At 68.6% G+C, this 56915-nt stretch carries 48 protein-coding genes (2 of these 48 cut by a window edge); 22 read left to right on the top strand and 26 right to left on the bottom strand.

Annotated features, from left to right (window positions below):
• Together PMI12_RS13135 and PMI12_RS13130 are read left to right on the top strand one after the other, a co-directional pair.
• Positions 1–735: the 3' portion of a tripartite tricarboxylate transporter substrate binding protein gene (locus tag PMI12_RS13135; protein ID WP_007833033.1), read on the top strand. Its footprint begins 228 nt before the window's first position; the window shows 735 of its 963 coding nt (coding positions 229–963); its start codon lies off the left edge, out of view; the stop codon is at positions 733–735.
• A 152-nt stretch (positions 736–887) separates the two neighbouring features.
• Positions 888–1451 carry a thioredoxin family protein gene (locus PMI12_RS13130; RefSeq protein ID WP_007833031.1) on the top strand — a complete coding sequence of 188 codons (564 nt, stop codon included), beginning with the start codon at positions 888–890 and terminating at the stop codon, positions 1449–1451.
• 344 nt (positions 1452–1795) lie between these two features.
• On the opposite strand, the gene PMI12_RS13125 is transcribed toward PMI12_RS13130, so the two are convergent.
• Positions 1796–2539, bottom strand: a complete 744-nt coding sequence (locus tag PMI12_RS13125; protein WP_007833029.1) for a response regulator — start codon at positions 2537–2539, stop codon at positions 1796–1798.
• A gap of 262 nt (positions 2540–2801) precedes the next feature.
• On the opposite strand from PMI12_RS13125, the gene PMI12_RS13120 reads away from it, so the two are divergent.
• Both PMI12_RS13120 and PMI12_RS13115 read left to right on the top strand, forming a co-directional pair.
• Complete coding sequence (locus tag PMI12_RS13120; RefSeq protein WP_081502653.1) at positions 2802–4184, top strand: ATP-binding protein; 1383 nt, start codon at positions 2802–2804, stop codon at positions 4182–4184.
• Positions 4185–4333: 149 nt separating this feature from the next.
• Positions 4334–6067 carry a cytochrome c biogenesis protein DipZ gene (locus tag PMI12_RS13115; protein WP_007833027.1) on the top strand — a complete coding sequence of 578 codons (1734 nt, stop codon included), beginning with the start codon at positions 4334–4336 and terminating at the stop codon, positions 6065–6067.
• 226 nt (positions 6068–6293) lie between these two features.
• On the opposite strand, the gene PMI12_RS13110 is transcribed toward PMI12_RS13115, so the two are convergent.
• Entirely contained in the window at positions 6294–6539 is a 246-nt protein-coding gene (locus PMI12_RS13110; protein WP_007833025.1) for a hypothetical protein, read from the bottom strand.
• Between the two features lie 263 nt (positions 6540–6802).
• On the opposite strand from PMI12_RS13110, the gene PMI12_RS28735 reads away from it, so the two are divergent.
• From PMI12_RS28735 to PMI12_RS13055, 11 genes are all read left to right on the top strand, one after another.
• Entirely contained in the window at positions 6803–7183 is a 381-nt protein-coding gene (locus PMI12_RS28735; protein WP_042673323.1) for a hypothetical protein, read from the top strand.
• A gap of 210 nt (positions 7184–7393) precedes the next feature.
• Positions 7394–8731: a M20 metallopeptidase family protein gene (locus tag PMI12_RS13100; protein ID WP_007833024.1), complete on the top strand. Its 1338-nt coding sequence runs from the start codon at positions 7394–7396 to the stop codon at positions 8729–8731.
• Positions 8732–8887: 156 nt separating this feature from the next.
• Entirely contained in the window at positions 8888–10543 is a 1656-nt protein-coding gene (locus tag PMI12_RS13095) for a long-chain-fatty-acid--CoA ligase (protein ID WP_007833021.1), read from the top strand.
• A 93-nt stretch (positions 10544–10636) separates the two neighbouring features.
• Complete coding sequence (locus PMI12_RS13090; protein WP_007833018.1) at positions 10637–11866, top strand: ABC transporter substrate-binding protein; 1230 nt, start codon at positions 10637–10639, stop codon at positions 11864–11866.
• 14 nt (positions 11867–11880) lie between these two features.
• Positions 11881–12768 (top strand): SMP-30/gluconolactonase/LRE family protein, encoded by an 888-nt coding sequence (locus tag PMI12_RS13085; protein WP_007833013.1) that lies wholly within the window; start codon positions 11881–11883, stop codon positions 12766–12768.
• A gap of 13 nt (positions 12769–12781) precedes the next feature.
• The gene (locus tag PMI12_RS13080) at positions 12782–13534 is read left to right on the top strand and encodes an SDR family NAD(P)-dependent oxidoreductase (RefSeq protein ID WP_007833011.1); all 753 of its coding nucleotides are present in this window, start codon (positions 12782–12784) and stop codon (positions 13532–13534) included.
• Positions 13535–13554: 20 nt separating this feature from the next.
• Entirely contained in the window at positions 13555–14304 is a 750-nt protein-coding gene (locus PMI12_RS13075) for an ABC transporter ATP-binding protein (RefSeq protein WP_007833009.1), read from the top strand.
• Positions 14297–15025 carry an ABC transporter ATP-binding protein gene (locus PMI12_RS13070; RefSeq protein ID WP_007833007.1) on the top strand — a complete coding sequence of 243 codons (729 nt, stop codon included), beginning with the start codon at positions 14297–14299 and terminating at the stop codon, positions 15023–15025. Before PMI12_RS13075 ends, PMI12_RS13070 begins: the two co-directional genes overlap by 8 nt.
• Positions 15026–15056: 31 nt before the next feature.
• Positions 15057–15938 (top strand): branched-chain amino acid ABC transporter permease, encoded by an 882-nt coding sequence (locus tag PMI12_RS13065; RefSeq protein ID WP_007833006.1) that lies wholly within the window; start codon positions 15057–15059, stop codon positions 15936–15938.
• Between the two features lie 11 nt (positions 15939–15949).
• Positions 15950–16906, top strand: coding sequence for a branched-chain amino acid ABC transporter permease (locus tag PMI12_RS13060; protein WP_007833003.1), 957 nt, complete (start codon positions 15950–15952; stop codon positions 16904–16906).
• An 11-nt stretch (positions 16907–16917) separates the two neighbouring features.
• Positions 16918–17709 (top strand): SDR family NAD(P)-dependent oxidoreductase, encoded by a 792-nt coding sequence (locus PMI12_RS13055; protein ID WP_007833001.1) that lies wholly within the window; start codon positions 16918–16920, stop codon positions 17707–17709.
• Between the two features lie 38 nt (positions 17710–17747).
• Here PMI12_RS13055 and PMI12_RS13050 read toward each other — a convergent pair whose 3' ends face one another.
• The 10 genes from PMI12_RS13050 to PMI12_RS13005 form a co-directional block, all read right to left on the bottom strand.
• A complete protein-coding gene (locus PMI12_RS13050) occupies positions 17748–19421 on the bottom strand; it encodes a flavin-containing monooxygenase (protein ID WP_007832994.1) in 1674 nt (557 codons plus the stop codon).
• Between the two features lie 130 nt (positions 19422–19551).
• On the bottom strand, positions 19552–20307 hold the full coding sequence (locus PMI12_RS13045; RefSeq protein WP_007832991.1) for an IclR family transcriptional regulator: 756 nt from the start codon (positions 20305–20307) through the stop codon (positions 19552–19554).
• A 72-nt stretch (positions 20308–20379) separates the two neighbouring features.
• Complete coding sequence (locus PMI12_RS13040) at positions 20380–21588, bottom strand: porin (RefSeq protein WP_007832989.1); 1209 nt, start codon at positions 21586–21588, stop codon at positions 20380–20382.
• Positions 21589–21733: 145 nt separating this feature from the next.
• Entirely contained in the window at positions 21734–22297 is a 564-nt protein-coding gene (locus PMI12_RS13035) for a nuclear transport factor 2 family protein (RefSeq protein WP_007832987.1), read from the bottom strand.
• A complete protein-coding gene (locus PMI12_RS13030; RefSeq protein ID WP_007832985.1) occupies positions 22287–24398 on the bottom strand; it encodes an acetate--CoA ligase family protein in 2112 nt (703 codons plus the stop codon). Before PMI12_RS13030 ends, PMI12_RS13035 begins: the two co-directional genes overlap by 11 nt.
• 10 nt (positions 24399–24408) lie before the next feature.
• Positions 24409–25509, bottom strand: a complete 1101-nt coding sequence (locus PMI12_RS13025) for an acyl-CoA dehydrogenase family protein (protein ID WP_007832983.1) — start codon at positions 25507–25509, stop codon at positions 24409–24411.
• Between the two features lie 4 nt (positions 25510–25513).
• A complete protein-coding gene (locus PMI12_RS13020; protein WP_007832981.1) occupies positions 25514–26710 on the bottom strand; it encodes an acyl-CoA dehydrogenase family protein in 1197 nt (398 codons plus the stop codon).
• Positions 26711–26752: 42 nt separating this feature from the next.
• A complete protein-coding gene (locus tag PMI12_RS13015; RefSeq protein ID WP_042673319.1) occupies positions 26753–27724 on the bottom strand; it encodes a Bug family tripartite tricarboxylate transporter substrate binding protein in 972 nt (323 codons plus the stop codon).
• Between the two features lie 103 nt (positions 27725–27827).
• Positions 27828–28469, bottom strand: a complete 642-nt coding sequence (locus tag PMI12_RS13010; RefSeq protein WP_007832976.1) for a TetR/AcrR family transcriptional regulator — start codon at positions 28467–28469, stop codon at positions 27828–27830.
• A 136-nt stretch (positions 28470–28605) separates the two neighbouring features.
• On the bottom strand, positions 28606–29379 hold the full coding sequence (locus PMI12_RS13005) for an enoyl-CoA hydratase/isomerase family protein (protein WP_007832974.1): 774 nt from the start codon (positions 29377–29379) through the stop codon (positions 28606–28608).
• 286 nt (positions 29380–29665) lie between these two features.
• On the opposite strand from PMI12_RS13005, the gene PMI12_RS13000 reads away from it, so the two are divergent.
• Complete coding sequence (locus PMI12_RS13000) at positions 29666–29890, top strand: hypothetical protein (RefSeq protein WP_007832972.1); 225 nt, start codon at positions 29666–29668, stop codon at positions 29888–29890.
• Between the two features lie 55 nt (positions 29891–29945).
• Positions 29946–30287 (top strand): uracil-DNA glycosylase family protein, encoded by a 342-nt coding sequence (locus tag PMI12_RS12995; protein ID WP_007832965.1) that lies wholly within the window; start codon positions 29946–29948, stop codon positions 30285–30287.
• Between the two features lie 326 nt (positions 30288–30613).
• Here PMI12_RS12995 and PMI12_RS12990 read toward each other — a convergent pair whose 3' ends face one another.
• The 3 genes from PMI12_RS12990 to PMI12_RS27835 all read right to left on the bottom strand — a co-directional run bounded on the left by PMI12_RS12990 (position 30614) and on the right by PMI12_RS27835 (position 32711).
• Complete coding sequence (locus tag PMI12_RS12990) at positions 30614–30952, bottom strand: four-helix bundle copper-binding protein (protein WP_042673315.1); 339 nt, start codon at positions 30950–30952, stop codon at positions 30614–30616.
• Between the two features lie 191 nt (positions 30953–31143).
• Positions 31144–32160: a CgeB family protein gene (locus PMI12_RS12985; RefSeq protein WP_237726089.1), complete on the bottom strand. Its 1017-nt coding sequence runs from the start codon at positions 32158–32160 to the stop codon at positions 31144–31146.
• Between the two features lie 182 nt (positions 32161–32342).
• A complete protein-coding gene (locus PMI12_RS27835; RefSeq protein ID WP_007832957.1) occupies positions 32343–32711 on the bottom strand; it encodes a hypothetical protein in 369 nt (122 codons plus the stop codon).
• Between the two features lie 267 nt (positions 32712–32978).
• Between PMI12_RS27835 and PMI12_RS12975 the strand changes: the two genes are divergently transcribed.
• The 3 genes from PMI12_RS12975 to PMI12_RS12965 all read left to right on the top strand — a co-directional run bounded on the left by PMI12_RS12975 (position 32979) and on the right by PMI12_RS12965 (position 36794).
• Complete coding sequence (locus tag PMI12_RS12975) at positions 32979–33446, top strand: low affinity iron permease family protein (RefSeq protein ID WP_007832956.1); 468 nt, start codon at positions 32979–32981, stop codon at positions 33444–33446.
• A gap of 111 nt (positions 33447–33557) precedes the next feature.
• Positions 33558–34640 carry a glycosyltransferase family 4 protein gene (locus tag PMI12_RS12970; protein WP_007832954.1) on the top strand — a complete coding sequence of 361 codons (1083 nt, stop codon included), beginning with the start codon at positions 33558–33560 and terminating at the stop codon, positions 34638–34640.
• A gap of 3 nt (positions 34641–34643) precedes the next feature.
• The gene (locus PMI12_RS12965; RefSeq protein WP_007832952.1) at positions 34644–36794 is read left to right on the top strand and encodes an amylo-alpha-1,6-glucosidase; all 2151 of its coding nucleotides are present in this window, start codon (positions 34644–34646) and stop codon (positions 36792–36794) included.
• 12 nt (positions 36795–36806) lie between these two features.
• Here the strand turns inward: PMI12_RS12965 and PMI12_RS12960 are convergent, their stop codons facing one another.
• From PMI12_RS12960 to PMI12_RS12935, 6 genes are all read right to left on the bottom strand, one after another.
• Complete coding sequence (locus tag PMI12_RS12960; RefSeq protein ID WP_007832950.1) at positions 36807–40955, bottom strand: CheR family methyltransferase; 4149 nt, start codon at positions 40953–40955, stop codon at positions 36807–36809.
• Positions 40956–41076: 121 nt separating this feature from the next.
• A complete protein-coding gene (locus PMI12_RS12955; RefSeq protein ID WP_007832948.1) occupies positions 41077–41484 on the bottom strand; it encodes an Hsp20/alpha crystallin family protein in 408 nt (135 codons plus the stop codon).
• Between the two features lie 48 nt (positions 41485–41532).
• Positions 41533–41970, bottom strand: coding sequence for an Hsp20/alpha crystallin family protein (locus PMI12_RS12950; protein WP_007832946.1), 438 nt, complete (start codon positions 41968–41970; stop codon positions 41533–41535).
• Positions 41971–42041: 71 nt separating this feature from the next.
• Positions 42042–42377, bottom strand: coding sequence for a hypothetical protein (locus tag PMI12_RS28520; protein ID WP_007832944.1), 336 nt, complete (start codon positions 42375–42377; stop codon positions 42042–42044).
• Positions 42378–42521: 144 nt separating this feature from the next.
• Positions 42522–43190 carry a phosphoribosyltransferase gene (locus tag PMI12_RS12940; RefSeq protein ID WP_007832941.1) on the bottom strand — a complete coding sequence of 223 codons (669 nt, stop codon included), beginning with the start codon at positions 43188–43190 and terminating at the stop codon, positions 42522–42524.
• A 14-nt stretch (positions 43191–43204) separates the two neighbouring features.
• Positions 43205–43507 (bottom strand): hypothetical protein, encoded by a 303-nt coding sequence (locus PMI12_RS12935; protein ID WP_007832939.1) that lies wholly within the window; start codon positions 43505–43507, stop codon positions 43205–43207.
• A gap of 226 nt (positions 43508–43733) precedes the next feature.
• Between PMI12_RS12935 and PMI12_RS29215 the strand changes: the two genes are divergently transcribed.
• Complete coding sequence (locus PMI12_RS29215) at positions 43734–43886, top strand: hypothetical protein (RefSeq protein ID WP_007832938.1); 153 nt, start codon at positions 43734–43736, stop codon at positions 43884–43886.
• A 338-nt stretch (positions 43887–44224) separates the two neighbouring features.
• Here PMI12_RS29215 and PMI12_RS12930 read toward each other — a convergent pair whose 3' ends face one another.
• Both PMI12_RS12930 and PMI12_RS12925 read right to left on the bottom strand, forming a co-directional pair.
• Positions 44225–46138, bottom strand: a complete 1914-nt coding sequence (locus tag PMI12_RS12930) for a PAS domain-containing hybrid sensor histidine kinase/response regulator (protein WP_049965684.1) — start codon at positions 46136–46138, stop codon at positions 44225–44227.
• A gap of 83 nt (positions 46139–46221) precedes the next feature.
• Positions 46222–47001 (bottom strand): metallophosphoesterase family protein, encoded by a 780-nt coding sequence (locus tag PMI12_RS12925; RefSeq protein WP_007832934.1) that lies wholly within the window; start codon positions 46999–47001, stop codon positions 46222–46224.
• A 153-nt stretch (positions 47002–47154) separates the two neighbouring features.
• Here PMI12_RS12925 and PMI12_RS12920 point away from each other — a divergent pair, with 153 nt between their 5' ends.
• Positions 47155–48003: a nucleotidyltransferase gene (locus PMI12_RS12920; protein WP_007832932.1), complete on the top strand. Its 849-nt coding sequence runs from the start codon at positions 47155–47157 to the stop codon at positions 48001–48003.
• Positions 48004–48024: 21 nt separating this feature from the next.
• Here PMI12_RS12920 and PMI12_RS12915 read toward each other — a convergent pair whose 3' ends face one another.
• The 3 genes in view from PMI12_RS12915 to glgX are tightly spaced (at most 16 nt apart) and all read right to left on the bottom strand, a layout consistent with a single transcriptional unit that may run on beyond the window.
• Positions 48025–53163 (bottom strand): malto-oligosyltrehalose synthase, encoded by a 5139-nt coding sequence (locus tag PMI12_RS12915; protein ID WP_007832921.1) that lies wholly within the window; start codon positions 53161–53163, stop codon positions 48025–48027.
• Complete coding sequence (gene treZ / locus PMI12_RS12910) at positions 53153–55015, bottom strand: malto-oligosyltrehalose trehalohydrolase (RefSeq protein ID WP_007832919.1); 1863 nt, start codon at positions 55013–55015, stop codon at positions 53153–53155. Before treZ ends, PMI12_RS12915 begins: the two co-directional genes overlap by 11 nt.
• 16 nt (positions 55016–55031) lie before the next feature.
• On the bottom strand, positions 55032–56915 hold the 3' portion of the coding sequence (glgX, locus tag PMI12_RS12905) for a glycogen debranching protein GlgX (protein ID WP_007832914.1). The gene runs 279 nt beyond the window's last position; the window shows 1884 of its 2163 coding nt (coding positions 280–2163); its start codon lies off the right edge, out of view; its stop codon occupies positions 55032–55034.

The following is a 56915-nucleotide window of genomic DNA, read 5'->3' as shown; positions in this document are numbered from 1 at the left end:
AGCGTGGCCAAAGCGGCGGCCGACGGCTACACCGTGCTGTACGACGCGTCGGCGTTCTCGGTGAACCCCTCGCTGCGCAAGCTGCCCTTCGACGCGGCGAAGGATTTCATTCCCGTGTCGCTGGTGGCCACGGCGCCGCAGATCCTCGTGGTGCCGGCGACCGCGCCCTACAAGACGGTGCCGGAGTTCATCGACTACGCACGCAAGAACCCCGGCAAGCTGAGCTTCGCGTCGGCCGGCGGCGGCACCGGTTCGCACCTCGCCGGCGAGGCATTGAACGAGCAGGCGAAGATCGGCCTGATGCACGTGCCCTACAAGGGCGGCGCGCCCGCGCTGACCGACGTGATGGGCGAGCAGGTGTCGGCCTACTTCGGCAACGTGGCCTCGACGCTGGGCTACGTCAAGAGCGGCAAGCTGCGCGCGCTGGGCGTGAGCTCCATCAAGCGCGTGCCGGGGCTGCCCGACGTGCCGACGCTGGCCGAGTCGGGCCTGCCGGGCTACAACGTGGTCGAGTGGAACGGCATGTTCCTGCCCAAGGGGACGCCGGTCGACATCGTGCAGAAGCTCGGCAAGGCGGTGCAGGCGGCGGTCGCCGATCCGGCCGTGCGGCAAAAGCTGCTGCAGCTGGGCCTGGAGCCCGCGGGCATCGCGCCCGAGGCGTTCGCGAAGTTCGTGCAGGACGAGACGGCGAGAGTGAGTGCGCTGGTGCGCTCGCGCAACATCAGGGTCGATTGACCATGCGCGTCCGCGCGGGATGTGAAACGTAGTGTGTGGGGTTCGTCCCGCGGATACAGAGGCATACGCATTTCGCTCCGCGGCGGGGTGGCCCGGCGAAGAATCGGCTCCGTTCACAGACGAACGCCCGTCACTCTTCCGAAGGAATCGCCATGCGCTTTCGCTCTCCCGCCCTCTTCTTTGCCGTCGCCATCGCGGCCTCTGCGGCAGCCCTCACGCTGACCTTTGCCGCGCCCTCGCCGCTGGGCGGCGAGGGCGCGGCCGGCGAGGCCCTGCCCGCACCGGAATTCCAGAACATCGACAGCTGGCTCAATTCGCCGCCGCTGAAGCTGAGCGAGCTGCGCGGCAAGGTGGTGCTGGTCGACTTCTGGACCTACACCTGCATCAACTGCCTCAACCACCTGCCCTACGTGAAGGAGTGGAACGAGAAGTACAAAGACAAGGGCCTGGTCGTCGTGGGCGTTCACACGCCGGAGTTCGCGTACGAGAAATCGACGAAGAACGTGAAGGACGCCATCGCGCGTCTGCAGATCAAGCATGCCGTGGCGCAGGACAACAGCTACGGCACCTGGAAGGCCTTCAGGAACCAGTACTGGCCGGCCGTGTACCTGATCGACAAGCAGGGAAAGATCGTCTATTCGCACTTTGGCGAAGGCAGCTACGGCACTACCGAGAAGAAGATTCAGGCGCTGCTGGCTGAGCCTTCTGGGACTTGAGACGGCGCATTTGTCCGGTTTGGGGTGCGATCACGACGACGGGGTGCCTTGCTCCGCGAATGTCCCCCGGCCTTCGGCCTCCTCCTTTATTTCGCTGCGCAAGGCACCCCATCATCGTGATCGAAGGACGCGGCGGTCGATCGGCCGGCACACGCGCTGCGCCCGGTGCCATTCGCACGCCCCCAAAACACAAGCAACCACAACACAAGACATACAAGAGAAATGAACAAGCTCTGGTTCGCCCTCCTCTTCCTCGCAGGCGGCATCTCGCAGGAAATCCGCAACCCGGTGCACTGCCAATGCATCCCCGCCCGGCAGCCGCAGCAGCCTCGGCCGCACAGGCGTCAGTCGAGCGCCTCGACCGCCGACGAGAAGACGTAGCCCTCGCTGCGCACCGTCTTGATGTAGCGCGGCTCGCGTGCGTCGTCCCCCAGGCGCTGGCGCAGGCGGCTCACCAGCAGGTCGATGGAGCGCTCGAAGAGTTCCGCCTCGCGACCTTGGGTGAGGCTAAGCAGCTGGTCGCGGCTCAGCACCTTCTGGGGATGATCGAGAAACACCATCAGCAGCCGGTACTCCGCGCCGCTCAGCGCCACCATCACGCCGCTGTCGTCGATCAGGTTGCGCGCGGTGGTGTCGACCTGCCAGTCGCCAAAGGCCAGCTTCGAGGCCGACTCGGTGGAGCGCATGTTCGGCGGCAGCATGCGCGTGCGGCGCAGCACCGAGCGGATGCGCGCCAGCAGCTCGCGCGCGGAGAATGGCTTGGCAAGGTAGTCGTCGGCGCCCATCTCCAGGCCGAGGATGCGGTCGGCCTCCTCGCTGCGGGCGGTGAGCATCAGGATGGGCGTGGCCTTGTACTTGCCCGTGCGCAGGTCGCGGCACAGCGTGAGCCCGTCTTCGCCCGGCAGCATCAGGTCAAGAATGATCAGGTCGAAAGGTCCCGACTCCTCCAGCGCCGCGCGCATGTGCCGCCCCGTGGGTACCGTCACCACCCGCAGGCCGTTCTTGACCAGGTAGGTGGAGAGCAGTTCGCGGATTTCCCGGTCGTCGTCGACGATGAGGATGTGGTCGGAGGTCTTGGCAATGTTCATGGAAGTGCGGTGATGCGCCCGCAGGGCGACGGGCAGGTGCAATGTAGCCCGTGCAGGCGAAGGATCGGGCGGTTTTGTATGCCCGTGTATCCGGCGGGCCGGGCGACCACACTATGTTGCTTGCACGGGCGCGTCGGCAGGGCCGGCGCCGTGGAGGCAGACCGGGCGCGACGGGTAATGTTGTATGTCAAGCCACGCGGCCCAACACACTGGAATACAAACCGCCGCGCCTTGGAGCGGGACCGGGTCTATAAACCCGTCCATGCCTACTTCCGCCGCCAGCCTTCCCGCCGACATCGCGCCGGCCTCCTGCGCCCCCATGGGCCTGCGCCGGCTGCTGCCGCGCTCGCTGTTCTCGCGGGTGACGCTGATCATCGTCGTCGGACTGGCCATCGCGCAGCTGCTGACCTTCATGGCCATCGGCTACGAGCGCGGCATCGCGATGCGCGAGCTGATGATGATCGGCATCGAGCGCGACATCGCCAGCTCGGTCGCCATCCTCGACCGGCTGCCGGCCGACGAGCGCGAAGGCTGGCTGGCGCGGCTGGAGCGGCGCAACTACCGCTTCGTGCTCGGCGGGAACGCGCAGGGCAAGGCGCCCGACACGCCGTCGTCGCAGCAGTTCGCGACCGCGATCGCCGACGCGATGCGCCCCTTCGAGATCGTGAAGATCGGGCAGGTGAGCAACCCGCCGCAGGGCCTGCAGATCCAGGTGCGGCTGTCGGACGGCTCCTCGGTGGTGGTGCATGCGCGGCGCGTGGACATGCCGGTGTCGAGCTGGGTGATGTGGCTGCTGTGGGTGCAGCTGCTGGTGCTGGCGGTGTGCGCCTGGTACGCGGTGCGGCTGGTCACCCGGCCGCTGGCGCAGCTGGCCGACGCGGCCGACGAGCTGGGCCCCGACCTGAAGGGCCGGCAACTGGCCGAAGAGGGGCCGACCGAGGTAAAGCACGCGGCGCGCGCCTTCAACGCGATGCAGAAGCGCATCGCCGGCTACATGGCCGAGCGGGTGGAAATACTCGCGGCCATCTCGCACGACCTGCAGACGCCCATCACCCGCATGCGGCTGCGCACCGACCTGATGGACGACGGCCATGACCGCGACAAGTTCCGCCAGGACCTCGACGCCATGCACACCCTGGTGCGCGAAGGCGTGACCTACGCGCGCACGCTGCACGGCGCCACCGAGCCGCCGCGCCGCATCGACGCCGACGCGCTGTTCGAGAGCATGGTGGCCGACTATGAGGACTCGGGCGAGCAGGTGCTGCTCGAAGGCCGCGTGGGCGAGCCCATGATGACGCGGCCGAACGCGCTGCGGCGCATCCTGACGAACCTGATCGACAACGCGCTGAAGTTCGGCACCGACGTACGCCTGCAGGTGCATGCAGACGCCGGCAACCGGCTGACGCTGGCCGTGGTCGACAACGGCCCCGGCATTCCGACCGACCAGTTGGAGAACGTGCTCAAGCCCTTCTACCGCGTCGAGGGCTCGCGCAACCGCGGCACCGGCGGCACCGGGCTGGGCCTGGCCATTGCACAGCAGCTGGCGACGGCGATGGGCGCGGAGCTCACGTTGCGCAACCGGGACGAAGGCGGGCTGGAAGCCCGGCTGACCATGAATACCAATGCGGCCGCGCCACCGGACTGAGCCGGCTGCGCGGCAGCCGCCGCAGCAGCACCACCGACCGAAGAAGAAAGAGAAGAGCGGCTCGCATGGCGAGACCGTGAAGGGTCCCGCTCGCTCTCGACTTCCTGTTTAGCCCTTCATTGACAACATTCACCGACTGGAATCCGATCATGCTGCTCCTCATCGTTGCCTACCTCGGTGGCGTGCTCACCATCCTGAGCCCGTGCATCCTGCCCGTGCTCCCGTTCGTGTTCGCGCGCGCCGACCGGCCGTTCCGCTCGCACGGCCTTCCCATGCTGCTGGGGATGGCGCTGGCGTTCTCGGCCATTGCCACGCTCGCGGCCGTGGGCGGCGGCTGGGTCGTGGCGCTCAACCAGTACGGGCGCTATGCCGCGATTGCGATGCTCGCGGTATTCGGCGTGACGCTGCTGTTTCCGTCGGTGGCCGACCGGTTGAGCCGGCCGCTGGTGGCACTCGGCCTGAGGCTGGCGGGGCCAGCACCGGAAACAAAGGCGTCGGTGTTCTCGCCGCTCCTGCTGGGGGTTGGCACGGGGCTGCTGTGGGCGCCTTGCGCGGGGCCGATCCTCGGACTGATCCTGACGGGCGCGGCGCTCAACGGCGCAAGCATCGGCACCTCGCTGCTGCTGCTGGCCTACGCGGCGGGTGCGTGCACCTCGCTGGCGGCCGCGCTGCTCTTCGGCGGGCGGTTGTTCTCGGCGATGAAGGGCTCGCTGCGCACCGGCGAGTGGGTGCGGCGTGCAGCCGGCGTGGCCGTGCTCGCGGGTGTCGGCGCCATCGCGCTGGGGCTGGACACCGGGCTGCTCAGCCGCCTGTCGGTCGGCACCACTTCGGCCTTGGAGGGAGCACTTGTGGAGAAGATCGGCATGCCAATGCCGATCCCCGTGCCGTTGTCGCAACCTCGCGCACCGGCGCTGCCCGACGAAGGCGGCCTTCCTTCGCTCGCGGGCGCCACCGAATGGCTGAACTCCGCCCCGCTGACCGCCGAGAGCCTGCGCGGCAAGGTGGTGTTGGTCGATTTCTGGACCTACTCGTGCATCAACTGCCTGCGCACCCTGCCCTACGTTCGTGCCTGGGCCGAGAAGTACAAGGATGCGGGACTGGTGGTCGTCGGCGTGCATGCGCCGGAGTTCGCGTTCGAGAAGCTGCCCGCCAACGTGCGCCGCGCGACGAAGGACCTGGGCATCGGTTTCCCCGTGGCCATCGACAGCGACTACGCGATCTGGCGCGCCTTCGGCAACCAGTACTGGCCGGCGTTCTACATCGTCGATGCGCAGGGGCGCATCCGGCATCACCAGTTCGGCGAGGGCCAGTATGCGAAGGCGGAACAGGTCATCCAGCAGTTGCTGGCGGAAGCGGGGCGGCCCGCCGTGCCGGCCGACCTGGTCTCGCCGCAAGGCCAGGGCACGCAGGCCGCGCCGGCCGAATTGCCGGCCCTGTCGGGCGAGACCTACCTGGGCTACGAGCGCGCGCACAACTTCGCTTCGCCCGGCGGCATATCGAACGACCATGCGCACGTCTATTCAGCGGCTGCGCCATCGCTGCGCACCAACCAATGGGCACTGGCAGGTGAATGGACGGTGGAGAGCGAACGCGCGGTGCTGGTCCGCGCCAACGGGCGCATCGCCTACCGCTTCCATGCACGCGACCTGCACCTCGTGCTCGGCCCGTCGGCCGATGGCAAGCTGGTGCGCTTCAGGGTGCTGGTCGACGGCAAGCCTCCGCTCGCGGACCACGGCGCCGATACCGATGCGCAGGGCAACGGCACCATCGACGGGCAGCGGCTGTACCAGCTGGTGCGCCAGGCGGCGAACGACAGGGAGCGCCTGTTCGAGATCGAATTCCTCGATGCCGGCGCACAGGCCTACGTGTTCACCTTCGGCTGAGTGCTTCGCGGCAGCGGGCGCGTGCCCGTTTCACAGGTGCTGAGCCACCAGCACCACGGCTCCGGCGATAGAGATGACGCCGCCAACGAACTTCCTGAATGCCTTCATGGCGTTCTCCTTCAATGAGGCTCCATGGTGCCGCGTGGCTGTGCGTTCGTGGGTTGGGAATTCTCATGTGCAGGATAGAAAAACCCAACCCGCAAGGCATTGCTCGGTCGTGCGGCATCTACGACCGGGCACTCGGCAAGAAAAGCCGCGCCCTCGCGAACTGGCTGGCGCGAAGCCTCACGCGCTCCACTGCCGCTTCCAGCGTGGGCTGCTGCATGAATACGAGCACTCCCTGCTTGAGCCCGCGAAGGCTCAGCTCGGCAACGCCGGCGTAGCGGCCGTTCGTGGTCCGCTGGATATCGATGCGGCTCGACCAGCCATCGGGCAGTTTGACGAGAAGCTGTAGCTGTTGTGTGACGCTCATGAGGGCGCCGAGGATAGGCGCCGCGACGTTGGCCCCCCAAGGAAATAGTTCCTTGGTATTCGAGATACTTCAAGGTTGGCATCGGGTGAATCTCCGGACCCATCCTCTTTGCAAACTGAGCAAGTTCAGTTCTGACAATCGTGAAATGCGTCCCTGTCTGGAGCTCGTCGCCTCCGATGGCATGGCCGAAGAGTCAACCGACATGCGGCGAGGACGTTGACAGCCACATGCACGTGTTTTCGTGTGACCCTTGAGGTGCAATCATGAAAAAAGCCCTGATCCTGTTGGCTGCCGGAACTGTCTTCACCGCTTCGGTCTTTGCGCAGCAGCCACCGGCAGCAGCAGCAACGACGAGCCCCGCTCCCGCTGCAAAAATGGCACCAGCACCAGCACCAGCACCAGCACCAGCACCGGCACCGGCCGCGGCGCCCGCGGCCGCAGCACCCGCAGCCGCAGCGCCCGCGGCCAAACCCGCAACGACCACCACGGCAGCAGCACCTGCCGCAGGCCAGGTCTGGGTCAACGGCAAGGTCTATCACTGCGCGACCGACAAGTACTTCGGCAAGACGAAGCATGGCTCGTACATGTCGGAGGCCGACGCGAAGGCCAAGGGCGCTCACGCAGCCCACGGCAAGGCCTGCTGAACGTCGCAATGCCGGGGCGCGGGCTGCTTCGCGCTCGTGCCCCGGCGAAAACCCACGAGCAGACAGCGGCCTGCTGCTCCCCTCGCTTTCCCCCGCTCCCTTCGTTGTGGCTATCGGCCGAAACTGCTAGCATCAATTAACTTACCGGCCGGCATGTAAAACAAATCTCCAGCCTCGGCGGCCCGTGGCGCACCACAACAAGGCACCCCCATGCGACTCTTCAAACAAACCCTGTGTGCGGCCGCGATGGGCATCGTGTCGGCCATGGCTTCGGCGGCGACGCCGCAACCCTTGCTCGATCGTGCGCTCGCCCTGTCCGATGCCGCGGAGCCCAACGTGATCGCATGGCGCCGGCATATCCACCAGCACCCCGAGCTGGCCTACGAAGAGGTCGAGACGGCCAGGTACATCGCCGCAGTCCTGGCGAAGATTCCCGGCATCGAAGTGCAGACCGGCATCGCCGGAACCGGTATCAAGGCGGTGCTTCGCGGCGGCAAGCCCGGCCCGGTGGTGGCGCTGCGCGCCGACATGGATGCCCTTCCCGTCGAGGAGCGCAACGACCTGCCGTTCCGCTCGAAGGCCAAGGCCGTGTGGCGTGGCCAGGAGGTGTCGGTGGCGCACGTCTGCGGCCACGACACCCACGTGGCGATGCTGCTGGGCGCGGCGCAGGCGTTCTCGGCCATGCGCGCCGAATTGCCCGGCACGGTGGTGTTCCTGTTCCAGCCGGCGGAGGAGATCGGCCCCGGCGACCGCCCGAGCGGCGCGCTGGCCATGGTCAAGGCGGGCGTGCTCGACGACCCCAAGGTTGACGTGGTGCTGGGCCAGCACATCGGCTCGCAGTCGCCCAAGGGTTCGATCTCCTACCGGTCGGGCGCGATGCTTGCCAGCATCGACGTGTTCAACATCAAGCTCAGCGGTGCGGGCGGACACGGCGCCGCGCCCTGGGCCGCCAACTCGCCGATGCTGGCGGCGGCGGAGATCACGCTGGGCCTGCAGAACATCGTGAGCCATCGCACCAACCCGACCATTGACGGCGGCGCCACCGTGGTCACGGTGGGCATGCTGCAAAGCGGCAACCGCTTCAACATCCTGCCCGAGACCGCCGAACTCTCCGGCACGGTGCGCGCGCTGTCGGCGCAGAACCAGAAGACGGCCCACGAGCAGATCCGCATGAAGGCCGAGCACATCGCAGCCAGCTATGGCGTGAAGGCCGACGTGCGCATCGACACCGGCGGCGGCTATGGCGTGCTGGTCAACGACGTACCGTCCACCCTGGCGCTGGTCGATGGCCTGAAGGCCGCGGCGGGCAAGGACAAGGTCGCGGAAATCCTGCCGTCGATGGGCTCCGAGGACTTCGGCGCGTTCGGCGCCACGGGCATCCCGGTGGTCTTCTGGATCCTCAACGCCTCGCCCTATCCGGACCGCGCGGGTCCGACGAACCACTCGCCGCTGTTCACCATCGACGAGTCGGCCATGCGCATCGGCGTGCGCGCGCTGACCAGCGCAACCCTCGCCCAGATGACGCGTGCCAACGGCACGTCGCCTTGAAGACAGCCGACGGCTGATCCCCGGGTTTCCCCCGACCCACCCGCGTTGTGGCTGTCAGCCAAAACTGCTAGCATGAATTAACTTACCGGCCGGCATGTAAAAACAAGCATCGAGGCCGGCGGCCGAGACCACAGAACCAGAGACGCGAGACAACGAATGAACGCCCTGATGCAAGACAACGCGCTGCTGATTTCCAGCCTGCTGGAACACGCGGCCCGCCATCATCCGGACGTTGAAATCGTCTCGCACCTCGACATGCGGACCTGCGTGCGAACCACCTGGCGCAAGGCGACGCTGCGCGCGGCCAGGCTCGCCTCCGCCCTGCGGACGCTCGGCATCCAGCCCGGCGCACGCGTCGCGACGCTGGCCTGGAACACGCACCGGCACCTCGAGCTCTACTACGCCGCCTCGGGCATGGGCGCGGTGCTCCACACCGTGAACCCGCGGCTCTTTCCCGAGCAGATCGGCTACATCGTCAACCACGCGGCCGACGAGTTGGTCTTCTTCGACCTGGGCTTTGCGCCGCTGCTCGAACAGGTCGCACCGCAGCTGAAATCGGTCAAGGGATTCGTGGCGATGTGTTCGCGCGCGGAGCTGCCTGCGCTGAACCTGCCCGGCCCCCTGCTGTGCTACGAAGACCTCGTGGCCGACGCCGAGCCACTCGCCGAATGGCCCTCGCTCGACGAGAACACCGCCTCGTCGCTGTGCTACACCTCCGGCACCACGGGCAACCCCAAGGGCGTGCTCTACAGCCACCGTTCGACGGTGCTGCACTCGTGGGCCGCCTGTGCCGCCGATGGCCTGCAGCTGTGCGCGCGCGACAGCGTGCTGCTCGCGGTGCCGATGTTCCATGTGAACGCCTGGGGCATTCCCTACGCGGCGGCCATGTGCGGCGCCAAGCTGGTGCTGCCGGGCCCGGACCTCGGCGGCGAGCGCCTCTTCAACCTGATGCGTGACGAGCGCTGTACCTTCTCGCTCGGTGTACCGACTGTGTGGCTGGGCTTCTTCCAGCACGCGGAGAAGCTCGATGCGGCTGCGCGTGCCGGCCTGTGCCTCGAGCGCGTCGTGGTCGGCGGCTCCGCCGCGCCGCGCGCCATCGTCGAGAAGTTCGAGCACCTGTTCGGCGCCTACGTGATCCAGGCCTGGGGCATGACCGAGACCAGCCCGCTGGCCACCATCTGCAACCTGCTGCCGCGCCACGACGGCATTCCCCTGGAAGAGCGCTTCGACGTACAGACCCGCCAGGGACGCGCCATCTTCGGCGTGGAGATCGCGGTGTTCGACGCCGAAGGCCGCCGGCTGCCCGCCGACGACCACACGCCCGGGGAACTGAAGGTGCGCGGTCCCTGGGTCGTGTCGGCCTACTACGGCCAGGAGCCCGGCGCCGAGCTCGACGCGAACGGCTGGTTCGCCACCGGCGACGTCGCGCTGATCGACAAGGACGGCTACGTGCAGATCACTGATCGCTCGAAGGACGTGATCAAGTCGGGCGGCGAATGGATCTCCTCCATCGACCTCGAGAACCTCGCGGTCGGCCATCCCAAGGTGAAGGAAGCCGCAGTGATCGGCGCGTACCACAGCAAGTGGCAGGAGCGCCCGTTGCTGATCGTGGTACCGAACGAAGGCGCAGAGGTCACGGCTGCGGAGATCCTCGACTTCATGCAGGATCGCGTGGCCCGCTGGTGGATGCCCGACGACGTGGTCTTCGTCGACGAACTGCCCCACACCGCCACCGGCAAGCTGTTGAAGACACGGCTGCGCGAGCAGTTCCAGGGCCACCGGCTGCCGACCGACGCGGCCGTTGCCGACTGAGGTTCGGGCGCCCCCCAAACGCGCCCCCGACGCCCGCCGGTGCTGCGGCCGAGTTCACGCGACAGCAACCCTGAAAACAATGGAGAGACAAGCATGCAACATCGATTCCGGCTCGCGGCCTCTGCGGCCATCCTTCTCGCCTGCGCGGCGGCTGCTGCGCAAGGCACCCCGAACACCATCAGCGACGACGTCGTGCGCATCGGCGTCATGGCCGACCAGACCGGCCCCTACTCGGGCAATGGCGGCCCCGGCTCTTCGCTGGCCGTGAAGATGGCGGTCGAGGACTTCGGCGGCAAGGTGCTCGGCAAGCCCGTCGAGGTGCTGGTGGCCGACGACCAGAACAAGCCCGACGTGGGCCTGAACATCGCGCGCAAGTGGCTGGACACCGAGAAGGTCGACACCATCGTCGGCGGCTCGGCCTCGTCGATCGCGCTGGGGGTCTCGTCGCTGCTCAAGGAGCGCAAGAAGCCGTACCTGATTGCCGGCACGGTGAGCGCGGAGCTCACCAACAAGTCGTGCTCGCCGATGAACTTCCAGTTCCTCACGGACACCTATGCGCTGCCCAAGGCGGGCGTGCAAAGCCTGATGAAGCAGGGCGTGAAGAGCTTCTACTTCATCACCGTGGACTACGCCTTCGGCCAGGCCTTCCAGGACGACGCCACCAAGTTCATCCAGGCCGCCGGCGGCAAGGTGGTGGGCTCGGTCAAGCATCCGCTGGGCGCCACCGACTTCTCGTCGTACCTGCTGCAGGCGCAGTCCAGCGGCGCGCAGGCCATCGTCATCCTCAACGCCGGCCTCGACCTGTCGAACGCGCTGAAGCAGGCGGCCGAGTACAAGCTCACGCGCAACGGCCAGATGGTGTCGGTGTTCGGCATGACCATCAACAGCGTGTCGGCCATGGGCCTGGACGTGGCCCAGGGCCTGCAGCTCACGGTGCCGTTCTACTGGGACCGCGACGACGCCTCGCGCGAATGGTCGAAGCGCTTCATGGCGCGCAACAAGGGCGTGGTGCCAACCTATATTCACGCTGGCGCCTACAGCGCGACCATGCACTACCTGAATGCGGTCAAGGCCGCCGGCACCGACGACGGCGCCACGGTCGCGGCGAAGATGAAGGCCACGCCGATCAACGATTTCTTCTCGAAGGACATCAAGATCCGCGAGGACGGCCAGGCGCTGCGCCCGGTGTATGCCGTGCAGGTGAAGAAGCCGGCCGAGTCGAAGGGTGCGAACGACTACTACGCAGTGCGCGCCGAGATCCCGCCCGAACAGACCTGGCGTCCGCTGGCCGAGAGCAGCTGCGACTTCATCAAGGGCAAGTGAGCGGTACGGTGGGCATGCAGATCGACATCCTCGAGCCCCGGCGCGACCTGCTCGGCGAATGCCCGCTGTGGGACGCGCGCAGCCAGTCGCTCTACTGGATCGACGGCCGCGCGCAACGCGTGCGCCGCCACACGCCCGCCACCGGCGCCAGCGCCGAGTGGCATGCGCCGCAGCACATCGGCTCGATCGCGCTGTGCGAGAGCGGCCGCCTGCTGCTGGCGCTGGAACACGACTTCTGGCTGCTCGACCCCGACAGTGGCGCGATCGTGCCCATGGACGCGGGCGTCACGCATGCGGCCGATTGCATGCGCCTGAACGACGGCCGTACCGACCGCGCCGGCCGCTTCGTCGTCGGCTCGATGACCCTGGGCCGCGCCGAGCCCGAAGGCGCGCTTTACCAATTGACGGCCGGCGGGGCAGTGAAGACGCTGGACACCGGCATCGCGGTTGCCAATGCCACCTGCTTCAGCCCGGACGGCCGCTGGCTCTACTTCGCGGACAGCCACACGCACCAGATCCGCCGCTATCCCTACGACACGGCCACCGGCGCAGCCGGCGCGAGCGAAGTGCTGGTCGATACCCTGCCACTCGGCTCGGTGCCCGACGGCGCCACCGTCGATGCCGAAGGCCACCTGTGGGTGGCGCTGGTGCAGGCCGGCCAGCTCGCGCGCTTCACGCCCGAAGGCCGGCTCGAGCGCACCATCCAGCTGCCGGTGACCTACGTCTCCTGCCCCTGCTTCGGCGGCCCCGGGCTCGACGTGATCTACCTCACGTCGATCAGCAACAGCGGCAACCTGCTGCGCAGCGACCATCCGGACGCGGGCGCGGTGTTCGCCATCCATGGTGTCGGCGTGCGCGGGCTCGAGGAGTCCCGCTTCGCCGACCTCCCTCCCCGCATCTGACAAGGCAGACAACATGACACGACGTTTCGAAGGCAAGGTGGCGCTGGTCACCGGCGGTGCACGCGGCATCGGCCGCGCCATCTCGGACGCCCTGGCGGCCGAAGGCGCCGTGGTGGGCGTGCTCGACCGGCAGGAAGACCTGGCGCGCGAGGCCGCCGAATCCATCAAGGCCCAAGGCGGCCACGCCGTGGCCTTCGGTGGCGACGTGGCGCGCCGCGACACCTTCGCCCAGTCCATCCCGGCGCTGAAGCAGCAGTTCGGCCGCTTCGACATCCTGGTGAACAACGCGATCTGGGTGCGCTACGGCCCCATCGAGGCCATCACGCCCGAGATGCTCGAGCGCATGGTCGGCACCGGCTTCAACTCGGTGGCCTGGGGCATCCAGGTCGCGGCCGAGGCCATGGGCGAAGGCGGCAGCATCGTCAACATCGCCTCGTCGGCGGCCTACCTCGGCCTGCCCGAGGGCATGCTGTACTGCGGCGTGAAGGCCGGCGTGCTGGGCCTCACGCGCTCGGCAGCGGTCGACCTCGGGCCGCGCGGCATCCGCGTCAACGCGATCTGCCCGGGCTCGATCGAGACCGAAGGCGTGAAGATCAACCTGACACCCGAAAAGACCAAGATCCGCCTGGCCAAGACGCCGATGAAGCGGCTCGGCGCGGTGGACGACGTGGCCAAGGCCGCCTGCTTCCTCGCCTCGTCCGACAGCAGCTTCATCACCGGCGAATCGCTGCTGGTCGACGGCGGCGTGACGCACGCCTTTCTCTGAACACCGGGCCCGCCCACGCCATGGACACCATCCTCGAAGCGCACCAGCTCAGCCGGCAGTTCAGCGGCTTCTTCGCCGTGAAGAACGTCGACCTGCGCGTGCGCCGGCATTCCGTACATGCGCTGATCGGCCCCAATGGCGCGGGCAAGACCACCTGCTTCAACCTGCTGACCACCTTCCTGCGGCCGAGCACCGGGCGCGTGACCTTCAACGGCCGCGACATCTCTCGCAGCGACCCGGCCTCGGTGGCCATGGCCGGCCTGGTGCGCTCGTTCCAGATCTCGGCCGTGTTCGGCCAGATGACGGTGCTGGAGAACGTGCGCGTCGCGCTGCAGAAGAAGGCCGGCGGCAGCTTCGCCTTCTGGCGCAACGTGCGCGTGCTGCGCAGCCTGGACGCGCGCGCCATGGAACTGTTGGAGCGCGTGGGCCTCGCGCACTGGCGCGACACGATGGCCGGCGAACTGCCCTATGGCCGCAAGCGCGCACTGGAGCTCGCCACCACCATCGCGATGGACCCCGAGATGATCCTGCTCGACGAGCCCATGGCCGGCCTCGGCCACGAGGACATCGGCCCCGTGGTCGAGCTGATCCGCGATGCGGCCAAGGGCCGCACCGTGCTGATGGTCGAGCACAACATGAAGGTCATCGAGGCGCTGTGCGACCGCGTGACCGTGCTGCAGGCCGGCCAGGTGCTGGCCGAAGGCAGTTACGACGAGGTGTCGCGCGACGCCCGCGTGATCGAAGCCTATGTGGGGGGCGCGCATGCCTGAGACCCTGGAAGCTACGGCCACCACCGCCATGCTGCGCGTGGACGGCCTGCGCGGCTGGTACGGCGAAACACTGGCGCTGCAGGGCATCGACCTGGAAGTGCATGAAGGCGAAGTGGTCTGCCTGCTCGGGCGCAACGGCGCCGGCAAGACCACCACGCTGCGCGCCATCATGGGCCTGCTCGGGCGGCGCGAAGGACAGATCCGCATCGGCTCGACCCCGTCCATCGGCCTGCAGCCCGAAGCCATTGCGCGGCTCGGGCTGGCCTACTGCCCCGAGGAGCGCGGCATCTTCGCCAGCCTCACGACGCAAGAGAACCTGATGCTGCCGCCGGTGCTGCGCCCGGGCGGCCTGAGCGTGGACGAGATCTACACGCTGTTCCCCAACCTGCTGCAGCGCCGCCACAGCCCCGGCACGCGGCTGTCGGGCGGCGAGCAGCAGATGCTGGCCATCGCGCGCATCCTGCGCACCGGCGCGCGGCTGCTGCTGCTCGACGAGCCGACCGAAGGCCTCGCGCCCGTGATCGTCGAGCGCATCGGCCAGACCATCGGCATGCTGCGCGAGCGCGGCTTCACCGTGCTGATGGTGGAGCAGAACTTCCGCTTCGCATCCACCCTGGCCGATCGCTTCTACGTGATCGAGGAAGGCCAGGTCGCGGCGCACTTCCGCCGCGACGAGCTGGACGCCCAGCGCAGCCGCATCGAGTCCCTGCTGGGGCTCTGAGCAAAGCAACCAACGCAGGACACACCACAAGATGGACGGGCTACTCGGAATTCCCCCGGCGGCACTGATCGGGCAGCTGATGGTCGGACTCATCAACGGCGCCTTCTACGCGCTGATGAGCCTGGGGCTGTCGATCATCTTCGGGCTGCTGCGCGTGGTGAACTTCGCGCACGGCGCGCAGTACATGCTGGGCGCCTTCGTCACCTGGGGGCTGCTGGAGTACCTGGGCATCGGCTACTGGGGCGCGATCGTCATCGCGCCGCTGGTGGTGGCGGCCTTCGGGCTGCTGTTCGAGCGCTGGATGCTGCGGCGCCTGTACACGCTGGACCATGTCTACGCGCTGCTGCTGACCTTCGGCGTCGCCTTGCTCATGGAGGGCGCGTTCCGCCTGCAGTTCGGCGTGAGCGGTCAGCCCTACCCCAACCCGCTGTCGGGCGGCCTGGACGTGGGCGTCACCTTCCTGCCGATGTACCGCGTGTGGGTCATCGTGGCCGCGCTGGCAGTGTGCATGGGCACCTGGTTCTTCATCGAGAAGACGAAGCTCGGCGCCTACCTGCGCGCCGCCAACGAGAACGCACCGCTGGTGCGCACCTTCGGCATCAACGTGCCGCGCATGCTGATGCTGACCTACGGCCTCGGCGTGGGCCTGGCCGGCCTCAGCGGCGTGATGGCCGCGCCCATCTACCAGGTGAGCCCGCTGATGGGTTCGAACCTGATCATCGTGGTGTTCGCGGTGGTGGTGATCGGCGGCATGGGCTCGATCCTCGGCTCGATCGTCACGGGCTTCGGCCTCGGCGCGATCGAAGGGCTCACCAAGATCTTCTATCCGGACGGTGCCGGCGTCGTCATCTTCGTCGTGATGATCCTGGTCCTCGCGGTCCGCCCCCACGGCCTGTTCGGCCGCGCCTACTGAAGAAAGCCGACATGGACGCTCTCCACCGCCGCACGAACATTGCATTGCTGGCAGCCGCCCTGGCGGCGCTCGCCATCGCGCCCTTCGCGGTCTATCCGATGTTCCTCATGAAGCTGATGTGCTTCGCGCTGCTCGCCGCCTCGGTCAACCTGCTGGTGGGCTATGTGGGCCTGCTGTCCTTCGGCCACGCCATGTTCTACGGCACCGCGGGCTACGTCACGGCGCACGCGGTCAAGGTCTGGGGCTGGGACGGCATGGCGGGCATCCTCGCGGGCGTGGCCACGGCGGCGCTCGTCGGGCTGGTCACGGGCCTGCTGGCCATTCGCCGCCAGGGCATCTACTTCTCGATGATCACGCTGGCTTTCGCGCAGTTGGTGTACTTCATTGCGCTGCGCATGCCCTTCACCGGCGGGGAAGACGGCATCCAGGAGATCGCGCGCCCGATGGTGCTGGGCCTGTTCTCGCTGCAGAACACCCTGGTGCTCTACTACTTCGTCGCGGCGCTGATCGTGTTCGGCTTCTGGCTGATCTACCGCGTGGTGCATTCGCCCTTCGGCCAGATCCTTCGCGCCATCCGCGACAACGAGCCGCGCGCCCAATCGCTCGGCTACCGCGTCAACCGCTACAAGCTGCTGGCCTTCGTGCTGTCGGCCGGGCTGGCGGGGCTGGCCGGTTCGCTCAAGGTGCTGGTGTTCCAGCTCGCCTCGCTGACCGACGTGCACTGGGCCACCTCGGGCGAAGCGCTGCTGATTTGCATCGTCGGCGGCATGCACACGCTGCTCGGGCCGGTCGTCGGCTCGATCGTCATCGTGTCGATGGAGAACTACCTCGCCTCGTTCGCCGAATGGGTGCTGATCATCCAGGGCGTCGTTTTCGTGCTGGTCGTCATGCTGTTCCGCAAGGGCATCGTCGGCCAGTTCCATTCGCATCTCGCCGCGCGCCGGCAGCGCCGCGCTGCGGCTTCCTGAGGAGCATGCCCATGGCAGCCCACGACCTTCCCTCCACCTGGCCGGCCACGCCCGGCCTGCTGTCCGACCGGCTGGCGCTGGTGACCGGCGCCGCCAGCGGCATCGGCCGCGCCATCGCAACGGCCTATGCCCAGGCGGGCGCGCGCGTCGTCGTGACCGACCTGAGCAGCGATCGCTGCGCCGAAACACTGGCGGCCGTGCGCGCCGCCGGCGTCGAGGGCTGGGCCTACGCGCTCGATGTGTCCGATGCCCAGGCCTGCGTCGCGCTGGCCGAGGCGGTGCACGACACCGCGGGCGACATCGACACGCTGGTCAACAACGCCGGCGTGATCATCCGCGAAGGCATCGACAGCCCGCGTGCGCAGGAGAACCTGCACCGCACGATGGACGTGAACCTGTTCGGCGTATTCAACACCGTGCATGCGTGGCTGCCGGCCTTGCGGCGCACGCGGGGCTGCATCCTCAACGTGGCCTCGGGGGCCGCGTTCATCGCCCAGGGCGGCGCGCTGGGCTACTCGGCCTCCAAGGCCGCGGTGAAGATGTTCACGCAGACGCTGGCGCTCGACCTTGCGCCGGACGGCATCCGCGTCAACGCGCTCGCGCCCGGCGTGATCGAAACGCCCATGACCGAAGCCACGCGCGCCGATCCGGCGCGGCTGGGCCGCTTCATGCAGCGCATTCCGGCCGGCCGGCTGGGCCAGCCGCACGAGCTCGCGGGGCCCGCGGTGTTCCTGGCCTCCGGGCTGGCGAGTTTCGTCAACGGCGTCACCTTGCCGGTGGACGGCGGCACGCTGGCCGTGTAAGGCCCCGGGACCCGCAACAGCGGGTCCCCGTCCTGGCATCAGGCCGCTAGTGCCTGCTGCGCGCGTTCGAACACGAAGTCGCGATAACCGCCCTGCACCGCCGCGGCGCAATGCTCCCGGTACTTCAGGAAGCCGCCCGTGAAGAGCGTGAGCCCTTGCGGCTTGTCCTTCACGTTCGCGCCGACGTACCAGGTCTTGGCCTTGGTCAGCAGTGTGCGCTGCGAGAGCGCATAGACAAGGTCCATCCAGGCTTGCTCGGCCTGCGCGGTCGGCTCGATGGTCGACAGGCCGTTCTCTTCCATGTGCGTCATGGCCGCCGCGATCCAGTCGACGTCGTGCTCGCTGATGCGGATGATGTTGGCGAGCGCGGCCGGGCCGTTCGGTCCGGTGGTCATGAACAGGTTCGGAAAGCCTTCCATCATCAGGCCCAGGTGGGAACGCGCGCCGTCCTTCCACTTCTCGTTCATCGTGCGCCCGTCGCGCCCGACGATGTCGAAGGCCAGCAGCGCGCCCGTGAGGCCGTCGTAGCCGGTGGCGAAGATGAGCACGTCGAGCTCGACCTCGCCGGCCTGCGTCTTCACGCCACGCTCGGTGATCTCCACGATCGGGTCGGCGATGCAATCCTTCAGGTGGACGTTGGGCCTGTTGAAGGTCTCGTAGTAGCTGCTGTCCAGGCAGGGGCGGCGCGCGAAGATGGGGTAGCCGCGCGGCTTCAGCTTCTCGGCCGTTACCGGGTCCTTCACGGTCTCGCCGATCTTGCCGCGCACGAATTCGGCCACGTGCTCGTTGGCTTCCGGGTTGGCCAGCAGGTCCGAGAAGGTGCCGAGCATCGCAAGCCCGCCGTTCTTCCAGGCGTCTTCGAGCAGCTGTTGGCGCTGCCTGGGCGTCACGCTGAAGAAGGCCCGCGTGGACTGCGGGCGCACGCCGCCCACCGCGCTGTTGCGGGCCGATTCGCGAATGCTGGCGTAGTTGCGCTTGACCTCGGCCACATAGTCGGGCTCGAGTACTTCGTTGCGCATCGGCATGGTGAAGCTGGGCGTGCGCTGGAACACGAAAAGCTCGCCGGCTTCCTTGCCCACTTCCTGCACGATCTGGATGCCCGTCGATCCGGTGCCGATGACGCCCACGCGCTTGCCCGCGAAACCGACGGGTTGGTGCGGCCACTTGGCGGCGCGCAGCAGCTGGCCCTTGAAGCGGTCGATGCCGGGAATCTCGGGGTCCTTGGGAATCGACAAGGGGCCGGTCGCCATGATGCAGTACGTGGCCTCGTAGGTGTCGCCGCGATCGGTCGTCACGGTCCACAGCTTGCGCGCCTCGTCCCACACCGCGCGGGTCACGCGCGTCTTGAACTGGATGTGCCGGCGCAGGTCGAGCCTGTCGGCCACGAAGTTGATGTACTTCAGCAATTCAGGCTGGGCCGCGAACTGCTCCGACCACGTCCACTCCTGCTCGATCTCGGGAGAGAACGAAAAGCTGTAGTCGATGCTCGGCAGGTCGACGCGCGCACCGGGGTAGCGGTTCCAGTACCAGACACCGCCGACGTCGCCGCCCGCTTCGAAGCCCTGCACCCTGAAGCCCATTTCGCGGAAGCGGTACGTGGCGTACATGCCGCCGAAGCCGGCGCCGACCACGACCACGTCGACGCGCCTGGCGCCGGTCTGCGGGTTCAATGGATGGTGGGATGGATGCAGGTTGATGGGTTCGGCGGTCATGTGTGTCTCCTTGTTGATTCCAGCCACGGCGGGCAGGTTTGCGTGCAAGGGAAATGATGCCCACCGTGGGGAAGCCCATCAAGAAAATCACACTGGCGCTGAACAACATTACATCCGTGATTTCCGTGCCCTATGCGGTCCCGTCTTCGTCCAGCTGCTGTACGAGCCTTCGCATGAGCGCGGTGTAGCGCGCACGATGCGGGCGCATGCGCTCGATGGTCCCGCCCATGCCCAGCACCGCGATGCGCCCCTGCACCAGGCAAGGCAGCACCACGCCGACGGTGGCGCCGCCGAGCAGCGGCATGTTCTCCACGTAGATCGACTTGCGCTCGCGCGCATCGGCCACCTGCGCCGCAACGACTTCCAGCGGCACGCGGTCTTCCTTGCGCGGCGTGGCGATGTTGGCGCGGCGCACGAGCTTCTCGATCTCGGCATCGGAGCGGTCGGTCAGCAGCAGCCACCCCATCGCCGACAGTGTGAGCGGCCGCATGCTTCCCTCGTCGGTGTGAAAGCGCAGCTGGTGCGTCGACTGGATCACGCGGATGTACTGCAGGTAGATGTCGTTGAGCATGCAGATCGACACCGTCTCGCCCGTGGCGCTGTGCAGGTCGCGCATCACCTCGACGACGCGGCCTTGCCCGAACAGCGCCTGCGTGACCCAGTCGCCCAGCGAGGCCACGCGCGGCGTGGGGAAGTACACGCGATCGGCGCGGTTGTAGTTGAGGTAGCCCAGTGCGATGAGGTTCTTCAGCAGCACCGTGGTGCTGGACTGCGGATACCCCAGCGCGTCGCTGATCTGCTTGAGGGCCAGGGGCGTGCGCACCTGCGCGAAATGCTCCAGCACCTGAAGCACCCGCGTGGCCGATTTGACTGTGCCGATGGGCATCGATGTCCTTCAGAAATCACGCATGCGATGGTAGTTGTCGCACATGCGTGCCTCCACCGGGTGAACCATAGGCTAGAACGCCACGCGCACCCCGACGTGGGTGGCGTGGCTGTTGCCGCCGCGATCCAGCCCGGCCTGGGTGGTGGCGCCCGTCACCGCATACGCCGCGCCGTTGCGGTTGCGGATGCGGCCGTAGTCGGCGTACAGGCTGGTGCGCTTCGACAGCGCGTAGATGTAGGCGATGCCGAACTGCGTGGCGTCGCGGTTCAACGGCCCCTTGTCATCCACACGCACCACCTGTGCGAGCACGGTGCTCACGCCAAAGGGCACGGCGATGCCGATCGACGCGCTGCGGTCGTCCTGCCCGCTGTAGTAGCCCACCAGCGGAAAGCCCGCGAACATGAGGTTGTTGTCCGCGGCGGCATGCGTGGCCGGCGTGACCGCAGCACCCGGATTGCGGAAGGTCGCGTACGAGCCGAACAGCTTGGCCGCACCGAAGTCGTAGGCCGCGGCGGAATGGAACCAATGCAGGGTGCTCGCGTCCGCCAGTTGCCTGTAGGTGGAATAGCCGATGGCGGCGCTCAGCCCGCCCTTGAGGTAGAACACCGACGCGGCCGTGCTCGCGCCGGACCTGGAGCTGGTCGCCGTTCCGCTGGTCACGGTGGTCTCCCCCGGCGAGTAGGACAGCTTGGCGATGAAGCCGCCGAAATTCGGCGACTGGTACCAGATGGTGTTGTTGACCCGCCCCGGCGCCGGCTGGATGCCCTGCAGGTTGCCGCCGCCGCCCAGGCCGAAGGCGTCGCCCACCGCCTGCACCTCGGAGCCGATGGCCACCACGGTGCGCCCGAGCCGGATCTCGCCCATCGAGCCCGACAGGCCGACGATCGCTCCGCGGCCGAACGACTTGGCGCCCGCGCCCTGGTTCTGGCCCATCGTTCCCGCATCGGAGTTGAGGCCCATCTCCAGCAGGAAGTTGGCGCGCAGTCCGTCGCCCAGGTCTTCGCTGCCCTTGAACCCGAGGCGCGAGCCGTTCATGTGGCCGCTGTCCATCCGTCTCACCCGTCCGCCGGCATTGCTGGCCGATGCCAGGCTCGTGTCGACCAGGCCGTACATCGTGAGGCTGGACGGCGAGGCCGCCATGCCGCCCGCCGGCTGCACGATCTGGCGCAACTCTTCCTTCTGTGCCTGCTGGGCCAGCGCTGGCGATGTGCCACAAAGGCCGGTGGCAAAAAGCGTCACAGCGAGCGGCATGCGACGCGGGGTGTTCAAGAAACTCGACAAGATTTGTCTCCTCGTATGGGATTTCTGGTTGCAGGCCCGCCTTGCAAAGGGCCTGGCCGCCGTCAACGCGTGGTTGTCGGCCGGCATGCAGAAAGCCGCCCTGCGGCAATGCCGGGGGCGGAAGTCGAAGAGAACGGAGGTTTCGTCAGGTAGTTGCCGGGGGCAGCGACGCCAGGAGCGCGTACCAGGGGTCGTCGGGCGCGCGCCCGCCGATCGGCTGGCGCACGCCGAAGCGCTCGGCCTCGGTGCCGGCGGGCGCTGCCGACTCGCGGATCCAGTCGTACGCCACGGTGCGCGCGGCCACCCGCCATTCGCCCGCGCCGCGCCGCTCGAAGCGGTCGATGTAGCGGCCGCACAGGAAGGTCTCGCGCTGCTTGCCCTGCGCGTCGGTGTCGGTCTGGAAGGCCTGGAAATAGCTCTCCACCGCCGCCTCGGCGCCACGCAGTTCGATCGCGATGTTGCCGATCGTGTGGATCACGCGGCCGCCCTCCTTGAGCTTTGCCAGCGCCCAATCGATGAAGCCGCTGGCGCTGCCGCTGTAGGGGCCGTGCCGATCGGTGGCGTCGGGCCAGTACGACGAGCGCAGCGCGGCCTCGTCGCAGCGGTCGATGCCGCGGCAATAGCGATAGAGGCATGCGCGGATCGCCTCGCGCGCGCTCAGCGCCTCGAGCCGGGCCTCCAGTGCGATCAGGCGTCCTTCAGTCTGCATGCGAATGCTCCTTCGTTTCCGTGCCGCGCAGCACGATCACCGCGTCGAGGCAGGCGGCACCGTCGGTGCGCACCACCAGGGGATTGATGTCGACGCTTTCGAGCTCGTCGGCATGGGCGATGCCGAAGTCGGACAGGCGGCACAGGGCGTCGGCCAGCGCCGCCTCGTCGTAGCGCGGGCCGCCGCGCCAGCCGCGCAGCAGCTGCGTGGAGCGCACGCGCTCGATCAGCGCGGCGGCACGCCCGGGCGTCAACGGCGCGGAGGCGAAGGCCACGTCCTTGAAGAGCTCGACGGCCGTGCCGCCCGAGCCGTACATCACCATCGGCCCGAAGGTCGGGTCGCGGTGGATGCCGAGGATCACCTCGACACCGCCCTGCAGCATCGGCGCGACCAGCACGCCTTCGAGCCGCGCGTCGGGCCGCGCCTTGCGGGCGCGTGCCATCAACTCGTCGTACGCGGCCTCGACCGCCGCCGCGTCCTGCAGGCGCAGCATGACGCCGCCGACCTCGGTCTTGTGGGGAATGTCGGGCGAGACGATCTTCGCAACCACCGGAAAGCCCAGCGTCCGCGCGGCAGCCGCCGCATCGGCGGCGCTGCGGCACAGGCGCTCGGGCAATACCGGCAGGCCCGCATGCGCCAGCGCGCGCTTGGCACCGTCCTCGGTCGACACGTCGCCGCGCAGCGGCACAGCAGCCGCACACCGCACGGGCTTGTAGAGCGTCTCGCGGCGTGCGCGGATATGCGCGAGCGCGGCCAGCGCACGCACCGCGCGCGACGGGTCCTCGAACACCGGAATGCCGTGCTGTTCGAGCGCGCGGTTGACTTCGGGCTTCGACAGCATCACCAGCACCATCAGCCGGTCCGGATGCCGCTGGCGCTGCGCGATCAGTTCCGCCTGCGTCGAGGCGAAGCGCTCCGGCGAAAGGCCCACGTGAGCGAGGTAGGCGAACACCGTGCCGTAGTCCGCGTGGTCCAGCATGACGCCCACCGTGCGCGACACGCCGCTGGGCACCGAGGTGACCTGCGCCGTCATGTCCAGCGGATTGCTCGCCACCGCGAACGGCAGCAGGTCGAGCGCGGCACGGCGTGCGGCCTCGGGCAGCGGCGGCAGCGACATGCCGCGCCCACCGGCATCGTCGGCCATCAGCACGCCGATGCCGCCGGAGCCGGTGACGATGCCCATGCCGGCGTTGTGCGGCAGGGCCCGCGCGACCGAGAACGCATAGGCGATGTCGAGCATCTCCTCGATCGATTCGGGCCGCCATGCGCCGCACTCTGCGAAGACGGTGTCATAGACCGTGTCGTTGCCGGCCAGCGAACCGGTGTGCGTGGAAGCCGCGGCGGCGCCGACCTCGGTGCGGCCCACTTTCATGATGAGCACGGGCTTGCCCGCAGCCGCGGCCTTCAGCAGCGCGCGCCGCAGGCGCTCGCCGTCGCGGCACGACTCCAGCGCGGCGCAGATGACGCGCGTGTCGGCGTCGTCCACGAGGTAGTCGATGCACTCGGCCACATCGACGTCGCCTTCGTTGCCGGTCGCGATGATCTTGCTGAAACCCAGGCCGCGCAGCGAGGCCATGCCGTAGGCCGCGGAGCCGAAGGCGCCGCTTTGCGTGGCCAGCGCAATGGGCCCGGGCACGGGCTTCAGGCCGTTCAGCGCGGTCGAGAAAGTCGAGAAGAAGCGCGTCGGCACGTTGAGCAGGCCGAGCGAGTTCGGCCCCACCATGCGCACGCCGGCATCGCGGCACATCTGCACCAGGCGGTCCTGCAGCGCACGGCCCGCGGCGTCGATCTCGGCGAAGCCGGCGGTCAGCACCTGGATCGCCTTCACGCCCTTGCCGATGCTGTCGCGCACGGCCGCCTCCACGCCGGCCACCGGCACGGCAATGACGGCCTGGTCGACCGGGTGCGGAATGTCGAGCACGCTGGCGAAGGCGGGCAGGCCCTGGATGGTGTCGCCGCTCTTGTTGACCGGGTAGAGCGGCGCCTCGAAGCCGCCTTCGAGCATGAAGCGCAGCGGTCGTCCGCCGATGCGCTCGGGGTCGGACGAAGCGCCGATCAGCGCCACGGAAGAGGGATTGAAAAGCGAATCGAGTGAATGCACCACAAGCTCCTCAATGCAGCACGGCGTCGGCGGCGAGCCGGTCGAGCTGGCTGAAACGATCACCCCACTGCTGGCTGCAGGCCAGCGCATGCATGGCGAGCCGCGCCGCCGGCAGCTCGCGCGACATGCCGATACCGCCGTGCAGCTGGATGGCAGTCTCCGCGACTTGCCGGCCGGTGACGGCGAGGTACAGCTTCACCAGCGCCAGTTCGCGCCGCACCTCGCGTCCCGGCAACGCCGAGCCCATGCCGTCAAGCACCAGCACTTGCTGGCGCACCATGCCGCGCACATTCTCGTAGGCCACGTACATCTCGACCACCTTGTGCCGCAGGGCCTGGAAGGTGGCGAGCGCCACGCCGAACTGCTCGCGCGTGCCGAGGTACTCGATGGTCTGCTCGATCATCGCGCCGATGGCGCCGACCATTTGCGCGCACGACAGCAGCGCGCCGACCGCGTTGGCGTGGTCCACCAGCGGGCGGACCGCGGCGCCGCTCAGCAGGACGGCGGCCTCGGGCAGCGCGAGGCCCTCGACGTCGATGTCGGTGGTGTGGCGCGCATCGATGCCCGTGTAGCTGCGTGCGGCGCCGGCCAGCACAGCGCGCGGCAGCAGCACCAGCGCGTCCTTGCCGTCCAGCGCGACGAGCGCCAGCAGGTGCGTCACGGGTTCGGTGAGGTCCGCGCCGCGCAGGCTGCCGTGCAGCACCACGCGTCCGCCTTGCAGGCGGGCGGCAGGGGCTGCGTCGTCGAGCGCCAGCACCGGGCAGGCCGAGGCCTCGCCGCTCGCGATGTCGCCCAGCAGCGTTTCGGCGGCGGGGTTGCCGCCGATGCGCGACAGCAGCGTGGGCACCACGGCGCAACGCTCGACCAGTGGCGCGGCCAGCGCGTGGCGTCCGGCCGCCTCGGCGATGGCGGCGATGTCGCCCAGCGAGGCGCCGGCACCACCGCTGGCTTCGGCCACCAGCACGGCCTGCCAGCCCAGGCCCAGGAACTGGCGCCAGGTTGGGCTCGATGCATGGGCATCGGCATCGGCGGTCGTGGTGGCAGCGGCGGCAACGCGCAGCGTCGTGTCGTAGAGGTCGCCGGGGAACATCGGCTCTGCGTGGAATGGCATGGACTCAGGCTCCGAAAAGGTCGCGCGCGATGACGTTCTTCTGAACTTCGCTGGTGCCGCCGGCGATGGTGCGCGAGCGGTAGAAAAGATAGGTGTGCACGAGCTCGCGCTGCAGGTCGACATCCTGCTGCGCGTCGACGCCGGTGGCGGCCACCAGCCGCGCCGCGTGCGCCGGGCCCGCGATGTCGAACGCGATGCCGATGATCTGCTGCGACAGCTCCGAACAGTAGAGCTTCAGCGCCGACGACTTGGAGGCCGCGAGCGTGCCCTGCATTTCTTCCTGGATGGCGCTCAGCAGCATCTCGCGTGCGCCCTTCACGCCGGCCTGCGCGAGATAGAGGCGCTCCAGCAGCACGTGGAAGCTAGGCGAGGCGCTGGCGGCATTGGCGTCGCGCCGCGCCGTCAGCAGCTCTTCGACCTGCTCGGCGAGCCGCGCCAGCCGCGGCACGGTCGCGGGCGACAGGCGTTCGCGGTCGAGCAGGAACTTGGCGCACCTCCAGCCCTCGCCTTCGGCGCCGACCAGGTTCTCGCACGGCACGCGCACGTCGTTGAGGAACACCTCGTTGACGTGGTGCCAGTGGTCGATGGTGGGAATCGGGCGCACCTCGATGCCCGGCGTGTTCATCGGCACCAGCAGCAGCGAGATGCCGGCCTGCTTGCGCCCCTCGTTCGAGGTGCGCACCAGCGTGTACATCATGTCGGCCTCCTGCGCGTGCGAGGTCCAGATCTTCTGGCCGTTGAGCACGTAGTGGTCGCCGTCGCGGCGCGCGGAGGTCTTGAGCGAGGCCAGGTCGGAGCCGGCGCCGGGCTCCGAGTAGCCCTGGCACCACCACTCGCTGCCGTCGAGGATGCGCGGCAGGAAGCGCGCCTTCTGCGCCTCGGTGCCGAAATGCAGGATCACCGGGCCGATGTGGCCCAGGCCGTGGTGGTACTGCGGGGGGCAATCGGCCTGCGCGGTGATCTCCTCGAACAGGTAGCGCTGCTGCAGGTCCCAGCCGGTGCCGCCGTGGGCCACGGGCCAGTTGGGCGCGGCCCAGCCGCGGGCGAACAGCTTCTCTTGCCAGATGCGGTATTCGTTGCGCGTGATCTTCTGGTTGCTGCGCACGAAGCGCTTGAGGTCTTCCGGGCACTGCTCGGCGGCGAACTGGCGCAGCTCCTCGCGGAACGCGGCGTAGGGATCGGTCTGTGTTGGCGTTGTCATGTATCGGTGTGCTTGTTTTCGAAAGCGGTCATCGGGTCTTGCTCATTCGAGCTGGATGCGGCGCTCGCGGATCACTGGCGCCCAGCGGTCGTGCTCGGCGCGCAGGTAGGCCGCGAACTCCGGCTGTGTCATGAGGCGCGGCTCCACGCCGGCGCGCTCGAGGGCCGCGCGCACTTCGGGCGTCTCGAGCACCGCGCGCAGGTCGGCATAGATGCGTTGCTGCAGTTCGGCGGGCGTCTTGCTCGACAGGAAGAAACCGAACCAGCCGCCGGCGGCGAAGCCCGCAAGCTGCGGCACGCCCGAGCGCGCGATGGGCACCACCTCGGGCATCCGTGCCACGGGCGCGTCGCTGGCAACGCCGAGCGCCTTGAGCCGGCCTGCGCGCACGTAGGACATCGAGGCGGCCGAATCGAACATGGCCTGCACCTGGCCGCCCAGCAGGTCGTTCAGCGCAGGCCCGTTGCCGCGGTAGGGCACGTGCACGATGTCGATGCCCGTCAGCGAGGCCAGCAGTTCGGCGGCGATGTGCGGGCTCGATCCGTTGCCGGAGGACGCGAACACGACCCTCTTGGGATTCGCCTCGGCATAGGCGATCAGTTCGGGCACCGTGTTCACGGGCAGCGTGGCCGACACGAACAGCACGCTCGGCGCCTCGGCCACGATGGTGACCGGCACCAGCGCGGCGGGGTCGTAGGGCAGCTTCTTCATCAGCAGCGGATTGCCGATGTAGCCGAAGGCGGTGAGCAGCAGCGTGTAGCCATCGCCCGGCGCACGCGCGGCCGCGGCGGTGCCGATGGAGGTGCCTCCCCCGTTGCGGTTGTCGATCACCACCGGCTGGCCCCAGCGCGCCGACAGCGCCGGGGCGACGATGCGTGCGAGGTTGTCGGTGAGCCCGCCGGCCGCGTACGGAACGATCAGTTGCACCGGCTTGTGGGGAAACGCCAGGGCCATGGCCGGCACCGCGGCAAGCGCGCCGCAGCACATCGCGAGAAGGAATCGTTGAAGGACTTGCATCGCTGGATCTCGAAGGAAGTTTACTTAACGGCCGGTAAGTTACGAATCGGGTTTACCCTTCCAGGCGATGCAGCGCGCGTGGGCGCCGCAGCGTCGCCAAGGTTCAGCGCTTTGGTGTCGCGCGCAGGCCGCCGAAGGCCATGTCGAGGTACTGCTCGATCACCTCGCGGGTGCTCAGGCGGCCCTTGGGCGAATGCCAGCGGCAGATGTGGTTGAGCATCGACAGCAGCATGCGTCCCGCGATGGCGGGGTCGACCTTGCGCACCTCCCCCTTGGCGATGGCCTCGGCGATGCAGTCGCGCAAGAGATGCTCGTATTCGTCGCGCAGGTAGACGGCCCCTGCGCGCGGATCGCCCTCACTGCCGGACCAGAACGCGTTGGAGCCCGCGATCCAGGAATTGCGGCTGCGGTCCAGGAAGTCGGCGGACGACTCCATGAACAGGCGCACCTTGTCCAGCGGACTCTTGCCGCGGGACATCGCCTCGCGCACCGAGTCCACCAGCGCCTGCATCGACTCCAGCACGATGCGCTCGTACAGCGCTTCCTTGTTGGGGAAGTGATAGTAGAGCGCAGCCTTGGTGATCTTGGCTTCGTCGGCGATGTCGCGCAGCGACGTGCCTTCGTAGCCCTTCTTGGCGAAGAGCCGGCAGGCGATTTCGGTCAGCTGCTCCTGGCGCACGTCGGACTTGCGCCTGGAGCCCCGTTCCGGATCTGCCGCCTCGGCGACGTTGGACTGGGTTGCCATGGGCGAAGGTCCTCTTGAAATTCTTGGCGTGGGAGCTTGCGGGGGCAGCGGCTGAACAGCCATGCACTCGGTCCGCAATCGATCAAAAAATAATAGCACGCACCATGTAGCCGCAAGGCCCTGGTGCCGCGTGCCATCAGCGTCCGGTGTAGACGGGGGCGCGCTTCTCGAGGAAGGCGCGCTGCGCTTCCTTCGCGTCTTCCGTCTTCGACAGCGCCACCGTGTTGCCCTGCTCGTAGCGGTAGGCATCGCGCGACGGCATCACCTGCGTCATGCGGGCCGCTTCCTTGGCCAGGCGCAGCGCGATCGGGCTCTTGGAGGCGATCTCGGCGGCGATCTCCATCGCGTAGGGCATGAGTTCGTCGGCCGGCAGGCAGGCTTCCACGAGGCCGAGGCGGTACAGCTCCTGGCCGGTGACCTTCATGCCCGTGTAGAACATGCGCCGCGCGCGCGAGCGGCCGAACACCTCCTGCAGGAAGGTCACGCCGCCGGCCAGGCCGACGTTGATCTCGGGCATCGAGACGAAGGCGTCCTCCGACGCCACCCAGATGTCGGAGGCCATCACGAGGCCGAAGCCCGCGCCCATGGCCGGGCCGTTGATGGCCGCGATGACGGGCTTGGCGCACTCCACCACCGCGTAGTACGACTCGCGCACCAGGCGGTTGTGGCGGCCATAGGCGCCGGGCGTGGCGCCGAGGTTGGGCCGCTCGCGGATGTCCGCGCCGGCCGAGAAAGTCTTGCCGCTGCCGGTAAGCACGATGACCGAGACGTCGTCGCGGTCGGAAAGCTCGTCGAACACCTGCGTCAGCTCGCTGCGCAGCTCGGCGTTCTGGGCGTTGACGGGAGGGCGATTGAGCGTGAGCACCGCGATCCGGTCCTTGACCTCGAGCAGCAACGTATTGAAAGTCATCATGTCTCCTTGGGTGTCCTTGAAAATATTACCTGTCGCACGGTAAGTTATTTTGGGGCAGGCGGCGCTCTTTTGGCAACTGCCGCGGCCCAGGACAGGTCGCGGTCGGGACAGCCGCACCGAAGCCATCTACGCCAGAGGGGCCGATGCGGGCCGCATGTGCGCCGCGGAATTCAGGCGCTCATAATGCCGGCGACCCATGCCAGAGGTCACCCTCGAACCCGAGGCTCCGCGCCCTCCAGCCGGGCCGGCCGCTCTCCTCTCCTGGCATTTACGGGACGACATCATGAGCGCACTCCACATGTTTCTACCGGCGTGCGAGCCAGCGCGCAGCGAGATGCTCGCGCAGCTGGCGAAGACGCACCACGTACCTCGCCACCTCGTCAAAGGCATCGTGCCCAGGAGCCACGGCGCGCGCGTGGAGACCACTTCGGCCGATGCGCCGCAAGGCCAGCAACAGGCGCAGCAAGCGCCGCCGCAGGAATCCGGGGCACCGGCCGCACAGGAGTAATTGCCGCGCGCATCGGGCGACAAGCTGGGCACGATCGACGACCTCATGACATCGCATGGCGGCGCAGCGCGGCGGGCTCGCGCTTTCGACCAATGCGGTCAAGCATTTCAAGTACGAGCTGCGCGGCAAGCGGCGCATGCACAAGACGCCGGCCCAGTGCGAGGCCGAAGCCTGCCATCACTGGCTTCAGGACGAGATCGATCTCGTGCGTCCCCCTGCCCTCGTCGCCCTGGGCGCCACGGCAGCGCGCGCACTTCTCGGACGGCAGGTGGCGGTGACGAAGGAGCGTGGCCGCTGGCACCGCGACCCATCGGGACGGCCCGTGCTGGTCACCCTGCATCCCTCCGCATTGCTGCGCGGCGCCCCCCGGCAGCGCGACGAGGCCTGGCAGGCGTGACTGAAGGACCTGGGGGTTGCGCTGCCGCGCAAGGCGAAGGACTGACACGAGCGGTGGGCCGTTTCTCACACGCGCGGCCCGCGAATCCTGCAGATTGAAGACTGCCCAGTTTCGACCCCGAAGGACTTCCATGACTGCCAGCATTCCCGGCTCACCGTGATGTAGCGCGAACCCTTGATCGCGAATTCGAGTTCGCGGCGCTGCGCAAACCCCCGCGGATAGAACTTGCCGCGCCACGGCGCGTATTTCCATCCGGAGATCCCGATGCGTTTTTCGCCCGGTATGGCGCTTCCGTACGCCCGGGTACCGGCTGCGCCGCGACGTCCTCAGGGTGCGCTCGCCGCCATGTTGCGGCACTCCTGCGCGCAGCTCCTGCAGGCCGTCGCGCACGCCTGGCAGTGATCGTGGTCATGGCTGGCGCATTCGTCGCCGCAGGCACTGCAGACCTCGGCGCACAGCCGGCAGGCGGCTCTGGCGTGCACGCTGCCGCGGGCCATCAGCGATGCGCAGAGCCTGCACATGGCCTCGCAGTCGGTGTCCAGCGCGATGCACGCGGCCAATGATTTCACGTCCGGTTCGCGCAGGCATGCCGCCGCGCAGCGGCCGCTTGCAGTGGCACAGGCATTGCACGCGGCAATGCATCGATCGAAGAGTTCCTGGGTCATCAGAGTCCTTCCTTGCGTTGCGGCAAGAGTTCCGTTGCGGCGCGCAACGAACGGGGCCCGGGCTCCCGGGGTGCATCGGGCGGCGCGCGCCTTCATCGTGTGTCGCTCGCGTGCGGCCCGTGTCGTCTACACCCGATGGCGGCTGTAAGCCTTCTCCGAGGCGCAGCATCCCGCGGGCGGGAACCGCCGCTTCATGCAACCAGCCTCCCCGCGGAAATGGAGGAGTCGCCCGGATCGAGTTGCGCGAGGATGGCGAACAGCTCGTCCACGCGGTGCGCGCAGGTGTGGCGGGCGAGCACCGTGGCAAGGCCGTGCTGCGCCAGCGAATCGGCGAATTCGCGGTCCCCGAGCACGTCGTGCAGGTGTTGGCGCATTGCGGTGCCGTCGTTCGCGACGAGGAAATCGCGGCCCGGCGTGAACAGCCCCTCGGTGTCGTGCCACGGCGCGCTCACCAGTGGAATGCCGCACGCCAACGCCTCGAACGTGCGGATGGTGGGAACGCCGCGCAGCGCTTCCACGTGGGGCCGGTGCGGCAGGTGCACCGTCACACGGTGGCGCGCGAACACGAGCGGCACCTTGTAGTTGGCGATCCATCCGCCGTACTCGATGCCGGCCCCGCTCAGGCGGTCGAGCGCGGGATCGGGGTAACGCACGCCGTGCACCAGGGCCTTCAGGCCGAGGTCGCGCACCGGTCCGAGCAGGAATTCGTCGAGCTCGGCCACGCGCTCGTCGTCGCCCCAGTTGCCGATCCACACCAGGTCGCCGGTGCGTGCCACCTCGGGGCGTGGATGAAAACGCCGCACGTCCGCGGCCTCGTGCCACGTCCACGCCTCGCGTGTCCAACCCTTGCTGCGGTACAGGTCGCGAATCACATCGCCGAAGGCCAGCGCGCCGTCGTAATGGGCGAGGTCGTAGGCGGCCATGGATCTTTCGTCCGTCACCGCGCGGTGATGCGTGTCGTGGAACAGCAGGCGGTAGCGGCCGCCGTCGCGCCGGTGCAGGCCGATGCGGCGCACCAGCGCAGGCTCATTCCATTCGTGCACGAGGACGACGTCCGCACCGTCGAGCACGGCATCGAGGTCGAGCGTCGCGCGATCGTACGGCGTGCTTCGCAGTTCGGGGTAGGCGCGCGCGAAGCCTTCCACGGGCCTGCGGCCGTGTCCGGCCTCGAGGTTGGCTCGGCTCCAGCCGCGGCGCGGTTCGTACACGGCCACTTCGTGGCCTCGCGCGACAAGCTCGCTGCAGATGCCGCGCAAGAAGTGAGCAGTGCCATGGTTCCAATCGGAAACGAGTGAATGGCAGAACATCACGAAGCGCATGAAATCTCCCTGTTTTGCTGTTTTGCTGTTGGACGGCAAGGTGGAAGCAACGGGATCGGCGACCCCGGGCCTCAGTGCCTGCGCCTCGCCACGAGATAGCCCGCCGTGGCGGCCAGTGCCAGGGCGCCTCCCGCCACGACGATGCCCGCTGCCAGCCCCGGCATCTCCGGGCGGGGCGGCGTGCGCTGCGCGGTGGCGCGCGCCGGTGCGGGCGCCGCGGACACCGGCATCGACTTCGACACGCTCACCGACACCGGATCGCTCGCCGGGAACGACTCTTCGATGCCGTGGTCGATCGCGTCCTCGTGCGGCATCTCGGTCACGGCCCGGGCAGGGGGCGTCCCGCCGCTGTGCGCGGGTGGAGCGGAGTGATCCTCCGACGTGGGGAAACGGAAGGCGCGGTCCTCGTCCGGGGTGCTGCTGGAAGTGGGGGTGCTCATGGAAGGACTCCTGGATATGGTTCGGCTTCGGATCAGATTGCCGGTCTATCCAAGCGCCGCACCGCCGTGTGTGGGAGCCCGGGGTCAGCGCCTGTAGGAGCGGCGGACTAGGGCCGGCCACACGGGCGCGGCGGGAAAAAAAGCCCGGCCGGTATGGGTGCGCTCCGACGCGAAGACGGGATTCCGGGACGCGGTGGCCGTCGCTTCCGGACGACGCCTCCACGGGGCCGGCGCAACCAGCATCGGGGCCCCAGGAGGAATACGCCCATGGACCGACTCTTCGCTTCGTTCGCCAACCACGTCGCGCGCATCGCGGGGAGCCCGACGACCTTCCTGCTCTGCGTCGCGGTGGTGGTGGTGTGGGCCGCCACGGGGCCCATGTTCGGCTTCTCGGAGACCTGGCAGCTGATCATCAATACCGGTACGACGATCGTGACGTTCCTGATGGTGTTCCTGATCCAGAACACCCAGAACCGCGACGGCCTGGCGCTGCAGACCAAGCTCGACGAACTCATCCGCTCGTCCGACGCGCAGGACGAATTCATGGGCATCGAGAAGCTCACCGACAAGGAACTGGTCGTGCTGCACCAGAAGTGCGAGGCGGCTGCGAGACAGAGCCAGGCCACGCTGGAGCGCGCGCTCGCCGAACGCCGCAGGCGCGGCCACACGGGCGTGCCCAAGGGCGAGCGCCAGCAGCAGGCCGATGGCCGGAATCGCGGCATGGGCGAACCTTGAATTCGAGCGGCCGAGACCGAATAATGGGCCGCAGGCGCTGCCCCTGCCGCCCCTATCCGTATCCGCCGCGTTCCTTGTTCATTCATCCCTTTCGAGGAGATCGTCTTGACAATGAAGATCGCGCAGATTGCGCCACTGTACGAAGCCGTTCCACCCAGGTTTTATGGCGGCACCGAAAGAGTCGTCGCGTACCTTGCCAATGCGCTGGCGGACCTCGGCCATGAGGTCACGCTGTTCGCCTGTGCCGACGCGCGCAGCCGCGCGAAGGTGGTGCCGATGCGCGCCCAGGCACTGCGGCTGGACCCCGCGCCACTGAAGTCGGACCTGGCCAGCCACCTGACCATGCTCCACGAGGTTCGGCGCCGCGCCGGCGAGTTCGACGTGCTTCATTTCCACGTCGACCTGGTGCACTTCCCGTTCTTCGAGGACATGGCCGAGCGCACGCTGACCACGCTGCACGGGCGGCTCGACATCGCCGACCTGCCCGAGGCCTACATGCGCTGGAACAGGTATCCGCTGGCATCGATCTCGCGCCACCAGCGCCGCCCCCTGCCCTTCGCCAACTGGCTCGCGAACGTGCCGCACGGGATCGATGAATCGGCCTACGCGTTCGGACAGGGCACGGGCGGCTACCTGGCGTTTCTCGGCCGCATCTCGCCCGAGAAGCGGCCGGACCGCGCCATCTCGATCGCCAGGAAGGCGGGCCTGCCGCTGCGCATCGCCGCCAAGGTGGATCCCGCCGACCGGCACTATTTCGAGCAGGAGATCCGCCGCCTGCTCGACGATCCGCTGGTCGATTTCATCGGCGAGATCGGCGACGAGGACAAGGCGGCCTTCCTCGGCGGCGCGCGCGCGCTGCTGTTTCCCATCGACTGGCCGGAGCCCTTCGGGCTCGTGATGATCGAAGCCATGGCTTGCGGCACGCCGGTGATCGGCTGGCGCTGCGGATCGGTGCCCGAGATCGTCGAGGACGGCGTGAGCGGTGTGATCGTCGAGAGCGAGGCGCAGGCCGTCGCGGCGGTGCACGAGATCGACCGGCTCGACCGCCGCCTCGTGCGGCAGGCCTTCGACCGCCGCTTCTCCGCGCGCGCCATGGCCAAGGCCTACCTGGAGCTCTATGCGCGCCTCGTGGGCGGCGGCAGCCCCCTGCCGGAGAAGCAGCCGCCGCTGCCGGTTCTCCAGAAAGCGGCCTGAGACATGAGCACCGATGCAGAAACCACCGCCGCCGACCAGGCCGAGCCGGCCACGGAGCGCGCCGTGCAGCAGGCCTTCGTCCTGAAGGAAGGCGACACCTATTTCGTGATGGACGCGCTGGGCGACGTGGGCGGCGGCGTCGACGGACTGTTCCACAACGACACGCGCATGCTCTCGACCTTCACGCTGAGCCTCGACGCGCAGCGGCCATCGCTGCTTTCCAGCGGCGTGAGCCAGGACAACGTGTTCTTCATCGCGAACCTCACGAACCATCCGCTGCCCGTGCTCGGCTCGACGTCGATGCCGCAGGGCGTGATCCACCTGGAGCGCAAGCGCTTCTTGTGGAACGCCCGCCTCTTCGAACGCATCCGCCTCGTGAACTACGGCGAGCAGGCGGCCCACGTGCCGCTGGGCCTGCGCTTCGGCGCCGACTTCCGCGACATGTTCGAGGTGCGCGGGCAGCGCCGCGCCCGGCGTGGCGACTTCGACGCCCCCGAAGTGCGCCCCGACGGCGCGACGCTTCGCTATCGCGGGCTCGACACCCTCCTGCGCAGCGCCTGCATCGACTTCTCCATGACCCCGCGCAGCATGGACGCCGGCAGCGCCGAATTCGATGTGCGGCTCGCGGCGCACGGCGAATGGACCTTGCATGTCGAAGTGGGCGAGCAGCCCGCGCGGCCGACTCCGCAGCGATTTCGCGAAGCCTGCACGCTCGCGCGGTGGCGCATGCGCGCGCGGCAGCGCAGGGGCGCCCGCCTGCAGAGTTCGGGGCGCCTGTTCCAGGCATGGCTGGAGCGCTCGCGCGCAGACCTGGCGCTGCTGACCACCGACTTGCCCACCGGGCCCTATCCGTACGCCGGCATCCCCTGGTTCTCCACGCCTTTCGGGCGCGACGCGATCGTGACCTCGTTCCAGACGCTGTGGATCGATCCGCGGCTGGCCGAGGGCGTGCTCACCTTCCTGTCGGCGAGACAGGCGCGCCAGACCTCCACCTTCCGCGACTCCGAGCCGGGGAAGATCATGCACGAGACCCGCAAGGGCGAAATGGCCGCCGTGGACGAGCTGCCCTTCGGCGAGTACTACGGCGGCGTCGACACCACGCCGCTGTTCGTGGCGCTCGCGGGCGCCTATGCGCGGCGCACCGGCGACCACGCCGCCATCGCGCGCATCTGGCCCTCGCTGTGCGCCGCCTGCGACTGGATGGAGCGCAACATGTCGCGCCACCCCGAGGGGCTGCTGGCCTACCAGCGCGGCGAGGCCAGCGGCCTCGTCAACCAGGGCTGGAAGGACAGCCACGATTCGATCTTCCACGCCGACGGGCGCACACCCATGGGGCCCATTGCGCTGGTCGAGGTGCAGGGCTACGCGTACGACGCATTCCTTGCGATGTCGACGATGGCCGAATGGCGCGGCGACGCGGCCGCGGGGCGCTGGCGCCGGCGCGCCGAGGCGGTGCTCGAAGCGGTCGAGAGATGCTTCTGGCTCGAGGACCAGCAGTTCTATGCACTGGCCGTCGACGGCCTGGGGCTGCCCTGCCGCGTGCGCGCCTCCAACGCCGGCCATCTGCTGTTCTTCGGCCTGCCGGACCAGGACCGTGCCGCGGCGGTGGGGCGGCAACTGATGTCGTCCTCGTTCACCTCCGGATGGGGCGTTCGCACGCTGCCCACGGAGGCCGTGCGCTTCAATCCCATGTCCTACCACAACGGCTCGGTGTGGCCGCACGACACCGCCCTGTGCGCGGCGGGCCTGGCGCGGTACGGCGAGCGCGAGGGGGTGATGCGCATCCTCGACGAGCTCTTCGAGTCCGCCGCGCATTTCGGCATGCGCCTGCCGGAACTCTTCTGCGGCTTCAATCGCCAGCCCGGCCAGGCCCCCGTGGCCTACCCGGTCGCATGCCTGCCGCAGGCATGGGCAGCGGGTTCGGCGTTCATGCTGGTCCAGGCCTGCCTGGGCGTGGAGATCGACGGCATCCGCAACAAGGTGCGCATCGTGCAGCCGCGCCTGCCGGCGAACATCGAGCAGTTGCGCGTGGAGCGGCTGAAGGTCGGCCAGGGCCTCGTGGACCTGAGGTTCCAGCGCATCGGCAACCGCATCGTGGTTTCGGCGGAATCGCCGCCGCGCGGCCCGCACGTGGAGGTGGAGCTTTGCCTCTGACGCCCGGGGTGTCTAGAGCCCGCCGACGATGGTCTTCAGCTCGTCGATCGACGCCGGTTTCGGCAGGTACGCATTGAAACCCGCCTCGAGCGCGCGGCGCACATCCGCGCGCCGGCCCAGGCCCGACATCGCGATCGAGCGCAGCTCGCGCGTTGCGGGCCTGCGGCGCACCTCCGCAATGAGCTCGAAGCCATCCATCTGCGGCATTCCGAGGTCGGACACGAGCAGGTCGTAGGTGTTCTTCTCGAGCAGGTCCAGCGCTTCCCTGGCGCTCTCCGCGACGTCGACGGTCGCGCCCTCCAGCCGCAGCACCTCCGCGAACGGAATCAGCGCGTCGGCGTAGTCATCCACCGCCAGCACGCGCCAACCTTTGAAATCGACCTCGGCCTGCGCCTGTGCCTGCGTTGCCGCCTGCTCGGCGCCCTTGCCTTCGAGCGGAAGCCACACGCTGAACTCGCACCCTTTCCCGATGCCGGCCGAGAACGCCTTGACCCGCCCCTGGTGGGCATGCGCGAGTTCCTGCACCAGGGCCAGGCCGATGCCCATCCCGGCGTTGGACGGCGCTGCCTCGTCGACGGCCTGGTTGAACATGCCGAACACATGCGGCAGGAACTCGCTGGAGATGCCGCAGCCGCTGTCCGTCACGGTGAGCCTGGCGAATCCGCCCTCGGCCTCCACGCGGGCGCAGATGCGCCCGCCCGCGGGCGTGAACTTGACGGCGTTGCTCAGCAGGTTCCAGGCGATCTGCTCAACGCGCACCCGGTCGCCATGGCACTCGATGCCCGGTTCGCAGTGCGTCTCCAGCACCAGCTTCTTCTCGGGTGCGGCTGCAACGGCGGCATTCGCGGCAGCCTGCACGATCTCGCCCAGGTCGACGCGCACCCGGTTCAGCCGCAACTTGCCGGTGCGGATGCGCGAGAGGTCCAGCAGGTCGTTGATGATGCGGGTCTGGCTGCCGACGGCGCGCTTGATGGTCTCGCTCACCCGCCGGACCTTGGCGTTTTCCATGGCCACCGGCAAGTGCAGCAGCAGTTCCGCGTTCATCTGGATCAGGTTGAGCGGCTGCTTCAGCTCGTGCGACATCACCGCGAGGAACCTGTCCTTCAGCTCGTTGGCCATCTGGGCGTTCAGGCTCGCCTTTTTTTCCTTGACCAGCAGATGGTCCAGCGTGAGCTCGTGCCGCTTGGTGCCGGTCATGTCCCGCGCGATCTTGGCGAAGCCGCCTCCCGCCCTTTCGTCCAGCAGCGTCATCACGCCGCTGCAGAAGAAGCGCGTGCCGTCCTTTCGCTGGTGCCAGCGCTCGTCTTCGGCGCGGCCGGATTGCGCCGCGCAGCGCATTTCCGCTTCGGGTACGCCGTGCGCGCGGTCCTCGGGCGTGAAGATGGTCGCGATCGGGCTGCCGATCATCTCTGCCTCGCCGTAGCCGAAGATGCGCTCGGCACCGAGATTCCAGCTGGTGACGATGCCCTGCGGGTCGGCCGTGATGATGGCGAAGTCGCTCGTCGTCGCGGCCGCCCGCCGCAGCCGCTCCTCGCCCGCACGCACGCGCTCTTCCGCGGTCCGCAATTCGGTGATGTCGAAGAAGTTGATGATGGCCCCCTCGATCCGGTCCTCGGCCGTCCGGTACGGAAGGATGCGCGCGAGGAAATGCCGCCCGTCGGCGCTCTTCACGTGGCGCTCGCTCGCGCGCAATTCCCTGAAGGCCGACGCCGTGTCCTCGGCCAGCTCGGGGTAGTCGAGCCGGGTCGTGATGTCGAACAGCGAGCGTCCCAGGTCCGAAGGGATCAGGTTGAAGAGGTTGCTCGCATGCGGCGTGTAGCGCTTGATGTGCATGCTCCGGTCGACGAACACGGTGGCGATCTCGGACGAGGCGATCAGGTTCTGCAGGTCGTCGTTGATGTGCTCCCATTCCTCGACCTTGATCTTGAGCTCGAAGTTGACGGTCACCAGCTCCTCGTTCATCGACTGGAGCTCTTCCTTGCTCGTCTCCAGTTCCTCGCTGGCCGAGCGCAGTTCCTCGTTGATGGCCTGCAGCTCCTCGTTCGAGGCCTTCAGTTCCTCGGTCGATGTCTCGGAGCTCTCGATGGTGTCCTGCAGGTGGAGCTTGAGCTGCCTGATTTCCTCCTCGAGCTGGGCGACCAGCTGTTCGCGCGCGGCGTCGGGCGGTGCGCCATCGTCCGGCCGCGTGCTCTCCTCGACCTCGTCGAAGACCACCAGGATAAGCTGCCTGCTCCCCGGCTCCTGCTGCACCGGTCGCACGGTGATGTTCAGGAACACCTGCCGGCCGTCTTCCTGGCGCAGCACGAGCCGCGCCTCGACGCTGTGCGACGACTGCGCCGATTTGAACAGCGCGGTGCGCAGCTCGAGCCGGATGTCCGGGCGCACGTTGTTCAGCAGGTTGTCCGAAGGCTCGCCGCTCGCGCGCTCGAGGAAGCGCCCGGCGCCGTTGGACAGGTGAAGCACGTTGTGGTCGCTGTCGATCAGCACGCTGGGCGGCGAGAACTGCTCCAGCGCGCGCTGGTGCAGCTCGGCGAGGCTGGGCCGTTCGCCGCCATTGCGCCTGGCTGCACGCAGTGCCTGCATGACGGGGCCGGTCGGCAGCGCGGTCGGCGCCTCGCTGATCACCGGCACGTGCCGTGCGGGCGGAAACTCGGGGTTGACCTGGAAGATGCGGTGGCGCTTGTCGACGGCGGCGAACAGGTTCGCGGCCGCGTCGGTCGACTCGGAGGTGCCGAGGAACAGGAAGCCGCCCGGCTTGAGCGCGATGCGGAACATCCCGAGCACGCGGGCCTGGGCGTCGCGATCGAGATAGATCAGCAGGTTGCGGCAGCAGATCATGTCGAGCCTGGAGAACGGCGGATCGCTCAGCAGGTTGTGCTGCGCGAAGAGCACCGGCTCGCGCACCGCGGCCGACACGCGGAACTGGTCGCGGTCCTTCAGGAAGTACCGCCGCAGCCGGCCCGGCGCGATGTCTTCCGCGATGCCCTGCGCATACACGCCCTTGCGGGCCGTGGCGATGGCGCGCTCGTCGACGTCGGTTGCGAAGACCTGGATGTCCAGCGGCTTCGACAAACGATCGGCGTGCTCGCGCAGCAGCATGCTGACGGAGTACGCCTCCTCCCCGGTCGCGCATCCTGCCACCCAGACCCGCAGCTGCTCGCCCGGTTGCTTGCGCTCCACCAGCGGCCCGATGACCTCTCCGGACAATGCCTCGAAGGCATCGCGGTCCCGGAAAAAGTTGGTCACGCTGATCAGCATGTCCTGCAGCAGCGGCGCGGCCTCCTCCGGGTGCTCCCGGAGGAAGTCGCGGTAGGCCGGCAGGTCGGCCAGCCGGTTCACTTGCAGCCGGCGCTCGATGCGGCGCAGCACCGTGGCGCGCTTGTAGTGGAGGAAGTCGTGCCGCGTGTAGGTCTTCAGCAGCGCCATGACCTCCTGCAGCGCCTTCTCGGCGAGCCGCGACGAGGCGAGGCCCTCCGGCTCCTCCACGAAAGCGCCCACCTCGGACGTGTGGGGAAGCTGGATGTGGCGCGCGTTGCGCCATACATCGACCAGCCGCTCGCCCATCTGGTCGGCCGGAAGCACAAAGTCGACCATGCCGGTGGCGATGGCGGCCAGCGGCATTCCACCGTAGGTCGCGTCCTCCGGCGACTGGGCCATGGTCAGGCCCGCATGCTCCTTGATTCGGGTGAGCCCGACCGCGCCGTCGCTGCCGGTGCCCGACAGGACGATGCTGACCGCGCGCTCGCGGTGCACCTGCGCCAGCGTGCGGAAGAAGACGTCCGCCGCGGTTGCGGGTCCATAGGGCCGCTCTCCCTGCGTGACCTGCAGGTTGCCGCCGTTCATCGTCAGTTCGACACCGGGCGGAATCACGTAGATGTGATCGACCTCGATCGGCATCGTGCCGGCCGCCCGGGCCACGGGCAATGCCGTCGTGCGCTGCAGGATCTCGGGGGCGCTGCTTTCATGGTCCGGCGACAGGTGCAGGATCACCACGAAGGCCATGCCCGGCCGCTCGGGCATGTGCTCGAAGAAGCGCATCAGCGCTTCCATTCCGCCGGCCGATCCGGCAAGGCCGACGACGGGGAAGCTCAGCGAACTTGGCGCCAGCGTCGCGGGTGCGGAGGAAGGCGCAGGGGCACCGGAGGTCTGGGACTCGGGCATTCAGGCTCGCAGGGAAAGTGCGGCATTCGGGAGGAGCGATTTTGCGCCCAAGTCCGGCAACCCCGGTACGAGCATTCCCTGCGCGGCGCCCGCCGCGGGAGCGGGGACGCCGTGCAAGCCCTCAGGCGGCCTGGATCTCGATGCGCCGCGCCTTCGCGTGCGCAGCCTTGGGAATCCGCAGCCGCAGCACGCCCTGCGCCAGTTCGGCGGTGACGTTCTGGGTGTCGAGCTCCTTGCTCAGCGTGAACACCCGCCTGAACCTCGCGAGGCCCACCTCCGTGTGGCTGGAGTTGAGGCCCTCGGGCGTTGTCAGGCTGGACTCGGCTTCGATGGTCAGCGTCGCGGCTTCCACGTGGAGGTTCAGCCTGTCGCGGCTCACGCCGGGCAGGTCGGCGTAGAGCGTGATGCCGCCGCTGTCCTCGATCACGTCGACGGCCGGCGTCAGCGCAGCCTCGGCATGGCGAGACGAGTCCTTCTGTGCGAGCTTGCCCGGTTCGGCGGCCGACGAGGCCTGGAGATCGCGTTTCATGGTGTGGCTCCTTTCGTTCGGTTCGTTCGGGATTCCTCCTCCGGCTCGCTACTGGATGGCGATCCGGCGCGGCTGCGCGGACGCGCGCCGCTGGACGGTGATGTGCAGCACGCCATCGCTCATGCGGGCGTTCACGGCGTCGGGGTCGGCGTCTTCCGGCAGCGTCATGACGCGGCGGAATGCGCCTTCGAAACGCTCGTTGATGTGCACCGCGGCCTTGTCGCCTTCCTCGGGGAGCGCGCTCTTGCGCTCCCCGGAGATGGTCAGCAGGCCGCGCTCGAGGTTGACCTCGAGCGTAGAGGGGTCCACGCCCGGCGCGAACGCATAGATTTCCAGCGTCTGCGGGGTGCTGCCCACGTTCAGCGCGGGGAAGCCGTTCCAGGCAATGCCGCGGATGGAGGGAGACAGGTCGAAAGCCTGCTGCACGTCGCGCTGCAGGCGGTCCATCTCCGCAAAGATGTCGCGAGGAAACAAGGATCGATACATGGCGAAACCTCCGTAAGAAGTTGAATGCAGAAACAACGAAAAGCCGGCGGCGTGCCCCCGTGCTCCAGGCGCTACTGGAGCCTGCTCGATTCGCGCTGGGCCGGGGGCGGCGCCGCCGGACCGGCGCGCGCGAGCGTCTTGATTCGCGGCATCCGCAAGCGCCAGCGCGGCGGGCGGGTCACCGGATAGTCGAACTTCGCCAGTTCTTCCCGACCCTTGCTGGTGATGGCGAGCACCTGCGCCGCGGACGGTGTGCCCGCAAGCGCGACGGGGTCGGAGGGTGACGGCACCAGGGCCACTACGAGGCCCGCGGCCCGAAGCAGCCGGACCTTGTCGATGTCCTCCGTCCGGTAGAAGGACACGGGCAAGCGGGAGGTGGCGATTTGCCTCAGCAGGTTCATGGTCATTTGAGTGCCTCCTTTTCGGTTTGACCAGGTTCCAACGGAAGTCAACATAGTTTCACTCGCCAGGATTTCAAGAGGGGAAATCGACAGCCGATCTTCAGTGTCAGTGCGCCGCGTTTTCGCTGTCTCCTTCCTCATGAAGGTCGCTCATGGACGGCTCCACGAAGCCAGGGTGTCGCGCACCTCGTCGTCGCTGGGCGGATCGAAGACGCCGTACCACGCGCCCACGGCGTGGAAAGGATCGGGCATGTGCATGCAGACCACCTCGTCCGCACGCGAGCCCATGCGCTCGAGGTCGCTGCGGCCGGCAAACTCGCTCGCCTTCGCGGGCTGTGCCAGCGCCTGGCACGCCGTGGCTTCGCCGACCGGCACCGCGGCAACGACTTTCGCCGCGCCGAGCGAACGCGCCGCGATGATCGCGGCGCGCATCGACAGGCCGGTGGCGAGGCCGTCGTCGACCAGGATGACGGTCTTGCCGCCCAGCTCGCAAGGTGCCCGGCCGCCGCGGTAGGCGCGTTCACGGCGCGCCAGCTCCCGCTGCTCGCGTTCGAAGACGAGCGTCAGGTCGGCCCAGGGCTCACCGGTCACGCGCACGCCGCCCGCGGCGATCGCCCCGGCCGCATATTCCTCGTGGCCGGGAAGCCCCAGCTTGCGCACCACCATGATGTCGAGCGGGAGATTCAGTGCCCGTGCGACTTGCGCACCGACAGGCACGCCGCCTCGCGGCAGCGCCAGCACGAGCGCATCCGGCGCGTCGCGGTACTGGCCGAGCAGCGTCGCGAGCTGGCGGCCTGCATCGACGCGGTCCCGGAACATGGTCGGCCTCCCGCCTATGAGCGGCCTCGCCGCAAGGCCGGGTCGCTGGGCGAATTGGTCGGCGACAGCTGTTCGGCTGGGGGCCCGAGCAGGCCGCTGTCGCCGCCCTTGGCGTGCGTGGTGCCGCCGCTGCGCACCTTGTAGCGGCCCGAATAGATCTCGTCGTCGTCGAAGTTCAGCGGTGCGGTGTCGGGGGTGCCGCCGCTTTGTACCGCGCCGCGCGACGGCGGGTTGTCGTCGTGGGGGCCGATGGCGTCCTGCACCGGGGCGCCGGCCTGGCGGCTTTTCGTGGCTGCGGGCTTGTGCGTCGTTTTCATGGTTCGTTCCTTTGCGCGATGGAGACCGGAAACAGGCCTCTAGAGTTCGGGTTTCGACCTTGCAGCGCAGGTCCGCTGTGGGAGCGGCCAGGCAGCGAATGTAGGAACAGAAACCCTTGTCGCGTGCCGCCGCACTCGCGCTCCCTCAGAGCGAAGTGAACCCGTCCGACAGACGGCCGGCGCCGGCGGCGCAGATTGGTCCTGCCAAGTGAAAAAGGAGCGCGCAATGATCCGGAAACTCGCTTCGGGCGAATACCGCCTGTATTCCCGCAAGATCGATCCCAAGACGGGCAAGCGCCGCAACCTGGGCACCTTCGCCTCGCAGGAGCAGGCCCGGCAGCACGAGCGCGAAGTCCAGTACTTCAAGCGCCACCACTGAAGAGCCCGCGTGTCGCGAAGGAACGGGGCCTCGCGCCACGGAGCCGGGGCGGGCCGGCAGCTCACAGCATGAACGAATCCCGGCTGCGCGCGGCGGGGCCTGCCTCGCTCGCGCTGCCTTCATCGTCGGCGGTAGCGATGCGCAGGCGGGCGCGTTCGTGCCTGCGGATGAGATCGCCGCACCGTTCGCGGTCGGCCGTATCGGCGGGCGGGTCTTCGCCGCAGTCGATGAGGAACTGCGACTCGTCGAAGCTGAGGCCGTGCAGGATCTCCTGGTCCCGCGAATTGAGGGCGAGCAGGTTTTCGCTCGATAGCTGGGCGCGCCGCCGGGCTGCCGGTTCAGGTCCTGGCGGCGTAGATCTGGTCGAGCATCGAGCCCAGCCGATCGAAATCCACCGGCTTCGTCAGATGGGCGAAGAAGCCGGCTTCGAAGCTGGTGTCGCGGTCGCTGGGCTGGCCGTAGCCGGTGATGGCGATCAGCGCGGGCGGATTGATCAGGTCGGCGCGCAGGCGCTTGGCAACGTCGTGGCCGTTCATGCCGGGCAGCCCGATGTCCAGCAACACCACGTCGGGCCGTTTCGCCTTGACGGCCTCTATCGCGGCAAAACCATCGTGCTCCACCGAGCACGAGTAGCCCAGCGATTCCAGCAGCAGTGCCAGGGTTTCCGCCGCATCGCGGTTGTCGTCCACGACCAGCACCAGCTTTTCGCCCTCGCCGCGTTCGGTCGGCCGAGGCATGTCGGGTGTGGGCGCCGCCGGCAGGCGCACCACGAATTCGCTGCCCTCCCCCGCGCGCCCGGTGCTGAACACGCTGACGTAGCCGCCATGAAGCTGCGTCAGCTGCTGCACGAGGCTCAGGCCCAGCCCGAGCCCGCCGCGCGTGCGCGCCAGTTCGTTTTCGCCTTGCACGAAGAGTTCGAAGACCCTCTCGAGATCCTTGCGCGGGATCCCCGGGCCGTTGTCCTTGACGCTGATCTCCGCTTCCGAGGCGTTGGCACCGTGGGTGCCGAGGCGGATCGCGATGCACCCGCCGTCGGGAGTGAACTTGGACGCGTTGTGAGCCAGGTTGCCGATGACCTGGATCAGCCGCGCCCTGTCGCCCGTGACCCAGGGATCGGCCCCGTCGACCTGCAGTTCCAAGACCTGCGACTTCAGCGCCATGGCAGGGCGCATGGCCTCCACCCCTTCGACGACCACTTCGCGAAGCCGCACCGGCTTGGCTTCCAGGTGGATGCGCCCGCTCGTGATCCGGCCCACGTCCAGCAGGTCGTCGATGAGCCGCGTCATCTGCCTGAGCTGGCGATCGATGATGCCGCGCGTCCTGTTCAGCACCAGCGAGCCCGTCTCCTCGCGCTTGAGAAGCTCCAGCGCGTTGGAGATGGGCGCGAGCGGGTTGCGCAGCTCATGGCCCAGCATTGCAAGGAAGGTGGTCATGCGCCTTCCCTCGTCCTCCAGCGTGATGATGCGGCGGCGCTCGGTGAGGTCGCGGGTGACCTTGGCGAATCCCTTGTGCTGCCCGGCGGCGTCGTAGATGGCCGTGATCACCACGCTGGCCCAGAAGCGGGTTCCGTCCTTGCGCACGCGCCAGCCTTCGTCTTCGAAGCGTCCCTCGCGCAGCGCGTTGGCCAGTTCCTCGGCGGGCCATCCGCGCGCGGCGACATCGGGCGGATAGAACTTCGAAAAGTGCTGGCCGATGATCTCGTGTGCCTTGTAGCCCTTGTTCTTCTCCGCGCCGAGATTCCAGCTGACCACGTGGCCGCCGGGGTCGAGCATGAAGATCGCGTAGTCCTTGACTCCTTCGACGAGCAGGCGGAACCGTTCCTCGCTGGCGCGCAGCGCATCTTCGTGCTTTCGCCGGTCGCTGTGATCGCGAATGATCTTGGAATACCCGCGCGTGGCGCCGTTGGCGCCTGGCAGGCGGGTGATGACGATATTGGCCCAGAAGCGCGTGCCGTCCTTGCGCAGGCGCCAGCCCTCGTCCACGAAGCGCCCCTGCTTGCCGGCCTGCGCCAGCTCCTCGTCGGGCAAGCCGCGCGAGAGCGTCTCCTGCGGATACAGGACGGAAAAATGGCGCCCCAGGATGTCGGCGCCGTCGTAGCCGCTGAGCTGGCGTGCCCCGGCGTTCCAGCTCACGATGTTGCCGTCCGGGTCCAGCAGGATGATGGCGTGATCGGTGAGGCCGTCGACCATCTGGCGATAGTCGGCATCGGTCAGGGAGGCGACGGACAACCCGGGCTGTTCGCTGGCTTTCATCGGTTCAGCAGGCATGTCTGGCCCCGGCTCGTGGAGTCTTGCAAGTGTGGTCCATTGCACTTGAACAGCCCGTGGGAAGATTCCTACTCCGGAGCGGAAGCCGAGGCCTCCTCGGCCGCTTCGCGCGGCAGTTCGTACAGGAAGAATGGCGGCACGCCGGGCCGGCTGCGCTGCAGCAGGGGCTTGGCAACGTTGTAGACCGGCACGCCGTTGATGGTGCGCGCCTCGAGCGTGCCCCGGTGCGCGTGGCCGTGGAACACCGCATCCATCGGGTAGCGCAGCAGCGGCTCCTCCAGCCGGCTGCTGCCCAGGAAGGGAAAGATCTCCACCGGCTCGCCCTGCACCGTGCCGGCGATGGGCGCGTAGTGCAGCAGCGCGATGCGGCGCCGCGTGCGCAGCTTGGCCAGCGCCGACTCCAGCTTCATCGCCTCGTTCAGCGCCTCCTGCACGAACAGCTTGATCGCCGGCTCGCCCCAGGCGCCCAGCGAGCCGCGCCCGAAGCCACCGGCAAAGCCCTTCACGCCGGCGATGCCCACGCCCTCGATCTCGCAGGCCGAGCCATCGAGCACGCGGACGCCGGCATGCATCAGCGCACCGGTCACCGCCTCGGGCGTGCCGGACTCGTAGTCGTGGTTGCCCAGCACGGCGACGATGGGGATGTGGATCGCACCCAGCTCCTCGACCAGCACCCGGGCCTCCTCGGCCGTGCCGTAGTCGGTGAGGTCGCCACACAGCAGCAGCGCATCGGCCTCGTCGGCGGCCTGGGCGAAGAGGCTGCGCAGCGTGCCGGCGGAGTCCTTCTGGACATGGATGTCGCCGACGGCGGCAAACCGGATGTGGGAGGACGATTTGGGATTGGGCATGGCGACGCGGCTCGATGAATGCGAGCGCCAGAATGTGCCGCGCCGCGGTTCGCCGTCATCGGCCCCATCCCGCAGCGGCTGTAGGCGCATGCCGACGTTCGATGGGGCCCTTTGCTCCGGGCCGCCGCCTGTGGCCAGCCCTAGCTTTCATGCATGTCGCCCTTCACCGCGCTCGCGCCTTCGCTGGAAGAAGAAGTCGACCCCCACGTGGCCGATTTCTATCGGCAGACCTTGCGCGCCTTGAACGGTGCGGGCATTCCCTTCCTGGTGGGCGGAACCTTCTCGCACGCGTGCTACACGGGCATCCGCCGCTCGACCAAGGACCTCGACCTGTTCATCCACCGCGAGGACTACGAACGCATCGCGCAGCTCGTGCGGCGGCACGGCTGGCGCACCGAGCTGACCCATCCGCACTGGCTGGCCAAGGTGTACGACGGCCCCGAGTTCATCGACCTGATCTTCAATTCGGGCAACGGCGTGACGCCGGTGGACAAGCGCTGGTTCCGCGGCAACTGCCGCGCCGAGATCCTGGGCGTGCCGGTGCTCATCGCCAACGCGGAGGACAGCCTGCTGTCCAAGGCCTTCATCATGGAGCGCGAGCGCTACGACGGCGGCGACATCGCCCACCTGCTGGAGGCCAATGCGCAGCGGCTTGACTGGGTCAGCCTGCTCGAGCGCTTCGGCCCGCACTGGCGGGTGCTGCTGGCCCACCTCACGCTGTTCGGCTACATCTACCCCGGTCAGCGCCATCACATTCCGGACTGGGTCATGTCCCGGCTGATGGAACGCCTGGCCGATGAAATGCGCGAGCCGCCGGCCACGCACGAGAACGTGTGCGCCGGCACCCTGCTGTCGCGCGAGCAATACATCCACGACGTGGAGCGGCTGGGCTACGTGGACGGACGCCTCACCGGCGCGAGCAGCATGACGGCCGAGGACGTGGCGTTGTGGACCGCGGACATCCACGCCAGGAAGCCGCATCGCACCGCGGACGGGCCGTAGCCTGCGCAGTTGCGTCGGGGTTCATGCGGTGCGGGCAGCCACCAGCGCCGCCCACGGCATGCGGCGGAAAGCCACGTCGAGGCTCACGGTGCCGCCGGCGGCCGCCACGGGCTCGCCGGTCAGCACGTTCTTCAGCACGCCCCCGTCGTGGCCTGCGGGAAGCCGCACCGCCGTGCCGCGCCACCTCGCCGCATCGGGCAGGGCCGGGGCATGGTCCATCGCTTCCCGATGCGGAAGCCCGACGAACAGCCGGCTCGCCACGATCACGAGCATGCGGTCGCCATGCAGCCGCCCGAAAGCCACGACGTTCCTCGACAACGGCCCCTCGACCTCCAGCGGTTCGTAGCTGCCCTCCTGGAACAGCAGCGGCTGCTGCCGCCGCAGCGACAGCAGCCGCCAGATGAACCAGAGCTTCGCGCGGCCGTCGTGCGGGGCCGCCGCCAGCGCACCGACCCGCTCGGCAAGAGCGTCGCCCTCGGCCACGGCATGCAGCTCGTCGAGGCGCTGCTGGCGCAGCGCGTAGTCGACCGGGCGCCGGTTGTCCGGATCGACGAGGCTCAGCTCGATGAGTTCGCTGCCCTGGTAGAGATCCGGCACGCCGGGGGAGCCGTACTTGAGCAAGGTCAGGGTCAGGCTGTTCCACGCGCCGAACCACGCCAGCCTGTCCGCCATGCGCTGGATGTCGGACAGGCAGGCGCCTTCGCTCGGGTCGCCCAGGATCTCGCGCACGAAGGTCTCCAGCACCGCCTCGTAGTCGGCATCGGGATGGGACCATCGCGTGCGCAGCTTCGATTCGCGCGCGGCCTTCTGCATGTAGTGCCAGATGCGGTTGCTGTAGCCCGCGACTGCATCTGCGGCCAGCCCGCCCACCGGCAGGGTGCCGAGCAGCGTCTGGTAGAGCAGGTATTCGTCCGCGCGCGAGGGAGCCTCGCCGCCGGGCAGCTTCCTGTGCGCGCCGCGGCACTGCGCGTGCCATCGCGCCAGCGCGTGCATCCATTCATCGGGCATCTCGGACAGCACGTCGATCCGGTTGCGCACGTCCTCCGAGCGCTTGTTGTCGTGCGTCGAGGTGGCCAGCATCGTGTGCGGCCAGCGCAGCGCGCGATCGGCGCTGAGCGCGTGGAATTCCTCGACCTCGATGCCGAAGCGGTCGGGCTCGCCGCCCACTTCGTTGAGCGAGCAGAGCGGAAAGTAGCGGTAGAACGCGGTGTCTTCCACGCCCTTGGCCGCCACCGGCGCGCTGAACTGCTGGAAGCGCCGCGCGAAGTGGCGCGCCCGTTCGCCCAGTGCCGGCGCGGCCTGGACGGCCTCTCCCCGCAGTGCGCTGCGCACGAAGAGGAAGATCGAGCGGTCGGCATCGCCGCTGCTGCGGGCGGCCGCGTCGACGGCTTCGTCGATGACCCGCTCGTCCTGTCCCGAGAGGCCATCGACGATGTAGGTGCGATACACCGGCATGCACGAAGCCACGCCCGCGAGGGCCCGGCGCAGCGCGTTGAGCGTGTAGTCGCGCGTGCTGCGGTCGGCGCGGGCGATGCGCAGCAGCTCGGTGGCCAGCACGTTGAGCTCCGACGCCAGCGCGCTGCGCATCACCTCCCGCCGGCCCGCCCGCGCCACCGCGGCAAAGTCCTGCGTGTCGCCGGTGAAGCGCTGCCAGGCGTGGAGAACATCCGACTCGGCTGCCGCATCGACCAGCACGCCGTTGGCAACGTTGGCGAAGCGATAGCCCGTGGTTCCATGCACGTGCCAGGTCTCGGGCACTTCCTCGTTCGCACCCGCGATCTTCTCGGCCACCACGTACAGCGGCCGCGCGGGCCGCCCTTGCGCGTCGGCGGCCGGCAGCATGAGGCCGGCACGGCGCGCATAGCCCTCCTGCAGCTTGCGGAAGTAGCCGGCGGGGTCGTAGAGCCCGTCGGGGTGGTCGATGCGCAGGCCGTCCACCGCCCCGGACGCAGCCAGCTCGAGCACGAACGACTGCGTGGCCTCGAACACCTCGTCGCGCTCGATGCGGATGGCGGCCAGGTCGTTGATGTCGAAGAAGCGCCGGTAGTTGATCTCGTCGGCTGCCATCCGCCAGTGCGCGAGCCGGTAGGCCTGCGCCTCGATCAGCCGGTGCAGTGCGTCGCGCGCTTCCGGCAAGGCGAGGTTCAGCTCCGCCACCGATGCCTGGATCGCCTGCGCCACCGCGGGGCGCCGCCGCACGAGCAGCGCAAGCCGCGCCTTGAGCAGCTCCTTGTCGCGCACACGTTCCGCGCGTTCTTCCGGCGACGCCGCATTGCGTCCGGGCAGGTGGCCGAACGCGGTGGCAAGGCTTGCGAGATGCCCGGAGGCGGTCGCATCGCCGAGCCGCGCGAGCGCCCGGTGCAGCACCGCCGGATAGCTCTCCGGCGCGAGCGGAAAGCGGTGATCGAAGTAGCGGATCGCCAGGCTGCCGGCCGCATCCTCGAAGCGAAGGATCAGTTCACCGTTTTCCAGCACCTCGCCATAGTGCCCACCGAGCACGGGCAGCAGCACCCTGCCGGCAAGCTCCACGTTGAGCGGTTGCCAATCGATGTCGAAGTGCTGAGCGAACAGCGAGGCGGGGCCGTTTTCCAGCACGTCCATCCACCATGCGTTGTCGGCGCCGAACACGCCCATGTGGTTGGGCACCATGTCCAGCAGCTGGCCGAGACCGTTGGCCTTCAGCGCGGCAACGAAGCGCGCGAAGCCTTCGGCGCCACCCAGCTCGGGGTTGATCTCCGCGTGCGCCACCACGTCGTAGCCATGCATGCTGCCGGCGCGCGCCCGCTGGATCGGCGAGCAGTACACGTGGCTCACGCCGAGCCTTGCGAGATACGGCAGCACGCGGATCGCCTCGTCGAAGCCGAAGTCCTTGTGGAGCTGCAGCCGGTAGGTGGCGCGCGGCACGCGGGTCTGCAGGCCCGGCGATGCCGCGTGTTCGACAACGCGCGGCCTCTGGGCACGCAGCAACCGGCCGAGGCCGCGCATGCGTTCGCCGCCGGCCAGCGCCGTGCTCGAAACGGGCAGCTTGCGCCGCCAGTTGGGATGCGTATCGACCGTGCCCGGCATGTTGGCCTGGGCGACCACCTCCGCCACGTCTTCGAGCTGGACCAGCATCAGCGCCGACGGCGAGGCCGCCAGGAATGCATGCGCCGCTTCCACGATGCGGCCGGTCGGCATCGCAAGGCCGGCGGCCTGCGCCATGTCTTCGCGCGACAGCAGGCCGGCCCGCAGCATCGCGTGCATCAGCTGCATGCGCTCGTGCGCCCGGTCCGTCAGCTGTTTGTCGAAGATCGCCGGATCGGGGAACAGGCCAAGCGCGAGGCGCTCCCGAAGGTCTTGCGCCGTCCACCAGCCCGCGAAGGTCGCAAGGTCGTGCGTGCTGACCGCGGCCAGCGCGGCCGGCGGATAGGCGGCGGGCGGCTTGAATCCGCCGCCCTGCGGCTCCTTCTCGAAATACAGCAGGCGATAGGACAACACGTCGGCACGCAAGAGCGCGTCGCGCAACGCGTCGTCGACCGTGCCCAGGTCTTCGCCCACCACCATGCAGCGGTGCCGGTGGCTCTCTATCGCCACCACGGCCAGCATCTCGTCCAGCGCGTAGTGGACGTAGGCGCCCTCTTTCGCATCACGCCCGGGCGGAATCCAGAACAGGCGCATCAGGCCCATCACGTGGTCGATGCGCAATGCACCCGCGCCACGCATGCCGGCACGCAGCGTGTCGATGAAGTAGCGGTAGCCCTCCGCGCGCAGGCGGTCGGGGCGCAATGGCGGCAGGCCCCAGCCCTGTCCCGCAGGGTTGAACTCGTCAGGCGGCGCACCGATGCTGGCACCTCCGGCAAGGCCCTGCTGCAGGGCCCAGGCATCGGAACCGGCGCGGTCGACCGACACCGCCAGGTCCACGTACAGGCCAACACCCATGCCGAGCGCGCTGCAGCGCGCGGCGGCCGCAGCCAGCTGGCGGGCGGCCAGCCACTGGAGGTACTGGTGGAACTGCACGCGCTGCGCATACACCACCGCGAATGCACTCACCTCGGCGGAATCCGGGTCCTGGTAGGCACTCGGCCACGCGTGCCAGTCCCACGCGCCCCCTTCGTGCGCGAGGAAGTGGGCTTGCAGCGCTTCGAAAAGAGCGTGCCGGCGCAGCGCCTCGCCACGCTCCGCGACGAAGGCCATGAACTCCTGGCCCGTTTCGTCGGGCGGCCCTTCGGACGGCAGATGGCGCTCGCAGAAATGGCTGAACAGCAAGGCGAGCACTTCGAACTTCGCGGCAGCCACGCCGGGGTAGTCCACCAGGGGCGTTGCGCGCAAGGCGGCAAGGCGCGACTGGAAATCGGGCGAATGCACCCGCTCGCGGGCCGGCGCGCAACTGGCGAAATCCGGCACCGCCTCCACGTCGATGTAGAGCGCATTGAGCTGCAGGCGGGACGAAGGGCTGTAGGGGCTCGCGTGCTGCGGGGTACTGGCGAACAAGGCGTGCAGCGGGTTGAGGCCGATGATGTCGGCGCCCTGCGCCGCCATCTGCACGGCCAGTTCTTCAAGATCGCTGAAGTCGCCGATGCCCCAGTTGCGCGGCGAGCGCAGGCTGTAGAGCTGTAGCGACACGCCCCACGCGCGGCCGCCGTCGCGCACCGCGGGGGGCCGGTAGCAACGGCCCGGCGAGACCAGCACCAGCGTCTCCCCGCGCAGGCCTTCGCCTTCGATGCGCAGCCTGCAGTAGCCTGCTTCGAGGCTCGATGGGAGGTGCAGGACGCGCTCGCACACATGCCCGCCGCTTTCGATGCGGCCGGTTTCGGGCAGCGCCCCGGCATCCGCTTCGCCCTGCCGCGCACGGCCTTGTTCGTCGATGAGCTCCCATCGAAGCCGGCCAGTCGAGACCGGCAGCCGCAGCGGCACCTGCCACCCGCGGCTCGACGCCTGCACGGCCACGGCCGGCGGCAGCACCTCGGCGCTGCGCGCGCGGTGTGCCGCCTCGAGGGCGTGGGCCGCGTCGGCCGCATCGCCGATGTGCATGCCGAACTCGGCGAGCAGCGCAATCAGGCTCTGCGCAGAAACCTCGCGACGAACGCCGAATGCGTCGACATAGCCGGTGTCAATGCCGAAATGCTCGCACAGCCGCCCAAGTTCGCCTGTGACGCCGTGGTGGTGCGGTTCATGCGCCATGCAGCTCTTCCAGCGTCACATGCACCGCGCCGCGTGCGCAGCGCAGGCTGCCCTGGCAAGCGGCCGCGCCGTCGCTATGGATCACGGCGCCCGGCGACGGCTCGACGCCATCGGCCGGCTGCGAACCGAAATGAGCGAGCAGGTACAGCCGCGCCCCAGCCTGGCCTTGTTGCAAGGGCCCCAGGCTCCACTGCACCCGGAGCAGGCCGTTCTCGCAGCGGTAGCTGCCCGCGCCTGCGGTACCGGCGAGCCGCGGCACCACGAAGCGCTGGCGCAGGCGCAGCAGTTGCGTCACCTCGCTGAGCCTCGCGAAATGCGCGCGCGCGCCGCGCTCGCGCCAGTGCAGCTTCGACGCGAGAAAGGTCGATTCGGCGTTGGGGTCCGGAATGCGCGCGCGGGCTGCCTCATCGGCAAACGCCGCGAAACCGCCGAACTCCGAACGCCGCCCATCGGACACCGCCGCCGCCAGCTCGGGGCCGAAGTCGCAGAAATACTGGAACGGCGTGGAGGCGGCGAACTCGTCGCCCATGAAGAGCATCGGCACATGCGGGCACAGCAGCAGGCAAGCCATCGCCGCGCGCAGCAGCACCGGATCGCCGAGCGCGTGGATGCGCTCTCCGAATGCGCGGTTGCCGACCTGGTCGTGGGTCTGAAGGAAGGAAACGAACGCCTGTGGCGGCAGCCGCGTGCTCGGCTCGCCGCGCCGATCGCCCTGGCGGAAGAGCGAGGGCTGCCCCTGATAGACGAAGCCCTCGGCCAGCGCCTGCGCGAAACGGCAGACCGGGTCGTCGGCATAGTCGGCGTAGTAGCCATCGCGCTCGCCGGTGGCCAGCACGTGCACCGCGTGGTGCAGGTCGTCGTTCCACTGCGCCGTTGCCGCGACCGGCAGGCCGTGGTCGTCGCGTACCAGCATCGAGGCCTGGTTGGCATCGTTCTCCACCACCAGGTGGATGTGGCGCTCGCGGGCGGGGCCGGCGTCCAGCGCCTCGCGGATCTCGCGCACGATGTGCGGCCGCGTTTCGTCGTGGATCGCGTGGACGGCGTCCATGCGCAGGCCGTCGAAGCGGAACTCCTCGATCCAGTAGAGCGCGTTGTGCAGGAAGAAGTCGCGCACGGTGCGCGAGCCCGGTCCGTCGAAATTGATCGCGGCGCCCCACGGCGTCCGGTGCCCGGGGTTGAAGAACTCGGGACAGTAGGCATGCAGGTGGTTGCCCTCCGGGCCGAAGTGGTTGTAGACCACGTCCAGCAGCACCATCAGGCCGAGCGAATGCGCGGCATCGACCAGCGCCTTGAGATCGTCCGGCGTGCCGTAGGCGGCGTCCGGGGCGAACGGCAGCACGCCGTCGTACCCCCAATTGCGCCGGCCCGGAAAGTCGGCCAGCGGCATGAGCTCGATGGCGGTGATGCCGAGTTCGGCCAGCTCGCCGAGCCGTTCCCGCGCCGCATCGAAGGAGCCCTCCTGCGTGAAGGCGCCGACGTGCAGTTCGTAGACCACCGCCTCCTCCCACGGGCGGCCGCGCCAGGCGTCGTCGGTCCACCCGAAGCGGTGCGGGTCCATCACGGCGCTCGGGCCGTGCACGTCGTCGGGATTGAATCGCGAGGCCGGATCCGGCACGCGCGAGCCGTTGGCCAGCAGGTAGCTGTATCGGTCGCCGTGCCCTGCCTGCGGCACCAGCAGCCGATGCCAGCCGCGGTGGTCGCGCTCCATCGGCCTGGAGACCGCGCCGCCCCCGGCGGCGCGGTGTTCGAGCACGACGGACGGCTCCGAAGGCGCCCAGAGGGCGAACTCCACCCCGCCACCCCCCGCCTGCACGGTGGCGCCGAACGGCATGTGGTGCGAACGGGTGCTCATGGGATGCCTCCGGGGTTCATGGCCTCATGCCGGGCCGGTTCAACACCGCGAGCGAGCGGCATTGCAGGGGGTAGGCCGGCTGCGTCCACGCCGGGGCCGGCGTGGCGGCGTCGACGGTGGCGAGCGGCGGCGCGCTGCCGGCGGTGTCGACCAGCAGCCGCCAGGCCCCATGCGGGGTCGCCGGCAGCGTGAAGGGAATCTCGTCGTGGTGGGCGTTGAACAGCACCAGGAAATCGTCGTCGTGCTGCGCCTCGCCGCGCGGCCCGCGGTCGACGATGCCGCCGCCGGGGATGTACATCGCGATGCAGCGCGCGTTCGCGTCGTTCCAGTTCTCGGGCTGCATCTCCGTGCCGTCGGGCTTGAGCCAGTGCACGTCGGTCACGCTCTCGCCTTCCGCCGGCTGGCCCGCGAAGAACGAACGGCGCCGGAACGATGGATGCGCTCGGCGCAGCGAGATCATGCGTTCGACGAAGCTCGTGAGCGCCGAACTCTCCGGCGAGGGCATCCAGTCGAGCCAGCCGATCTCGTTGTCCTGGCAATAGACATTGTTGTTGCCCTGCTGCGTGTGGCCGCGCTCGTCGCCCGCCAGCAGCATCGGCACACCCTGCGAGAGCAGCAGCGTGGCCAGCAGGTTGCGCTTCTGCCGCTCGCGCAGCGCGAGCACTTCGGGGTCGTCGGTGGGGCCCTCGGCGCCGCAGTTCCACGAGACGTTGTGGTTGTTGCCGTCGCGGTTGTCCTCGCCGTTGGGCTCGTTGTGCTTGTCGTTGTACGAGACGAGGTCGTGCAGCGTGAAGCCGTCGTGCGCGGTCACGAAGTTGATGCTGGCGGTGGGCTTCTTGCCGGACCAGCCGTACAGGTCCTCGGAGCCGGTGACGCGCCTGGCCATCTCGCCGAGCAGGCCGCCATCGCCCTTCCAGAAGCCGCGCATGCCGTCGCGGTACTGGTCGTTCCATTCGGCCCAGCCGAGCGGGAAGTTGCCCACCTGGTAGCCGCCGTGGCCCAGGTCCCAGGGCTCGGCGATGAGCTTCACGCGGTTGAGCGTCGGGTCCTGGCGGATCGCGTCGAAGAAGCCGCCGAGGTTCTCGACCTTGCCCGACTCGCGCGCCAGCGCCGAGGCCAGGTCGAAGCGGAAGCCGTCGACGTGCATCTCCTCGGCCCAGTAGCGCAGCGAGTCCATCACCAGCTGCAGCGCGTGCGGGTGCTCCAGGTTCACGGTGTTGCCGCAGCCGGTGAAGTCGTCGTAGTAGCGGCGGTTGTCGGCGTTGGCGATGTAGTAGGAGGCGTTGTCCACGCCGCGCATCGACAGGGTGGGTCCGAGCTGGTTGCCTTCGCAGGTGTGGTTGTAGACCACGTCGAGGATCACCTCGATGCCTGCCGAATGCAGCGTCTTCACCATGGTCTTGAACTCCTTCACCTTGCCCGAGGCGCTGTAGCGCGTCTCGGGCGCGAAGAAGGCCAGCGTGTTGTAGCCCCAGTAGTTCTGCAGGCCGCGCTCGGCAAGGTGCCGGTCGTTGAGAAAACTGTGCACCGGCAGCAGCTCCACCGTGGTCACGCCCAGGCGCTTGAGGTAGTCGACCACCGGCGCGCAGCCCAGGCCGGCGTAGGTACCGCGCAGCGCGGGCGGCACGTCGGGGTGCGTCATGGTGAAGCCGCGCACGTGCATCTCGTAGATCACCATGTCCTGCCACGGCACGAGGGGGCGGCGGTCGTCTCCCCAGGTGAAGGCGGTCTCGAGCACGCGGCCCTTGGGCATCAGCGGCGCGCTGTCGCGGCGATCGAAGGAAAGGTCCTCGCGCTTGCTGCCCACGGTGTAGCCGTAGAGCGCGTCGCCCCAGCGCAGCTCGCCCGCCAGGTCCTTCGCATACGGGTCGACCAGCAGCTTGTTGGCGTTGAAGCGGTG

It is taken from the genome of Variovorax sp. CF313 (genome assembly GCF_000282635.1).
Taxonomy (GTDB): domain Bacteria; phylum Pseudomonadota; class Gammaproteobacteria; order Burkholderiales; family Burkholderiaceae_C; genus Variovorax.
The sequence above is the reverse complement of the archived record's forward strand: the minus strand, read 5'-3'. Positions and strand labels throughout refer to the sequence as shown.

Bases quoted from the DNA above. Each gene is read 5' to 3' on its own strand.
- PMI12_RS13130 (WP_007833031.1), top strand. From the start codon at position 888: ATGCGCTTTCGCTCTCCCGCCCTCTTCTTTGCCGTCGCCATCGCGGCC.
- PMI12_RS13125 (WP_007833029.1), bottom strand. From the start codon at position 2,539: ATGAACATTGCCAAGACCTCCGACCACATCCTCATCGTCGACGACGAC.
- PMI12_RS13120 (WP_081502653.1), top strand. From the start codon at position 2,802: ATGCCTACTTCCGCCGCCAGCCTTCCCGCCGACATCGCGCCGGCCTCC.
- PMI12_RS13115 (WP_007833027.1), top strand. From the start codon at position 4,334: ATGCTGCTCCTCATCGTTGCCTACCTCGGTGGCGTGCTCACCATCCTG.
- PMI12_RS13110 (WP_007833025.1), bottom strand. From the start codon at position 6,539: ATGAGCGTCACACAACAGCTACAGCTTCTCGTCAAACTGCCCGATGGC.
- PMI12_RS28735 (WP_042673323.1), top strand. From the start codon at position 6,803: ATGAAAAAAGCCCTGATCCTGTTGGCTGCCGGAACTGTCTTCACCGCT.
- PMI12_RS13100 (WP_007833024.1), top strand. From the start codon at position 7,394: ATGCGACTCTTCAAACAAACCCTGTGTGCGGCCGCGATGGGCATCGTG.
- PMI12_RS13095 (WP_007833021.1), top strand. From the start codon at position 8,888: ATGAACGCCCTGATGCAAGACAACGCGCTGCTGATTTCCAGCCTGCTG.
- PMI12_RS13090 (WP_007833018.1), top strand. From the start codon at position 10,637: ATGCAACATCGATTCCGGCTCGCGGCCTCTGCGGCCATCCTTCTCGCC.
- PMI12_RS13085 (WP_007833013.1), top strand. From the start codon at position 11,881: ATGCAGATCGACATCCTCGAGCCCCGGCGCGACCTGCTCGGCGAATGC.
- PMI12_RS13080 (WP_007833011.1), top strand. From the start codon at position 12,782: ATGACACGACGTTTCGAAGGCAAGGTGGCGCTGGTCACCGGCGGTGCA.
- PMI12_RS13075 (WP_007833009.1), top strand. From the start codon at position 13,555: ATGGACACCATCCTCGAAGCGCACCAGCTCAGCCGGCAGTTCAGCGGC.
- PMI12_RS13070 (WP_007833007.1), top strand. From the start codon at position 14,297: ATGCCTGAGACCCTGGAAGCTACGGCCACCACCGCCATGCTGCGCGTG.
- PMI12_RS13065 (WP_007833006.1), top strand. From the start codon at position 15,057: ATGGACGGGCTACTCGGAATTCCCCCGGCGGCACTGATCGGGCAGCTG.
- PMI12_RS13060 (WP_007833003.1), top strand. From the start codon at position 15,950: ATGGACGCTCTCCACCGCCGCACGAACATTGCATTGCTGGCAGCCGCC.
- PMI12_RS13055 (WP_007833001.1), top strand. From the start codon at position 16,918: ATGGCAGCCCACGACCTTCCCTCCACCTGGCCGGCCACGCCCGGCCTG.
- PMI12_RS13050 (WP_007832994.1), bottom strand. From the start codon at position 19,421: ATGACCGCCGAACCCATCAACCTGCATCCATCCCACCATCCATTGAAC.
- PMI12_RS13045 (WP_007832991.1), bottom strand. From the start codon at position 20,307: ATGCCCATCGGCACAGTCAAATCGGCCACGCGGGTGCTTCAGGTGCTG.
- PMI12_RS13035 (WP_007832987.1), bottom strand. From the start codon at position 22,297: ATGCAGACTGAAGGACGCCTGATCGCACTGGAGGCCCGGCTCGAGGCG.
- PMI12_RS13025 (WP_007832983.1), bottom strand. From the start codon at position 25,509: ATGCCATTCCACGCAGAGCCGATGTTCCCCGGCGACCTCTACGACACG.
- PMI12_RS13020 (WP_007832981.1), bottom strand. From the start codon at position 26,710: ATGACAACGCCAACACAGACCGATCCCTACGCCGCGTTCCGCGAGGAG.
- PMI12_RS13015 (WP_042673319.1), bottom strand. From the start codon at position 27,724: ATGCAAGTCCTTCAACGATTCCTTCTCGCGATGTGCTGCGGCGCGCTT.
- PMI12_RS13010 (WP_007832976.1), bottom strand. From the start codon at position 28,469: ATGGCAACCCAGTCCAACGTCGCCGAGGCGGCAGATCCGGAACGGGGC.
- PMI12_RS13005 (WP_007832974.1), bottom strand. From the start codon at position 29,379: ATGACTTTCAATACGTTGCTGCTCGAGGTCAAGGACCGGATCGCGGTG.
- PMI12_RS13000 (WP_007832972.1), top strand. From the start codon at position 29,666: ATGAGCGCACTCCACATGTTTCTACCGGCGTGCGAGCCAGCGCGCAGC.
- PMI12_RS12995 (WP_007832965.1), top strand. From the start codon at position 29,946: ATGGCGGCGCAGCGCGGCGGGCTCGCGCTTTCGACCAATGCGGTCAAG.
- PMI12_RS12990 (WP_042673315.1), bottom strand. From the start codon at position 30,952: ATGACCCAGGAACTCTTCGATCGATGCATTGCCGCGTGCAATGCCTGT.
- PMI12_RS27835 (WP_007832957.1), bottom strand. From the start codon at position 32,711: ATGAGCACCCCCACTTCCAGCAGCACCCCGGACGAGGACCGCGCCTTC.
- PMI12_RS12975 (WP_007832956.1), top strand. From the start codon at position 32,979: ATGGACCGACTCTTCGCTTCGTTCGCCAACCACGTCGCGCGCATCGCG.
- PMI12_RS12970 (WP_007832954.1), top strand. From the start codon at position 33,558: ATGAAGATCGCGCAGATTGCGCCACTGTACGAAGCCGTTCCACCCAGG.
- PMI12_RS12965 (WP_007832952.1), top strand. From the start codon at position 34,644: ATGAGCACCGATGCAGAAACCACCGCCGCCGACCAGGCCGAGCCGGCC.
- PMI12_RS12960 (WP_007832950.1), bottom strand. From the start codon at position 40,955: ATGCCCGAGTCCCAGACCTCCGGTGCCCCTGCGCCTTCCTCCGCACCC.
- PMI12_RS12955 (WP_007832948.1), bottom strand. From the start codon at position 41,484: ATGAAACGCGATCTCCAGGCCTCGTCGGCCGCCGAACCGGGCAAGCTC.
- PMI12_RS12950 (WP_007832946.1), bottom strand. From the start codon at position 41,970: ATGTATCGATCCTTGTTTCCTCGCGACATCTTTGCGGAGATGGACCGC.
- PMI12_RS28520 (WP_007832944.1), bottom strand. From the start codon at position 42,377: ATGACCATGAACCTGCTGAGGCAAATCGCCACCTCCCGCTTGCCCGTG.
- PMI12_RS12940 (WP_007832941.1), bottom strand. From the start codon at position 43,190: ATGTTCCGGGACCGCGTCGATGCAGGCCGCCAGCTCGCGACGCTGCTC.
- PMI12_RS12935 (WP_007832939.1), bottom strand. From the start codon at position 43,507: ATGAAAACGACGCACAAGCCCGCAGCCACGAAAAGCCGCCAGGCCGGC.
- PMI12_RS29215 (WP_007832938.1), top strand. From the start codon at position 43,734: ATGATCCGGAAACTCGCTTCGGGCGAATACCGCCTGTATTCCCGCAAG.
- PMI12_RS12930 (WP_049965684.1), bottom strand. From the start codon at position 46,138: ATGAAAGCCAGCGAACAGCCCGGGTTGTCCGTCGCCTCCCTGACCGAT.
- PMI12_RS12925 (WP_007832934.1), bottom strand. From the start codon at position 47,001: ATGCCCAATCCCAAATCGTCCTCCCACATCCGGTTTGCCGCCGTCGGC.
- PMI12_RS12920 (WP_007832932.1), top strand. From the start codon at position 47,155: ATGTCGCCCTTCACCGCGCTCGCGCCTTCGCTGGAAGAAGAAGTCGAC.
- PMI12_RS12915 (WP_007832921.1), bottom strand. From the start codon at position 53,163: ATGGCGCATGAACCGCACCACCACGGCGTCACAGGCGAACTTGGGCGG.
- treZ (WP_007832919.1), bottom strand. From the start codon at position 55,015: ATGAGCACCCGTTCGCACCACATGCCGTTCGGCGCCACCGTGCAGGCG.